The sequence below is a fragment of the Salipaludibacillus agaradhaerens genome, from assembly GCF_002019735.1.
GTDB classification, from domain to species: domain Bacteria; phylum Bacillota; class Bacilli; order Bacillales; family Salisediminibacteriaceae; genus Salipaludibacillus; species Salipaludibacillus agaradhaerens.
On record NZ_KV917378.1, the window covers coordinates 4,216,769 to 4,274,439 of the forward strand.

Below are 57,671 nucleotides of genomic sequence, written 5' to 3' on the forward strand. Positions count from 1 at the left end.
AAGTTAACGTAAAGGCCGATACAATTAATCACACTATTCAAGATTGACGAGAATAGAGAATGGGAAGCGCCACTCTGGTATTTCAATTGTTGTTCTTTCCACAGAGAAACGAGCTGGTAGCGAGATTGGTTGAGCAAATTCTAATTTTACATAGGAAGAGCCACTTCCAGATTCAATTGTTGAGAATAATGGGTAAATTGATTCGTTATCCTGTACCCGACTGAATAAATAAGATAGATCTTGTTCTTGATGATCGGGATGTTTATCAATTAAATTAAACTCTATTACACGATCTTCTAGTTTTAAATCTTCTATGACGAGGTCACCGGTGACGATACGATCCACATGAGGCTCTCTAACATTAAATGGATAACCTTCTTCAAAAAGTCGTGGAATAACATAAACAGGTATTTGTAACATAACCTTATCCCTCTCTTTCATGACTGCAGGGGATAAGCGAAGGGTGAATCCTAATTCATGATCATTGAGAGGTTCGTCATCAAGACTATTTTCGCTCATTTTCACGTCCTCCACTTTATAAGCGATCTCTTCATTATCTAAAATGTACTTTGGCCATTGAAGTTGATAGTCCTCACTGTTTATAGTACTATCATCAACATGCTCTAATTTGAAGGAAATTTCTGTAAAATTATCTTTATTTTGAGAAGAATGAAATGCCATTTTAACAGGCATTTTTTCGATCGATGTAATCTCTGGTAACGGTGTAGTATTATTCAAACGTTCTGTTGTACAGCCGGTAGTTGTTAGCACTAATAGTAGTGATAGTATCAAAAATTGTTTCATTTATGAACCCTCTTTTAAACCATCTAATATATGGAGATTTAGTTGGCAGTATCGTTGATTATTTTAACACAATTGAATTTATATAACTATTGTACTAGAAATATCATATGATAAGAAATGGGATGGAGAGATAATTCGCTAAATAACAAAAAAATTATATAAAAGTCATAGACTAAAGCTTATTGAGAGAGAGAAAAGTATTGATTAGACTAAGGAATGAGGAGCATAGTAAAGAGTTAGTCGGTGGGTGCAGCACTTAAGATCTGAATGCAGTAAGTAAAGGAAGGTATGCCAAGGATAAAAACAAAGACTGTCTGCAGATGCAAACAGCCTAAATGAACGTTCTGTCGAAGACCTTAATAAAAGTTTATGATCTTCGACTCTTTTCAGGTTAGCGCTTCTTCTTCTTTTTCGGCTATTTTTTCATTAGCCCCTTTAAATTCATCCCATTTTTTTTCAGGTGCATCCCAGTACATATCGTTACCTGGTAAATCATCAAACCATGAGGCATTTTCAGGGCAGTCAAGCACCATGAATTTACCATAATTTCCATCTCGTGATTGATGATACTTTAAATAAGCTTTTCCATCTTCAATGGCCAATATTTCAATTTTACCTGATGTGTGACTCATAGATAAGCGTACTCGTTTACCTAAGCCAGAGGTATTCGCTTTAGCTTCTTCAACAATATCATAAGCTTCTTTCAGTGAAAGGACAAAATCATTATTCCCTGCTACAGGTCTGTTTATGAAGAAGTAATAAGGTGTGACACCCGCCCATGATAACTTATCAAGAAGTTCGCCGAGCACTTTTGGATCATCATTAATTCCTCGTAATACGGGCGTTTGATTGACTACAATTGCGCCTGCATTGTGGAGCGCTTCAAATCCTTTTTTAGCTTCAGGTGTAATTTCTACTGGATGATTGATGTGGGCCATAACATAAATACGCTGCTCAGGTGTAGAGAATTCTGAAATTAAATTGAGTAAATCTTCATCTTCATATATACGCATGGGGTTAAAAACAGGCATCTTTGAACCTAGTCGAATAATTTTAACATGTGGAATCTCTCTCAATTGTTCAATGATACGACGAAGCTTTCGAGTAGCAAGGATGAGTGAATCCCCACCTGTAAGAAGGACGTTTGTAATCTCAGGATGTTCTTTAATATAATCAATTCCAGGTTGAACATCAGCCATAGCTTCTTTAATATCATTTCTAAATAAGCGCTTTCTAAAACAGTAACGACAATAAGCACCACATACTTCGGAAACGATTAACAACGCAGTTTGTTCATATTTGTGCTGACAACCAGGTACGACGTAGTTTTTATCTTCATCTGAAGCGTCCCATCTCCCATATTCTTCTAGTTCACCTTCGTTGGGGATAACGAGTTTTCTAATAGGATCTTCCGGGTCTCCCCAATCAATTAAACTCAAGTAATAGTCATTGACTCGAAACACGAATTTTTCTGTAATTTGTTTCAGTTTCTGTTTTTCTTCATCTGAGAGATGGGGGACTTTTTCAATATTCATAATGTATTTTGGTTGGGCCATAAATATCTCCTCCTCGTCTAGTCTTACTTCATTTAAACATAGATGTTTAAAAACGGTCAAAAACGGAGGAAATGATTAATTAATATGAATAAATGAAGGATTTCCTCCATTTTTCTAAACTTCTGTAAGCTATCATCATGTAGACAAAAATCAACGCATCTATTTTTACGCTATCCCTTCACAAACAAGCTTATTTAACATAAAATGAAATAAATATTTCATAAAAATGAAGTGAAGAAGGAAGGCGGATGTAACTATCATGGTGATGAAGAAACTCAAATCTTCTCTCGATTGTTATGGATTAGAAACGGAGCGTTCACTTAACTATATGAAAGAAGCAAAAAAGCATTTACCCGGAGGAGTAGCAGCAAATATTAAGCATTTCGAACCCTATCCTATAGTGATGAAAGAGGGACGTGGCGCTTGGCTAAAGGATGTTGATAACCATTGGTACGTCGATTATCTAATGGGATATGGCGCACTTGCTTTAGGCCACGCTCACGCAAAAATAAGGCATGCGATAGCAGATCAAATTTTCTGTGACGGTACATGCTTGTTTGGTACACCACATCAACTTGAAGTTGAATTTGCAAAAGCGATAAAAAGACATTACCCATCCATTCAAAAATTGCGTTATACGAACTCTGGAACTGAAGCAACTCAGTTAGCAATTCGTCTTGCCCAAGTTTTTACAGGGAAAAGGAAGGTAGCTAAATGTGAAGGGCATTACCATGGTGGATATAAAGAGATGCTTTACAGTATTAACCCGTCATTAGACGAAGCAGGCGAAATAGAGCTTCCATTACCAGTTCCTGAATCAGCAGATGTTAAAGTAGATGGTAATGAACCTTATATTTTGCCATTCAATCATATTGAAGGTATCGAACATCTTATCATGACTCATCACAGTGATTTAGCGGCAGTTATTATTGAACCTATACAAGCTGGGTATATAATGGCTGATCAAACTTATATAGATCGGTTACGCCAGTTAACTCTTACGTATGGGATTGTTCTAATATTTGATGAAGTAAAAACAGGTTTTCGCTCAGCTTTAGGAGGAGCACAAGAGAAATATGAGATTGAGCCTGACTTAACAACTCTTGGAAAAGTAATTGGAGGGGGGTTTCCAATTGGGCTTGTTGGTGGAAGGAAGGAGATTCTTGATGTGAGTTCACCTTCTAGGGGAGCTGATGTATTTGAAGCTGGGGAGGAAGGATCGGGGTCAGCAAAAGATATTCTGTTTCATAGTGGCACATACAATGGCCATCCTACTATTCTAGCAGCTGGACTTGCAACTATAAAGGAAATGGAACAAGCATATGCTAAAGTGCTAGATATCACCACTAGTTTACGAGAGGGTATTGAAACACTCGCTAAAAGTGTAGGACTTCCTGTGACAACATATGGTGCTGGTTCTATATTTAATGTAATATGGAAGAAGGGTTGTAAGTTAAAACACTACCGTGATCTTCAAAAGACGAACACGAAAATGAGAAAAGAGTTGGATTTCGCTTTGCTTCAAGCTGGTGTTTACACAAAGCCTCTCAATCGTTATAGTATATCAGCAGCCCATGGAAAAGAGGAACTAGACTTTACATTAAAAGCTTATGAAAAAGCGTTCCATCAGTTAAAAGGAGGAGCGAGATTCTCCTAAAGGAGGGAGAACGTTGCTTGAAAGTGATGTATATCGTCGTATGATCCAGACACGAGAAAAAATGAGCAAATCACACAAAAAAATAGCTAATTATTTAATTGAACATCACGAGACAGCGCCTTTTTTAACAGCGTCCAAGCTTGCTAAAAACGTGCAAGTAGGGGAGGCAACCGTTATTCGTTTTGCCTTTTTTCTTAATTATAAAGGTTACCCTGACTTACAGCGACATTTACAAGAAGCTTTGCAAAGGAAAATGACGTCCGCTGAAGTTCTAGCTAGAACCACTGATGAAAATGATACAACAGAGAATGTGGTCACTGAAGTATTGTCAGATGACATCCAAAATCTAAAAGAAACGTTGAATCAAGTGGATCCAGCAATTTTTGAAAAAATCGTTTATGAGCTTATTGAAGCAAAAAGAATTTACATTATTGCCTATCGCAGTGCGGCTAGTGTGGGTGGATTTTTAGAATTTTATTTAGATCTAGTCCTGCAAAATACAGAAATGATCCGTCAAGCTGATGGTGTGTCAGAGCATTTGCTTGATTTAACTGAAGAAGATTTAGTTATCGGTCTCGGCTTTTCCAGATATACGAAACGGACTGTTGAAGTTCTGAAGTACGCGAAACAAAGAAGTGCGAAAACGGTGGTTATAACAGACCATTTATTAAGCCCATTAGTACCATATGCTGATCACAAAATGATAGCTGCTACTGAAATTAACTCTTTCATCGATTCTTTTTCAGCACCTATGAGTGTGATTAGTGCTTTAATCACTGCTCTGACAAGAACCGAACATAAGAAAGTGGAGAAAAGATTACAAGAACTAGAAGGTCTTTGGGAAACATTTGATGTCTTTTATGATTAAATAATGAGGTTAGTTAATTCAGCTTTCGTCAAAAGAGATAGGCATTACTTTCTGGAGAGCAAGTGTCGGGGGAACAGAGAAATACCTTTTTCACATCTCTATTATGTGTTTAAACCACTAAGGGGATTTTTAAAAGAGTTTGATTAAATAGATAAACAGGGGTGCCCACATGGGGACCCCTGTTTAGTTCAAGATATTATAAAGCTGTTGTTTGTGTGTTTTGCGTGTCTACCTTTTTCTTACGCATGTATTGTAACATCGCTATAAGAACAAATAAGAGTAAACCGCCACCCTCAATATATAAATTCTCAGGGTAAATGAGCATGAGACCTGAAAGCAGAAGTAATGGTCGTTCATACCATTTAAACGAATATATGAAGTAATTCATCATAGTAGCACTCACTGCCGCCATTCCAAGCACTGCCGTAATGACTAACAAGATAACAGTTAATATATCCGCATCTTGCAAAAGTAAAGCCGGATTGTATACAAAGACATATGGAATAATAAATCCGGCTATGGCAAGCTTAAAAGCAGTGACACCAGCTTTCATTGGATTGGCTTTGGCGATACCCGAGCCAGCGTAAGCTGCTAGACAAACAGGTGGTGTGATGTCCGCCACAATACCGAAATAAAAGACAAAGAAATGAGCTGCGACTTCAGGTACCCCAAACGAAATCAATGCCGGAGCTGCCATTGAAGCTGTTACAACGTAGTTAGCTGTTGTCGGTAGCCCCATTCCAAGAAGAATACACGCTATCATCGTGAAGAACATTAACAAGAATAAGTTATCTCCAGCTAGAGAGAGCAAGCCGCCAGCGATTTTACCACCTAAACCTGTGAACACCACAACACCGACGATAATTCCAGCAGTGGCACACGCGGCGATGACAGGGAGGGCGACTCTCGCCCCCTGTTCAAGAGCATCAAGAACATCAGAGATACCCATACGTGTGTTTTTACGGAAGAAGCTCACAAAGAAAGCAGCCCCAATGCCCCAGAGGGCTGCATATGTCGGTGTGAAACCTAAAACAAGCATAGTCACGATCGTGACGAGAGGAGCAAGCAAATAAATCTGCTTTAAAAGCCCTGTCATAGACGGTAGTTCGCTTTTCGGTAGTCCATGAATACCATGACGTTTCGCTTCAAAATGTGTTCCCATAAAAACACTTGTGAAGTAAAGTAATGCAGGAATGATACCGATAATAACTATATCACTGTATGAGACACTGCTAACATAATCGGCCATAATAAATGCAGCAGCGCCCATAATTGGTGGCATAATCTGACCACCTGTAGATGCAGAAGCTTCGGCTGCTGCGGCAAATTCCGGTCTAAATTTTGCCCGTTTCATCATCGGGATTGTGAATGAGCCTGATGCGACCGTGTTGGCAACAGAGCTACCTGTTACGGTTCCTTGCAGTGCTGAAGCAGCTACAGCAGCTTTCGCCGTACCACCCGTAAATCGACCTGTGGCACCGAAAGCTAAATCATTGAAATATTGTCCAACCCCTGTTTTGGTTAACATGACACCGAAAAATAAAAAGAGATAGATATAGGTGGCAGAAATTTGAATCGGTGTACCGAAAATTGCTTCAGATGTATAAAATAATCGTCTTGTAAGGCCTTCCCAGTTAAAACCGCCATGTCCAAAGTAAGGTATGTTCGTGCCGTACAGCCCATAAAGAATCCCTAAACTAGCAATTACAATGATCGGTAAACCAACCGCACGGCGTGTGGCTTCCAATAACAATACAATACCGATGGACGCTACGATGATATCGGTAGTAGAAAACCCTACTATTCTAGCAGCGCCCGTAATCCAGTCATAACGAAGGACAATATAATAGACGGACGACATACTTAGAAATGCTAATACAACGTCATACCAAGGCACACCGACTTTTTTCATGCCTGTACGTCTAAATGGGTATAGCAGATAAATAAGCCCTAAAGCTGTCCCGAGATGAACAGCTCCTTGAATTTGATACACGAGCGGCCCACCAGTTTGTGGGAATGCCCGCCATAAATGAAAGATGGTTAAAGAAATAGCGATAAAAGAAATAACCCAAGCCCATTTACCAGGGTTTTGCCGATAAGAGGCTTCTTTATCATATTTGGCCAGCATTTCTTGCTGTTGTTGTTCTGTTAATATGTCTTTATGTGTTTCAACCATACGATCACCTCACCTATAATTATATGAAAATAACGTTATATGAAAGATCGACGAAAATGGAGGAGCTTGATGTTCCAGCGCTTTCGTCGATGTTCTGCGAATGGAAGCAGAACGGTAGAAAAAATCTAACTTGCAAACTTGTCTGTGAAAGAGGCAAAGAAAAGAAGGGGCAGGACACGATCTTAAAGAGGTCCGCCCCTTAATCAGTTAGTAACATTATTTTACTGGGTGATGCCTTCTTCTTCAAAATAACGCTCAGTACCTGGGTGTAAAGGGAGCCCTTCAGAACCATTGAGCGCATTCTCTTTTGTTAAGTGGTTTCCTTGAGAGTGAGAAATGTCACCACTATTTTCAAAAAGAGCCTTTGTGATTTCATAACCTAAATCTTCATCGATTGAATCTAAAGACCCAACAAGTACGGCATAAGCGGTAATTGCTTGAATATCCTCTTCTAGGAAATCGTAGGAATCACTAGGAATTGTGAAAGCTTCATAACCACTGTTTTCCTCAATGTATGAAATGCCTTCATCACTTAGCGGGATAAGCTTCACATCACGTTGAAGAGCAATCTCTTCAATACTTCCGTCAGGTAAGCCTAATAGACCGAAAGAAGCATCTAGACTGCCGTCTTGAATACGACCAGCTGCATCACCGAATCCCTCTTCATAAGCTTCATAATCCCCATCTTCTAAACCATACGCTTCTAAAATTAATTTAGCAGCTGCTTGAGTACCGCTTCCTGGTGGTCCAATAGCAACAGAAGCTCCCTCAAGATCAGCAATGGATTCAATACCAGAACCTTCAGTTGTCACAATTTGCATAACTTCAGGGTAAATGTGCCCCATAAATCCGAAATTATCAACTGCAACCCCTTCAAACTCACCATCTCCAGTTAAGGCGTCAAGGGCAGGAAGATGAACTGTCATACCGAGATCCATTTCGCCTTGAAAAATACTCACAATGTTATCGACAGAAGCACCAGATGAAACAGCGCTTAAATCAAATCCGTCTACATCAATATTGTTATTAATAACAGTGGCCATTTCTTGACCTAACGGATAGTAAGTACCACCAGTACTCCCTGTTCCTAATTGAAGGCCGCCAACATCAGTATCTGTTCCAGCGTTATTAGTGTCATTTTCTTCAGTATTATCATTGTTTTCATCTGCATTTCCACAAGCAGCTAACACGAGTGTACCAGTTAATAAAATGGCAAACATTGAAGTGAACTTTTTCTTCAACGTACATTCCCCCTTAAAATTAAATTTCTAAACATACCAGAAACCGTATAAAAAGTTGCTGATAGTCTATTTTATTTAACCAAAATTATTTGAGAATGTCAAAAGGTATCTTAATTAAGCTATTATATGTGTAAAAATATGTAGCTGAAACCTGTAGTATCAAAGGTTTATAAGATATCAGAAAAGAAAGAAAAGTCGTCTATTATTATTGTAAGAAGATTTTACATAATGACTATTAAACTGGAATGTATAATTATGTAATAGCCTGATTAAAGGGTATAAGGCTAGTTTTGATTTTGATTAACATCAATAAATGACATCTGCTCCCACTTACGTGTCTTCCAACGCCTTAGCATTAATAGACCTCTTAGCCATTCATCACAAATCATGGCTATCCAAACACCGATTAAGCCAAAGCCGAGCCATATACCTGCTGTGTAAGAAATAGTAACAGCTATTCCCCACATAGATAAAATACCTATAATTACTGGGAATTTCACATCCCCAGCAGCTCTTAAAGAATTAATAATGATTAAATTAAAAGCTCTTCCTGGCTCAAGAAAAATTGTCAGAACGAGCAACAAACTGCCCAATTGAATTATGTCGGTATTACTGGTGAAAATACTTAAAAGCGGATGGCTAAAAACTGCAAACAGAATGGCTGCAAAAGTAGACACACTGATACCTATCCATAAGCTTCTTAAGCCTCGACGATAGGCTTCTTCATGTTTTCTTTCACCTATTAAATAGCCAACTAATATTTGTGTACCCTGCCCGATCGCCACAGAAAAGAGGAAGGCAAACATCATGATATTTAATGTGTATACTCTCGTTGTTAAAGCGCTAGTTCCCATAGAAGCAATAAAATACGTTATCACCATTTGAGAGGTATTATAAGAAAGCTGTTCACCTGCTGAAGGGATGCCAATCTTAAGGAGATCTTTAACTTCTTTCTTGGGAAATTTTTGGATAACAAAAGCCCATGGTAATTCTCCTCTAACTCTTTTAAACAGCATAATAAATAGGATAATTGTCCCTAAAATTCGGCTAAATGCTGTACTAATAGCAACCCCAGTGGCGCCTAGTTCTGGGGCACCTAATACGCCAAAAATAAATAGATAATTTCCTAATACATTAAGAATATTCATTCCAATCGTGACGTACATGGCATCTTTCGTAAAACCGTGACTTTTAATGATTGCGGATAGTGTCATAATGAGTGCTTGAATGAAAGAAAAGCCTCCGACAATTCGTAAATACATGGTGGCTGTGCCCATTAATTCTTCGGGAAGGTTCATAATTGCAAGGATCGGTTTACCAAATAGAATCAGTACGATACTTAATACTAAACCGAACAATATATTGATCCAAATGGAAACAACAGCAATTTGGGAAGCAGCTTTATTTTTATTAGCACCAAGATTTTGAGCAATTAAAATTGTTGTTCCAGTGGCGACAAAGCCGAACATCACAATAACGACACTGAATATTTGATTAGAGACGCCAACGGCTGCTACAGAATTATCATCATATTGACTTAACATCAGTGTATCAGCATTGCCCATAAGCATATGTAAGAGAATCTCGATAAATATTGGCCATGTTAACGCAAACAATGTTAGTTTACTGCGGCGATTAGGTTTATTTTGCATAAGTGGTCACCTTCTTTTACTTAAGTTAATCGGTAAGGGGGAGTTAGAAGATAATATCCTTATAAAGTCTTAGGTTTAAAGTTTTAACATAGATAACCGTCCGTAAAACGACTGCCTCTTTTGGGGAGATAACAGGCGCTTATGTGCTGATTTTTTCAACGACCAATCAGTAGGAGAAGGACGAAAACGCTCACTGATTCAAGGTTCGTTTTATAAAACATATGACTTTTATAAAGAAGTTTATCCGCTATGTTTTTTTATGTGTGTCAAAAGTACCTGGATTGAAACGACTACTGGTATGATAGGGTGAGTTTAATCATAAAAGAGTTTATAATGAAAATGAAGTTCAAAAAACGAATTGTATTGTACAAAAACGACTTTTTAAGAAGGTGCTTATAATGGATGCCATATCAACTATAATCCCGCCATTGCCTATTTTTATCAAAAGTGGTCAAGGAATCTTACATAAAGGGGAGAAGCATGTTGCAAGAACCTTTCATGTATTTGATTTATTGTTTATAACAAAAGGAACATTATATATGAAAGAAAACGGAATAGATGTGACTTTAAAACGAGGAGATTATGTCATTTTAGCGCCACATTATAGACATGAAGGGAGTAAATTATGTGAGGAAAGAACGGAGTTTTTTTGGATACATTTTAATTTCTCTTCTTATTATCAGCTCGTCCCTTCAATTAAGAAAGATTGGTCCAATATAATTAAAAGAAAAGGGACGTACACGGAATCAGATTTGTATGAAATTCATTTACCGAGGCTGGGGCATTTTCATCATACTGATAAAGCGATCGAAATCTTTTCTAATCTTATTAAGATAGAAGGAGTTAACCTTCCTGAAGAGCGAATGAAACAACAATCTGTCTTATTTAACATCATTATTTTCATTCAAAAAAATGCTTTAGAAGTCCCTACAAGCACTGAAAATGTAGCACGCCAATGCATGAATTATATTCAAAAGCATTATAGAGATCCTGATTTTAATGTCAAGAGAATGGCGCAATTATTATTGTATCATCCTGATTACTTAACGCGAGCGTTGAAGAAAACCATTGGCTTAACACCCATTCAATACTTAAACCAGTGCCGAATCTCAAAAGCAAAAGAATTATTAATGAAGGAAAATAACGATTTAAAGACGATTGCTTCTGAATTAGGTTTTGTGGATTCGGCTTATTTCTCACGGGTTTTTAAGAGTAAGGAAGGCATTTCACCAGGACAATATAGACGGATAACGTTTACTCAGCAATGGTAAGGGAGCACGCTAAAATAACTTAATGTGCAAACGTGTACTATCACTCATTTACTTTTGTGTTAGTAGACGGTTATACTGCTACATACTGGTATAATCAAACCTTAATAGGATTAATCAGATTTTTTATATGGAACAGACAATGTTTTTTAACGTAAAAAAAAGTAAAGAGTTTTCATTTTTAATGCAGATTGTGGAGGAAGTGGAGAAGAAATATTGATAATATTGACACGTTAACCGAGCAAGAAAATAATGAGACATTAGCTGGTCAGGGAGAACCTGAGAAACCTGATTAATTAACGATGTGATTAATAATGAAGACTCTCAATTAGACGAACATCCCAGAAATAACAGAAAGATCTACAGGTACGGGTGGCTCAACCGTTAGAGAGTTAGAGTTAACTTACCTGGCAAAAATTGAAGGGAAATATTGTTCTTTTGATTTGAGAGCGCTAAAATAGTATTATTACGTCGTTTTTTCTTAATTATATATTCTAAATAAAGGGCTTTCATTCAGAGTAGTAGTATAAAGAGAGTTCTCTTCTTTATCACAGATAACCGTCCATAAACCTCCCGGCTCAAAATAGAGAGGAGAGCTAAATCTATATAGGTGGGAGATACGCTAATGTCCGGATCACTCAACTACTAATCAGTGGGAGAAGAACGAATACTCCCACTGATTGAAGGTTCGTTTTATAAATGAAGGGATGATTAAAAATGTCTGTAACAATTAAAGATGTGGCGAAAGTTGCAAATGTTGCACCTTCCACAGTTTCAAGAGTAATAGCGAATAGCCCTCGCATTAGTGAACGGACTAAAGAAAAAGTCCGGCAGGCAATGAAGGAGCTAGACTACCACCCAAATTATAATGCTCGAAATCTAGCGAATAAGAGTACGAAAACAATTGGTCTTATTATGCCAAATTCCGTGACCAAAACTTTCCAGAATCCATTTTTTCCAGAGGTTATTCGCGGAATTAGTACAAAAGCCCATCAGTTGGATTATGGGCTATATTTGTCTACAGGTCAATCTGACGAAGAGATTTTTGAAGAGGTTCAAGATATGGTGCTAGGTAGACGAGTTGATGGCATTATTTTACTATACTCGAAAGTTAATGATAAATTAATGAGTTATTTGTATCATGAGAAGTTTCCTTTCACTGTGATTGGTCGGCCATATGATCAGGAGAAGCTTGATGTAACCTATGTTAATAATGATAATTTTAAGGCCGCTAAAACAGTTACTGAGTATTTATTACTTCTTGGACATGAACGCATTGCTTTTATTGGAGGAAATCTAGAAACAGTAGTTACTTTAGATCATATGGAAGGCTATAAAAAGGCATTAATGAATGCCGGTATTGGTGTTAAAGACGATTACGTTGTATTTCACGAGGAACTCCAAGAAGGAGGACAAGAAGCAGTCATTGATCTAATGAGTTTGTCTGACCGACCAACAGCTCTAATTGTGGCGGATGACATTATGACGTTTGGAGTTATGAGGATGTTGAGTGAAATGGATGTTAAAGTTCCTGAGGACATCTCTATTATTAGTTTTAATAATGTGCTGATATCAGAGCTATCTTCACCACCAATGACGACAGTTGATATCAATATTTATAGTCTCGGTTTTGAGGCCGCTAATTGTTTAATCGACCAAATTAATCATCCTGATATTAAAACGAAGCAGGTGATTATCCCTCATAAATTGATTAAAAGACAGACGTGCCAAAAAATAAGTAATAGGTCTTTTAATTAAAAGCAGGGAATAAACGACCATATAAACTGCAATCAGTACAACCACATGGTATAATTTTGTTTAGGTTAAAAATGGGTTACTTTCCCTACTCACATTGATTAGTTACCACTTAACTGAAAATATGAAAGTTTTAATGATTAGGATATGAAGTAGCAATATGATTACTTGTAAATTTAGAAATGAGGGAAGGTTAGTGTTACAGTCGCGCTTTTTTAAATTTTTAGCAGCTACCTTGTTAATTTTTTTGATTGTACTTGTAGGTAGCCATATTACGTTTATCTTTAGACCGTTAGTCGTGTTTTTCCAAACGCTTTTTATTCCATTTTTAATAGCAGGTGTGTTATTTTATTTGCTAAGACCAATTGTGAATTTGTTACATAGTTATAAGGTACCCCGTACTGTTGCTATCTTATTAATTTATATCATATTGATTGCGCTTATTACATTACTGGTCTTTTTAGTTGGGCCTGTCCTGCAACGTCAAGTGATGAACCTTGTGAACAATGCACCTATGCTGTTTGATGAATTACGACGGCTATTTATACAAATTGAAGACAATGATTGGCTGGCTCGTTTTCAGGAAACTGAAAACTTCTCATTGGAAGAAGTAGTGACAAATTTTACAAACTATATGTACGAAGCTTTTGATTTTATTGCCACGAATGTAGCTGGTTTTATTGGGCTAGTAACAAATGTTATACTCGTGTTGATTATCATTCCGTTTGTATTGTTCTATTTATTGAAAGATGGGAATAAGGGACCTAAGCAAATGCTTCGCCTTTTACCTGAAAAGCAGCAGGAAGAAGGCCTTAAAGTATTAAGAGACATGGATGATAAATTAGCATCGTACATTCAGGGGCAAGTCATTGTCAGCGTTTGTGTTGGTGTTCTTATGTATATTGCGTTTCTTATTATCGGCATTGACTACTCATTAATTCTTGCACTTGTGGCTATGTTTACAAATATCGTTCCTTTTATTGGGCCCTGGATTGGAACGATCCCTGCGGTTATAGTAGCATTGATTGACTCACCAATTATGGTTTTATGGGTTGTGCTTGCAATCGTCATTGTGCAGCAAATTGAGAGTAATTTAATCTCTCCTCAGGTGATGGGAAGAAAGCTAGCTGTTCACCCATTAACCATTATTATTTTAATTTTAGTGGGTGGAAGGTTTGCAGGTTTTTTTGGATTAATACTTGCAGTACCTTTGTATGCCATTACGAAAGTGGTTATTTCCCATTTCTATCGACTTATCCAATTAAGAAAAAGTAATGATAATGATTTGAACATTTAAAGAAGTAGTCAAGAACAACTTATAGGTGGAACATTTGAAGGGTCAATTTATAATATGGGGTGATAGGATGAGCACGCATGAAAAAGATGGTATCAAACAAATTGATAAAGAATCGCTTAAAGACCTTTTATCAAAGGGAGATCCTAAGCAAATTGTGTTAGATGTAAGAGAACCTGACGAATACGTATCTGGTCATATACCTGGTGTGCCTCTTATACCAATGCATAGTATTCCTAATTTGCTTGATGGTTTTGATAAGAATAAAGAATATGTATTCGTTTGTAGAAGTGGCAACCGTTCACAAAATGTGTCCCTATTCATGAAAGAACAAGGGTTTAATAATGTCATGAATTACGATGGTGGCATGCTCGCTTGGGATGGCGACACGAATGAGGGTGAGGAGACTTATATTAAATCTCCTGAAGATTTGAAGAAACTTTAAACGATAGTTATATAGACCTAATTTCCTTCTGCTGTAGTGGCAGAAGGTTTTATTTTTGTCAATAAAGGCTATAGCACAGACTAAACAGTTATTATCAACTGACGATGTAGTGTCAGATCACTAAAGGAGGATAAAGGATGATTTGGACAATTGTTGGGATAATTATTATAATGTGGTTATTAGGATTCAGTTTTGAAATCGGTGGAGGACTCATCCATCTATTACTTGTCATTGCCTTAGTCGTAGCAATAATCAACTTAATTACAGGCAGACGTGCTTAACATGAACAGAAAAATGAAGATAGAAAAATAAAAAAGAATAGAAAATGATAGACAATGTCACCATTCATATAAGACAATAAAATTAGTTTGCTATGTCAGAGTCACTAAATTAAAGGAGGAGATTGTCTATAATGGCTAATAAGTGGCTTACCTCTACTTTACTTGCCACAGCAGTGGCAGCTGGAAGTTACTATCTAGGAAAAGAAGAAAACAGGGAAAAGCTCATGCATGAATTCAATCGATTAAAAGCGAAATTAAAAGGTGAGAGTAAGGAAGATTATGAGCCATATTTGGAGGAGAAGATTGGTCACTCAGATCCAAATGATATTGAAGATAATTCAATGGTCGATGAAGGTGCTGTTTTCTCTGTCAATTATTACAATGAAAAGCATAAAAAGTAGTAAGTGATGGAGCTCTGTATCTTTTACGGAGCTTCCTTTTTTGTTGCTCTATATACACGCAAATCACTGTTTCAGAGAAAGACTTTCTCATCAGTACGTTTACACACATAGACAATGAATGATTTTGATTGTTTCTCTTAAAATGCTTTCTTAATTACGGTGCTCACTATATAATATAGATATTTTTGGAAGTTGAAGCGTCGTCGTCTGAATGTCTACTTTTGTGCGGAGTTTCTTTGCAAATTAGCTAAGACAAGTTCTTGGGAAAATATCGTCTGAAGGGGAGATAACAGCATCAGGCTCTTTTACAGAGAAAATTTATCACAGATAACCGTCCATAAAACGTGAACCTTAAATTAAAATAGAAGGTAACAGATAAATCTATTTAGGCTGGAGATAACGGACGCTAAAATCCTGATTCACTCAATTACCTATCAGTGGGAGAAGGAGAAAAACGCACACTGATGAAGGTTCGTTTTATATTAAGAAATTAATTCATATGGCTAATGTGGGTCATAATAAAAGAATAAAGTCTGTAAAACAGATAAAAAAGGAGGCATTACTAGTGCCCCAGCGAATAGACATATTAGAAGAATTAAAAATTCTCTTAATTGCAGCAACAGGTGGCTTAATTTTAGCCATGGGCCTTAATCTTTTCTTAATTCCTGCTAACGTTTTTGCTAGTGGGTTTACAGGTCTTTCTCAAATTATAGCTGAATTAATTCCTCTCTCTCCGGGATTGGTACTATTTATTTTAAACATTCCAGTTGCCGTAATAGGCTGGTTTAAAGTTGGAAAAAAGTTTACTTTATACAGTTTTGTGAATGTGGCCTTTACAACATTATTTCTTGAACTAATTCCTGAATATGGATTCTCGGCGGATATCATTTTGAACTCTGTTTTCGGTGGGGTATTTACAGGTATAGGAGCAGGCATTGTGTTAAAATGGGGGGCTTCTACTGGAGGGGTCGATATATTGGCGCTCCTGGCAGCTAAGAAGAGTGATCGTCCTCTAGGTGTTTACTTTTTCCTTATGAATGCGCTTATTGTAATGGCTTCTGGGTTATTATTTGGTATGGAGAAAGCGATGTACACCCTACTTACACTGTATGTCACTTCGAGGATTATCGATACTATTCACACGAGACATGTTAAATTGACTGCAATGGTAGTAACGAGTCAACCAGATGCCCTACAAGAAGCATTTTATAAAAAGGTTACACGGGGTGTTACGAGGGTTCCAGCTAAAGGAGGTTATTCTAAACAAGAAAAAGAGATGTTGTTGATCGTCATAACGAGATATGAGCTATATTTACTTAGACAGGTGATTGAGCAAACAGATCCTCATGCTTTTACGAATATTGTTCAAACAACAGGTGTATTTGGTATGTTCCGTAAAGAGGATGATTAAGTTTGTAACATTTATTCTAATGTACCGTCTAACCTAGTAGTAACCTTTAGGAGGGGAAGGAGCCATGAAAGAAAGAAGCTGGGTACTCTTCCCGTTGTTTCTGTTAATGACTGCTAGTGTTATGGCAGCATGCGGACAGGGGGGGAATGACGGAACGAATTCGGAGAAATCACAGCAATCTGAAGAAAATATAGAGTCAGGAGGCAATGATGTGATTGAATATGAAGGACTTTCCTATAAAACAGAGGCGGAAGAGGTCAATGATCAATTAGTAGTAAGATTAAAATTAGAAAACATCACTGAAGACGAAAAAACAGTTACTTTCCCTTCTGGACATCAATTCGATGTCATTATTAAGGACGAATCTGGCTCCAAATTATATGATTTTGCTGAAGGCATGATGTTTACTCAAGCTCTTATTGCCGAGGAAATAAGTCCTGGCGAGGAGCTCGTTTTTGAAGTGGAATGGGATAAGTCAGAGGCTGATTTTTCTTCACTTACGATTGAAACTAAGCTTAATATTTATGAAATTGATAATGAAGAAGTGGAAAATACCCCTTTTAAACTCACTTTCAAAAAGGAATAAAGAAACATACACTAATGAGACGAGGAGCATGCGACTCCTCGTCTCATTTTTATTACCGATAACCATTCGTAAAACTTTTAGCTCAAAATAGAGAGGAGAGCTAACTCTATTAAGGCGGGAGATAACAGCTGGGCCGCTAATATCCTGATTCACGCCCCTTCAATCAGTAGGAGAAGAACGAAACCGCTACTGATTGAAGGGGTGCTTTTAATGAGCCCTTCCCCTGTTAAATAAAAGAGGTTTAATGCTAGTTTAAAAGGTGATTATGTTAAAGAAAATAACTCGGTTAACTCTTCATTAGTCAGTTGCCATATTGGTAATGGTCTTCCATCTAATACTGCTTGTTGGAGCTTTTTTTTCTCATTAATGAGTGCTTCAATTCGTTCTTCAATTGTTCCTTTAGTTATGATCGTATGAATAGTAACGGTATGGGTCTGTCCAATTCTATGGACTCTATCAGTCGCTTGTGCTTCAACGGCTGGATTCCACCAGCGATCATAATGCATAACCTCTGTTGCTTCAGTTAAATTTAAACCAAATCCCCCTGCTCTTAAGGAAATAACCATGAAGGGCAATGAGCCATTCGTTTGAAATGTTTCAATCATACGGTGTCTGTTATCAGATGAAAGGGCGCCATGAAAAAATGGGATATCTAATTGCCACGTTGATTTAGCATATGCTTGAAAAAGCTCACCTATAAAACGGTATTGTGTAAATATAAGGCCTCGTTTGTTACCACTCATCCACTGTTCTAACAATTCAACCGCTTTATCCCATTTATAAGAGCGCTCTTTTTCGTACATTTTTTGAAATCTGTCTTTTACAAGCTGGCCAGGATGATTACAAATTTGTTTTAACTTAGTCATCGTTTTGAAAATCATCGCACGCTGAGTGTTCTCAGGTAAAGCTAGCGAGTTTTCTTTCCAATCATCCAGTACAGCTTTGTAAAGGGTTATCTGCTCTGGGGTAAGCTGAACAGAATAAGTGTGTGCGACTTTTTCAGGAAGTTGCCATGTGGACGAGAATTGCTCCTTTGTCCGTCTTAAAATAAATGGGCGAATAAGCATGCGAAGCTTCTCTAAACGATCTTCTTTATCATGGTTATTAGCTGAGTAAATAAATTGTTTATAAAATGTCGTCTCATCTTTAAGTAATCCAGGAACTAATATATCCATTAAACTCCATATGTCGCTCGGATGATTCTCAACTGGTGTACCTGTTAAGGCAATGACATGCTGCGCGCGAAGTGATTTAACGATACGTCTCTGCTTTGTACGACTGTTCTTTAGCATTTGTGCCTCATCAAAGATACAAGCTTCCCAAGAATGACCCGTCATTAACGTTCTATCTCTTACTGCTACAGCATAGGAACAAACGACAACGTGTGAAGAAGCGATAATATGGGTGAATGTGTCCTCTCTTTTCATTGGGGAGCCACTATGGACATAAACATTTAAATGATTTGCGAACGTCTTCAGTTCTTTTTCCCAATGATGGATTAAACTAGATGGACACAAAATCAGAAAGGGAGAGGTACCTCTCGTATCAGATGACTGCGAAAATATCGTGTCTAAGTATGAGATAACTTGAATTGTTTTTCCTAAGCCCATGTCATCCGCAAGGCAGCACCCTAACTGAAGCTCTCTCATATTAAGCAGCCAATCAACCCCTGTTTGTTGGTATGGTTTTAATAGTGTTAACCATTTTTTTGAGATGAGATGATGTAGGGTCTCTTTTTGTTTAGCCATTGTTTTTTTCGTCTTTTCGGTTAACTTCCAAGTAATGAATGAATTAGCTAGTTCGTCATCTTTTTCAGATAAAGGGGCATTAAAAACATGCCTTATAGCATCTGTAAATGAAAACTCGGTATTCGCATTTGTGTGATCAATATAGTTGAGCAAATGATTTGCCACGTCTGCATTCCATAATACCCATTGATGATTGATATATAGAAGTTGACGCTGTTCGGCAACAAGTTGTCTAAACGTCTCCTCTTCTAACGTGACATCTCCAAGAATTAGTTCCCACGAAACATGACTTTTTATCCAAGGTGTATATCGTTCTTGTTCAGTATCACTTATGGCAGTGGACACGAATGCCGTAGCTTGTGGTGTGACTCTTTTTATCAATTTGTCAGGTATCAAAACGGAAATACCGTTCTCCTCTAACTTTTTAATATCTTCTAATAAAAATAAACTGACTTTTTCGTGTGAGATAGAAAAATAATGTGTTCGCGTATCACTTAAAGAAAGAGGGTAGAGAATATCCAGTTTTTTTTTCTTCATTTCCCCTTTCAGCCAAGGGACAGGGTTTTGACGTAAAGAATGGGTACCCTCTGTGATATCAGTTAGCGTACTGTGGAGACCTGAATTCCACTCCTTAATGTACCAAATGAGTTTCCAATCTCCTTTAGGAAAAGGAGGCGGTTCTAAGGCAAGTTGTAATTGAAAGGGTTCTGGTGTCGTACCGTTCCAGTAGCTCATACACATAGGGTATAGCGGTTCAGCTATAGGTGCTACTATTGTTGCATCACCTAGGGCGTTCAACCAACTTTGAATATGGCTCTCGTTAGAAAGATGCATTGTTAATGTTTTACGATAGAGCGTTAATTCTTCCTTGAAATGATGTGAATGAGAGACATACACTTGTAGCCAATCATGTAAGGTGGATTTAAAGTTCATGTTCATGGTCTCACTAAATTTAGCATGGTGCCTTAAAAATGCGTTAATTTTCGTAGCTTTTTCGTCAGTAAACCACCACGTCCCTTCTTTAGTTGGATAGACGGATAAAGGAGAGATAGTGTTGACAAGATCTTTCATTAATAAAATGAAATGCGTAAATACTTCATCTAATTGAAAGGGGAGATCAGCTTCTTCAATCTCTGCTATGACATGCAAAGAATCGGCCGGTATCCAAATGGCTTCGCTCAAGACAGATTTAGTTGAGTAAGATGAAGGCACAGGAACAAGATCTAATGAGACGCCATAATAAGTTGCTGGTTGTGAAAAAAACAGTTGTTGTTTTATGCGAAGCATGGAAGGTTTTCCTCCACGAGTTTCTAATTTGGCAGGAGGGGGAAAACATAAAATTAAAAGGCCCTTAATAGATTGTGTCTCAAGGCAAGGAACACATGTAAGAATACTCTGTTTAACGAGTGAAGGTATCAGCAAGTGATGTCAACTCCTTGTAAAAAGCAGTGTAGTGCTTATATTTTTTAAATAGAAAGGTCATAAATAACATAAACTGTTCCTGCTTTTCGAGCTTTAGCGCATGATGATACAGTTCGCTTAATAAGATTATGGCAAGTTTATAATTGGAAGAAGTTTTTTTTTCAATGAGCTGTTCGATCCAGTGAAAATAATAAGGAAAGATGAGTTCAGTCTCTTCTTCGGCAATGATGTTCACCACTTGTTTTTCTTCCAAACTCATTGGGAAGATCTCTTCGTGAGAATGTTTCCATATGGTTAAAGCTATTTCGAACTCTTTATGAAAGCCAAGAATCTTGAATAGTGTCCGACGAGTTGGCGGATGATGTTGCTGTTGAACCAAGTCTTTAATGACATAATTTTTTAAAAAAAGTTGTGTTTGAAAGGTAGATAGTTGATTAAAATAACTTTTATATTTTGTGAAGTGAGGTCTTGTTAGCCATATATTGGCCCAAGCTTCAATACTTTCAACGCTTTCTTCTATCTTATTTAGGTTTGTGTAAGGATTGATAATAGAAGAAAAAAAAAGTTGGCATTCTTGAATCACAGAAGTATATTGGTTACCATTTATAACATTAATTAAGAGGTCGTGATTAAATTGTTCAAAAAATAATTGTAGCATGTTTTCTGTTTCTTTTTTTCTAAACGAATAGAATCCTTGTTTAACGAGACAGTTTCTCAATTCAATAAAGCTATTGAGGATGATTAAGAAACAGTGTTCATCATTTGTCCAAGTAGAAGGAGATAGTTGTTTAGAATATCGACCGAGAAAATTTTCCATCCTCTCAAGAAACTCAAATTGAATGTGAGGGTCAGCGACCCATCGCTCACTAAAATCGTTGATATAGGTTTTAATCGTTTCATCTTCTGGGAACGATGAAATCGTAAAATGTGGGCGACTCATAGTTATCACCTTCTTCATGCGATAGATGCTTCTATTGTACAAGGTTAAGTATAGGGGAACAAATATTATTTAAAAATAAATGTCTTTTTTTCATGTCTGATCATAAAATAGTTATTACACAAACAGGAAAGAGAATGACAACTAAGAAGAATTGAAAGGAGCAATTATATGAGTCAATCATTGTTCCGCGCTCACTTTAAAGATATTGAAATGGCATTACCACGCCCAGTACTCAAAACATTTATCCATAAATTACTAGCCTCTAACTATCGTTTAACGTGGCGACATGATCAGGATGGCATTGAGCTTGTTATCCATGCCAACGATGAGGAAATTCATATTCCTATGCTGTTAGAAAATGAAAAAAAGACGATTGTGAATGTGAAAGAATTAGAGGTTACCACTGAAGAGTTGGCCTTAACTTTGGAAGATTTAATGACGGACTGTGAAGGTAGTGGCATCGTCAGAACATCTGGTGCTGGTATGCATTGCGTAAGTTACTACGACCATGGCAAAATTGTCTCAGTTTTGAGAACAGAGGGAGGTGCGGACATGAGTTCATCAGGTTCTCTTAAATCCAAACACAAACACAGAGGTGTTGACCCTTCTGTTGAACAATTTGTTGTAAACGGTGAAATTGATTATTATTTAATGGAATTAAAAGAAGCCATTGATAAAGGAGACAGGCAGAGTGTAAATAGGTTAAAACACTTATTAGCAGACCTTGTTAAAAGTAAAAATAACATAAAGAATAGGATTCAAAGTTCATTATACTAGCTGTCTGTTGACTGCTGGTTTTTTCATTTGCACGAGACAGATAATAAGCGTGTGAGAATAAAAACTATAAGAAATCACTCATGGAGAAGGTTTGAGCTTTTAAAGTCGTTAGTAAACATGTTAAAATAAATTCACTTACATAATAGAGGAGGTATCATGATGGCTATAGAAGTTAGAGGTGAACCGACACCTAATCCAAATGCAATGAAGTTTACAGCAAACCAAGTGCTTTTTGAAGGTACTGGAAGTGCTTCATTTAAAAAAGGTGATGAGCCAGACCACGCGTTAGCAAAAGAGCTATTAGCTTTAGAGGGAGTAGACAATATTTTTGGTTTTCAGGACTTTGTGACTGTTAACAAAGAGGTAGATGCAGATTGGGATTCCTTACTACCTAAAGTTGAAGCCGTTTTTACAAGCGTATATGAGTGATTATCCAGCCGGTTCTTTAGAAACCGGCTGTTTTACTTTTAGATAACATTATCGATGATAGTGGGAAGAGTAAAATTATTCGGGGCGTGTCAGTGTGCGACCGTATCTTTTTGAAACGATATCATAGAAGCCTAAAGAGTTGTACAATTTTTTAGTCGCTACGTTATTAACACCTGTCTCTAACTCAATCCCATTAAATTCTTTCTGTTCTGCCCAATAAAGCACGTTTAATAATAATTTTCTAGCAATGCCTTGTCTTCTGTATGCTTTCTTAACATACAGATCATTTAGCCAAATATAAGCACCGCCTTTATCTAACCCGATACCACTGTTTAAAAAAGCAGCGCCTACAAAGAGATGATCACGTTCAGCAACAAAAAATTCTGCTCCTGAATCTGTGTTTAAAGCGGTGGAGATAGTGTTGGCTAAAGCGTTTTTTTCGACGTTAGCACTGAGGCTTTCCATCTGCTCACTCATCAACGTTGTGAGGCCATTAATGATTATTTTATCAGCGGGTTTTTCCACTTTATAAACTCTCATGCTCGTTCTCCTCCTTTAATCTCGTGATTCAAAGTTGGTGGAGCTTTTATCAGATAAGCGTCCGTAAAAACCCGTCTCAAAATAGAGAGGAGTGCTAACTCTATTTAGGCGGTAGATAACGGACGCTAATGTCCTGATTAACTCAACTACCAATCAGTAGGGAGAAGAACGAAAATTCCCACTGATTGAAGGTTCGTTTTATTAGAGTCAGTGTCTTAAGACAACAGGTGTCATTTCGTTTGAAAGTTAAAAAAATCTTCAAGAAAAACAGCTATTCCGTCCTTCTCGTTCGTGTCTGTCTGATAGTTAGACACTCCTTTCAATTCATCAATTGCATTGTCCATTGCTACCCCGTACCCAGCATATTCAAGCATTTCTAAATCATTATCTTCATCCCCAAATGCAATGATTTGCTGTTGGGGAATTTGATAATGTTCAGCAATTTTTTGTAGTCCAATGGCTTTATTTAATCCTGACTTTACAATTTCTATAACGTTCCAAGGAGCACCCCATGAACGTTGTTCAATGACTTCAGCATGGGCATCAGATAATAAATCTCTTAACTCACTGTGATGGTGATCCTCAGGATGAATTAATAAAGAAGTAGGATCTTTAGTTAATAATCGATGAAGATTTCCATAGTCTGAAGGCGATTGATTTAGTGTGAAAGCATCAGCAAAACCCTTATTTAAGTATCTTAGGTAGTAATCGTCTATCACTTCTACCATAATATTTTTTACACGGAAAGTTTCACATGTTTCTATAATTGTTTTAGCAACTTCTTTCTCAAGAGGTGTATGAATGGTATGAAATGTCTCGGGAGCTATAGGATGATGGATGAAGGCACCGTTGAAATTGACTATTGGACTGTCTAATGCTAGTTGTTGATAATAATCTTTACTCGCTCTGTAGGGCCGTCCTGTAGCAATGACGACTTTATGACCAGCTTCTCTCGCTTTAAAAAGTGCAGCTCGATTTCGCGCTGAGATTGTTTTATTATCGGTCAGTAAAGTGCCGTCAAGATCAACGGCGATTAAGTGGGAATCCATATGTGCCTCCTGTCATTAATGGTAAAAATTGTTTTAATGTCATTTCCATCTTGTGTACAACGCATTTTCCATTATAATCATGTTATAAATATACTATAACATGCTTCAGGTATGTTAAAATATGTGTGTGCGATTTTTTGGAGCATTATTAAAAATAGTTTTTAATTGAAGGCTAATGATAGGGGATAGAAAAATGGAACAATTCTTTTCGACGTTCTCTGCACGGACTATATGGACACCAGAACTTATTGTCATTTTGCTAGGCGTAAGTTTAATTTATTGGTTGCTTATCACTAAATTTAGAGATATTTTCCCTCACTCAAAACCGGTATCTTCACGGAGGATTTTATATTTTCATTTAGGGTTACTAGCCATTTATTTAGGTTTCGGGGGCCCTTTATATGTGTTAGGCCATATCATGCTTAGTATGCATATGTTGTCCATGGCAATAGTCTATCTCATTGCCCCGCCGTTGTTATTGCTTGGTATTCCTTCATGGTTTTTTAGATATTTTACACGTTTTAACGTGGTGCGGGGATTTTTTAAAATTTTCGGTTACCCGATATTAGGTCTTATACTTTTCAATGCCGTCTTTTCATTCTATCATATGCCATTTACATTCGATTTTTTGATGACGAACGAAGGATGGCATAATGTGTATCAGAATGGTATGTTGCTAACAGCTATCCTCATGTGGTGGCACATTATTCCACGAATTGAAACAAACTATAACTTATCGGAACTAAAGCGGATTGGTTATATGTTTGCAAGTGGGGTATTATTTACACCTGCATGTGCCTTAATTATTTTTTCAGGCACAGCGTTGTACGCGACGTATACAGATGCATCAGCTTGGGCAGTAGCTATGAGTTATTGTCTCCCTCCTGGAGCGACGATTCCATTCGAAGTTTTTTCAGGAGAACAATCATTAACATTATTAAGTCCTTATCACGATCAACAGTTTGGCGGAGCGATGATGAAAGTGATTCAGGAATTAACGTATGGTGTGGCGATTGGTTCTACGTTTAAAACTTGGATGAAACGTGACCGAGAAATGACGCCGAAAATAGAGATAAAAGAATATGACATGTATCAAGGCCAAGGTTAATTGGAAAGAGGGATCACATGAAAAAACATTTACTTTTTGGAGGGCTTATCACGGTCATCCTATTGATAAGCGGATGTAGTTTTTTATATGAAGATACGTCAGAGTCTTCACAAAGTGAGGCTGTTATAGATGTTAGCACAGCTGAAGAAGCCTGGGAAATCACAGACTTTGTGGCTGTTAACCAAGACGGTGAAGACGTCACGAATGAGTCATTAGAGGGAGAGTGGTGGTTAACGAAAACTATCTTTACGCGCTGTCCCACTGTCTGCATGGTGATGACTCCCAATATGGCTGAACTGCAACAAACGCTTGAAGAAGAGGAGATTAATGTGAGGGTTGTATCATTCACTGTTGACCCTGAATTTGATACACCAGAGCGCTTAAAAGATTACGGTGAGGCGTATGGGGCAAACTTCGAAACATGGGATTTTCTAACGGGATATACCTTTGAAGATATTACTACGCTAACATTAGATTCTTTAAAAGCACAACTACAAAAGTTACCGGAGCAGAATGACATTATGCATCCAACGAGATTTTATCTTGTCAATCCAGATGGGCAGATCGTTAGGATGTACAGCGGGGAAAGTAGTTTTGATCTTGATGTGACAGTAGATGATATAAAATCAGTCGTAAATCAATAAGCAGTTGTCCTAGCGGACAACTGCTTTTTTAAGAGGACTTTCTCTTTGCATAATATAACTTTAAGGAACATTAAATCTAGCTAACATTCGTGACAAAAAAGACAAGTAAAATCCTGATGGGCCGAGCTTGTGATTAATAAAACCTCGTTTTCGTTCCTTTTTTATAAAGCTAAACTAACAATCAGTGGGGGTTGAAGGAGACCCTCACTGATTGTTAGTTTAACTTATCGGACTTTAGAGTGGGATAAACCTGTTCGCCTCTTTACTTTTTTAGATTAAGAAGTCGTGTCAATAATTGTGTCATTAGCGAAAGTGAAATAGACGGATATTTTTCGGTTAGATGCAGAAGAGCGCTCATTTTGGGAATATAGGGGAAAATTTTCCGATTATCCAAAGTAAAACGTCCCATTTTTCAGATTTTCCGAGTCATTAGCGGAATCTCTCCGCCTATTTAAGCTATTGTCATGGCTAATTAACCATTTAAAAGAATATATTCCGTCTATTTCTCAGATCGGCTTCTTAATCTGATCCCAAAACTGTGTGAAGGAATCCTCATGATCCGAGAGGTCGGAACTAAGGGTAGGCTGGTCCAGGTCATCTCTGAACAATCGGCCTACCACCTGCTGAACTTCTTTAGTTATATGAGGAGCTGGACAAGCATTCCTTAATGGGTATTGTCGTCGCATTAGTATAATTGTAAATTAACGAAGCCACCTTTGATTGGGTATTTATTTAAATACTAAGAAGTTTGGTTCTGAGATTTCATTTTATGGAACACTAGTGTTTATTTTTGATTGTAAAAATATTGCGGTTACTATTATTATTAAAGATAATAGATTAAAGTGTTATTTTAGTTAGTGTCATGTTTGTATTGGCAAAGAGGAGTGGTCAATGGTGTATACGTTAAGGGAACCGATAAAAATTAGTGAAGCAATTGAAAGAGTTATGAGCTTCTCAAAGGAAGGTGGAGAGGAGTGGGTCGATCTAGCAGAAGCAGAAGGAAGGTACCTTGCTAGAAATGTGACTGCTGATCATCCTGTTCCACCTTTTGATCGATCACCGCTCGATGGTTTTGCTGTCAGAAGTGCAGACACAAAATTAGCATCTACTGACAACCCAGTTTTCCTTAAAGTAGTAGAAACGGTAGGAGCAGGTCATGTATCTACTGAGACGTTACGTCCAGGTGAAGCGGTAAGGGTCATGACAGGCACTATTATGCCTGAAAATTGTGATGCAGTTGTCATGTTTGAATTAGCGGAAGAGATTGAGGAAAATGAGTTAGAATGGATTAAAATTACACGACCGTTTAAAGCAGGTGACTATGTTTCTAAACAGGGTGAAGAAACGAAAGAAGGAGATATTGTCATAAACAAAGGAGCGTGTATTACACCAGGTGTCATTGCGGTGTTGGCCACGTTTGGTTATGATAAGGTACCGGTAACAAAGCGTCCAGTCATTGGTATTTACGCAACAGGTACTGAACTTCTTGATGTAAGTGAACCATTACAGCCTGGAAAAATAAGAAATAGCAATGCATACATGGTCATATCCCAAATTCGACAAGCAGGGGGAGAGCCTGTATATTTTGGCAAATTAAAAGACGACTTTAATCTCTGCTATCAAGCAGTGGAAGAGGCGTTAGACAAAGTGGATGCTTTGATTACAACAGGTGGGGTCTCTGTAGGTGATTTTGATTTCCTTCCTGAAATTTATAAAAAACTAGGAGCTCAGCTTTTATTCAACAAGATTGCTATGCGTCCAGGAAGTGTCACAACAGTTGCAGAAAAACAAGGGAAATTACTATTTGGATTGTCTGGAAACCCTTCAGCCTGCTTTGTAGGATTTGAATTATATGCTAGACCATGGATAAGAAAATGGCTCCGTTCACCAAAGCCATATTTACAAACGGTCAAGGGACGGTTAACGGTTGATTTCCCGAAGGCTAACCCATTTACCCGATTTATCCGCAGTAAAGTTGCCTTCGAAAAAGGACGCGTGATTGCAGAACCAATCGGTATGGATAAATCACAAGTTGTCACGTCTCTCGCTTATGCCGATGCTCTTGTAGCTGTCCCTGGAGGAACTCGTGGCTACGAGGCCGGAGATGACGTAGACATACTCATGTTAATGACAGAAGGTAGTAGTATGCCATTAAGAGATCCTGAAAAACAGAGGAAATGAGTATGATCATTCATCAGGTGATAGGCTATAGCAATTCGGGAAAAACGACCATAATGGCAGCACTAATTAAAAGATTATCAGCTTCTAGTTATAAGATAGGGACGATTAAACATCATGGTAAGCCGACGGCACTGACGAGAGAAGTAGAGGATAAAGATACGTCGCACCATCGACGTGCTGGGGCTGTCTCTACACTGGTGACGTCTGATTCAGAATTTATTTGGGACTCTCAATTAGCTTACGAATTTTCATTGAAGGATTATATTAATCTCTATCGTCATAAAGGGGAAATAGACATTCTTTTAATTGAAGGTTATAAACATGAGACCTTCCCAAAAACATTATTAATCCGTCATGAAGAAGATATGTCACTTTTAGAACAAGCAGTTGAGGTGAAAGCTGTCATCTGCTACGAGGAAAAATTGTTAGATGTATTAGTGAAAAGGACTAATATTCCTTTATTTACTTTTCATCGTTTAGAAGAGTACGTATCATGGTTTAGGTCAACTATTATAGGGAAGGGAGAGGATGAGAATAAATTATTTTGAGATTTGTCAAGAGCCGATAAAAATTGAGGAAGTTGTTGCGAAGGTTGAAGATAGAAATGCAGGAGCTATAACGACATTTATCGGAACAGTAAGAGAAATGACAAAAGGAAAAAAAACGGTTTTTCTAAAATACGATGCCTACATTCCTATGGCTGAAAAGAAGCTATCACAAATTGGCGACGAAATTAAAGCAAGCTTTCCAGAAGCGAAAGTAGCTATTACTCATAGGGTTGGCTCACTAAATATATCAGATATTGCAGTCGTTATCGCAGTATCTACTCCGCATAGAGAAGATGCTTTTACAGGGAGTAAGTACGCGATTGAAAGAATTAAAGAAATCGTTCCAATATGGAAAAAAGAGCATTGGGAGGATGGAGAAAAGTGGATTGGTGATCAACTAGAACAAACCTCTTATCCCAATGGGAAACCTGAAAAGGAGATATAAACTATGATACACGTTCTACTTTTTGCGGATTTGGAAGAGAAAATAGGAAAACGTACGTTAACGATTAATGAAACATCGATCACATTATCAGTACTAAGGAGTAAATTGCTGGCTGAGTATCCAAATGTGACTGGACTTTCGTCAGCGGTGATGGCTATTAATGAAGAATATGCCAATGAAACAGCAGTTGCGAAAGAGGGCGATCAAGTAGCCTTTATCCCCCCAGTGAGTGGCGGATGATGTCATTAAATGTTCACAAATTGATGTGATACTTTTCACAGAATCAGTTGACCCTTTTAGCTATACTAAAAAGGTATTCGTCGGGTGAATCATAGTCGGCGAAGCATAGCTTTACTTCCTTTTTAGTAGAAAACCCAACGTTATTTGCATATCGTTTACCCCAAAGACGGTAATGCTGCCAGATAATAACGTGGCAAACCGAAAACATGTGAATGTATGAAATTTTGTTCATTAATGACCCCCAATCATTATGAACAGCTGCGTCTGCAATAGCAGGCGCTTTTTTTTTGCTATCTAAAGTTTTTATTTTCGTATGGTGCAAGTGAGTTTTCGAGTGAAGACTAAAGGTTATTCTCCCCTACATTTTTGTTTTAATTGACATTATTGGGATGTTCACGCTGTGCATACGAACGTAAGGTTTTAAAATTGTGAATAATTAAGCGTCCTTTTTCCTGACTAATGATGCCTTTATTTTTCAATTGATTCATCATTCGCGTCACACTCTCTCTTGTAGCGCCAAAGAAATTCCCTAATTCCTCATGAGTTAATTTTACATCAACGTAAACGCCGTTATGGTGCTCAAGGCCATAGTCGTCAGCTAAGCGGAGAAGAGTGGCACATAAGGCGCTTAACTTGTTATACAATGCTATATCTCTTAATGTTGTTTGTGCGGTACGTAAGCGTTCAGCCATGATTTGAAAAAGAGGAAAAACTAATTCTGGATGATGCGAGAGGTGCTTTTCTAAGTCATCGTTTCGTATTAATGAGACAGCACCACTCTCAATAACAGTAGCGGTTGCTGGGTATGTTTTTTCTTTGCTACAAAACAACGCCACTTCTGCGAACAGATCTTTTGCTTGACGAAGACAAAGGACAATCTCTTTGCCGTCTTTACTACTTTTTGTAAGCTTTACTTTTCCTTCATGGATATAATAGAGGGCTCGTGCCTGTTCGGATTCCCTAAATAACACATCTCCCTTCGTAATCGTTTTATACTGTACAATGAGTTGCAATTGCTCTTTCATATCCTCAGATAGTGGAGCAAAGACAGGAATAGAACGCAGAAAGGTGTCCGAAGCCATCGTCATCATCCCTTTCAATTATTTCTTATTTTTTACTTAAGTTTAACAAATAAATTAGAATTAGGTAATATCAATTAGTCTCTCTTACTTGAAAATATGAGGCATTTCCGATAATGTGTTTCTTAACAGATAGGAATCATTAAGCCCTATTTGTATAAGTGCGCTTAGATCGAGTTATTGGAGGGAAAAGATATGAACATGACAGTGACGAATGATGCTGTTGAATGGTTTAAAAAAGAGTTAGATGTGGAGTCTGGAGATCATGTACAGTTTTTTGTCCGTTATGGTGGATGTGGAAACTTCCAATCTGGCTTCTCTTTAGGTGTCGCTGTCAAAGCCCCAGATGAAGAAGCAGTGTCTGACGACAAGGAAGGAATCCATTTTTATGTGGAGCAGAAAGATGAATGGTATTTTGACGGCGCAGATTTTGAAGTCACTTACGATAAAGAGGAGCAAGAAATTAAATATAACCACGGATAAGTAGCAAAAACCTTTAATTCTGTTTTAAGGGTTATAGACGTCCACCTTAGGCGTTTAGCTAATAGGTGAAGGCCGAGGCACTAGCTGATATCTCGATGTATCATCTTGCTGAAACCAGTTGGTAGTGTGTTTCTATAAATTGAATAAAGAACTGGAAAGACGTACGTTGAAGTTCGCTATAAGGGTGGTTGTCATATTAACGTTCAATTATTATGAGATGGCATTCGTATGTTGAAGTATCACGGTCTATCACGATATAAACGAAAGGGCCATCGAAAGAACAATTCTGATTACCATTATCCTTATAGGTTATAAGCAGCTTAGAGATATGAAACACAAGAGGGGACTAGACTAAGAAACTGTCATATAAGTGAAAGGTCGGGGGTGTCATCCCTCCGACCTCTATTTAATGGTTTTTATTCGATTTTATTATAACTCGTTCAGCTAGTTGATGCTTGAAGAAATTTGCTTCCTTGGAGCACGTCTCACCACCTCCCAGGTTAGGTTTTGTTAGGTAAGGGAGGGGTTCTTAAGTGTTGATTTTCTTAGCCTTTAGTTAATTGTAAAATATAGAAACTGTATGGTTTAAGTTGAATGTTCATTGTTGTTTTGATTTCTTGGGCACTCCACAAATCATTTATCGTTTTATTTTGAAATGCCATCGGAAGTGTTGCGTCTTTCACTTCATCATGTTTATTAATCATGATAAGAATCAGACTATCATGATCACTTTTCTGATAAGAAAGAATGTTTTCATCTTTTGAATCTGCTATAAAAGAAAAACCCTTATTTGTTCTAAAAAGTTTGAACTGTTTTCGTAATAAGATCAATTTTTTTACAAAGTCAAACATATCTAAATCTTGATCTTCTTTGTTCCAAATCATACACTTTCTAGATTCAGGTTCCATACCGCCTGTCATAGATATCTCATCACCATAATAAATACATGGTGTGCCGGCCATTGTAAATTGAACGAGCATTTGAAGTTTCACTTTATCTTTATTGTTTTGACTGACAGTAAGGATGCGAGGCGTATCGTGGCTTCCTAACAGGTTAAATTGAACATCATTAATAGTTTCTGGGTACATATTAGTTATTTTTGTGACCACCTGTTCAAACTCTTGTTGACTTATTAAATCGTTTGCGAAAAAATCATTAACGGCTGCTGTTAATGGGTAGTTCATGACTGCATCAAACTGATCACCTTGTAACCATGGCATAGAGTCATGCCAAATCTCTCCTAGAATATAAGCATCCGGTTTCACTTGTTTTACGACTCTTCGAAACTCTCTCCAAAAAGAATGATCCACTTCATTCGCAACATCTAACCGCCAACCATCAATATTAAATTCTTCAATCCAATATCGGGCAACTTTTAATAAATACGCTTTAACCTCTTCGTTTTCTGTGTTTAATTTAGGCATAGACGGGACATAACCAAACGTATCATAATTGGGAGAACCGGTTGTGTTTATAGGAAAGCCATGTAAATGAAACCAATCTTTATATCGTGACTTTTCTTGATTTTTAATAACATCTTGAAAGGGTTCGAAGTAAAAACCACTGTGGTTAAACACGGCATCAAGCATCACCCGAATGCTTCTTTTATGACATTGATTAACAAGTTCCTTAAATGTTTCTTTATCCCCAAACTGTGGATCAATTTCCATATAGTCGATCGTGTCATATTTATGATTAGAATGAGCCGAGAAAATAGGTGTAAAATAAATCCCTGTAATCCCCAGTTCCTCTAAATAATCTAATTGATTCATGACACCTTGAAAATCTCCACCAAAGAAGCTATGTTGCGTTGGTTCGGTGCTCCCCCATGGTAGAGTCCCTTTCGGGTTAATAGAAGGATCACCATTGGCAAAACGTTCGGGAAAGATTTGGTACCATACAGTAGAATTCACCCAATCAGGCGGTGAAAAAACATCGATACCATTAAGATAAGGAAAACAGAAATAGAAAATGGCATCCCTTGGTTTGGATTGGTAGAACCCTTTCTCCGTGAAGTAAAGCGTTTCTCCGGATCCTTCCAATTGAAATCCATATCTCAGACGATTATGAGATGGTTGTATCTCAACAATCCAATAATCATAGAGATCATCCCTTCCGTTAAAAGACATACTTTTAGTTTGGGAAATCCAACAATCTTCTTCAGGGTCATAGTCATACGGATCTCCATATATAAGCTGAGCTCTATCCACGTCATGTTTTTTCGTCTTCAGCTTAATATGAAGAGTTTTTTCGTCTACTGCATAGGCAAATTCATTTTTAGGTCGATGATAAATAGCTTCTTTAAACATTATTTTCACGCCCCTGTTCATTTAGTTAAATTAAATAAAAAAAGGCACAACCATGATTTAGGTTGTACCTTTGGGTAGCATTGCCTTGTTATTTAACGTATGTTCATGGTTAGTTTACTACCACTACATTCACATGTCAATTGTTAAAATGCATATGGATTAATGATTCAGAATAGAGATTTATGAGCACATACTCTCCCTACAGTTGGGTCCCACGCTGACCTGTTTAAAGGAACGGAAGTGGCATTTCATAAAGGCAAACAGTCAATTTTTCAATTTAATAGTTAAAATTTAATGAAGGTTGCGAAAAGAGAATTTAAATATTGATGATATGGTAATGTGTTCCAGTGGAGGAAGGGAACATTATGCAAACCACTGTCCATAAAGGGTGAGGTTAATCCTGTGGTATAATCAACAAGATATGCAAACGTAATTCAAGAAAAAAATTGAAAAATAAAATTATTTTGGGAAAAATGAATGGAAGGTTAAAAAACGATTGTAAAAAGAATAACATCACGGAAAATTAGGCTAAAGTTCTCAAATAACAAAGGATTAACAAATTACAAAAAATGATAAAAAGGTGAAATCGTTTTTAATTATTAAAAAAAGGTTGTGTTAATGTTTCGCCTAGATGTATAATAAATTTACAAAGTGATGCAAACGATTTCACAAGATATGAATGAAGTCGTCAATGGTCATTTTTTATTGCGCAAACGGTTGTCTTATAAATCCCATCCCTCTTCTCAGTTTCTGTGACGAAGTTCATTCTTTATTAGATGAGAACCTATTTGATGCCTCAAGATAAAAATGAAAATTAACACAAACAAAACGTTTGAAAGCGATTACGTTCTGTTAGGGGATTTTTATATTTTCATATTTTTATATGAATGAGGCAGTTGAAAATAGGTTAGATAAGACACGAATTGCGCATGAAAAACTTAAAAATATTTAGGGGGAAACCAAATGTTAAAAAGTAAATCTTTCTTAATGTCGTTGATTTTAGTGTCTTCGATAGGGTTGGTTGCATGTGGTGGAGGAAATAATGACGAAGTAAACGCTCCAGCGAATGATTCTGAAACAGACAATATGAATAATGAGACAGTCACTGGAGAGGGAGACGTTCCTGAAAAGCCAGAACAACTTACAATGTGGGTAAATGATGAAGATGCACAAATTGATGCTTTGGAAGAAATTACTGCAAAATTCACTGAAGAATATGGTATTGAAGTGAATCTAACTCCTTATTCAATGGTAGATCAAGTCGAAGCTATTTCATTGGATGGCCCTGCTGGTCAAGGTCCAGATCTATTCTTCCAACCTCATGACCGTATGGGGGACATTCATGAACAAGGTTTAGCGGCAGAATTAGAATTAACTGATGATCAATTAGATCGTCTATCTAAGTACAATGAAGAAGCTGTTCAATCATTCAACTATGAAGGAATTCAGTACGGAATTCCAGCTGTTGTTGAAACTTACGCTCTTTTCCGCAATACGGAACTTGTTCCAGAAGCACCGGAAACGATCGATGAATTGATGGATATTGCACGGGACTTAACAGATGGAAACAATTATGGTTTCTTAATGGAAGCAACAAACTTCTATTTCACATATCCTTTCTTAACTTCTTCAGGTGGATATGTATTTGGTCAAGAAGAAGACGGAACTTATGATTCTGAAGATATTGGGTTGAATTCACCAGGCGCTGTTGAAGGTGCTGAAGTTATTCAATCTTGGTTTGAAGAAGATCTGATGCCTAACGGAATTGATGCAGACATCATGAATGGTCTTTTCACAAGCGGTCAAGTTGGTATGGTTGTAACAGGTCCATGGTCTATTCCTGATTATGAAGAGGCTTTAGGTGACAACTTTGAAATTTCAACACTACCTGAGCAAGATGGTGAAGTATTAAGTTCTTTCTCTGGTAACAAAGGTTGGTTAGTAAACTATTATACTGAAAATGAATACTGGGCTACAGAATTAGCGTTGTTCCTAACAAATGCTGAAAACTCAGAAACTTATTTTGACATTGCTGGAGAGCTTCCTGCTCATACCGATGTTGAAATCGAGGATGAGTTCATGAGTCCAATTTTCGAGCAAGCACAACATGCTGAGCCAATGCCTAACATTCCAGAAATGTCTCAAGTTTGGGAACCGATTGGTGATGCCCTTGAATTCATCTCACAAGGAGATGATCCACAAGAAGTTCTTGATGAGGCAGTTGAACAGATCAAAGAACAAATCTCAATTATGAATTAATATATAGGAGAAAGTCGGGGGGAGACATATTTACTCTCCCTCCTAATTTTTCACAGGAGGAAGCTAATATGGCTAAGATAAACAGTCAATACGAGCAGGATACTTTAGTCAATCCCAAGCATAATCCGACTGTAGCTGCGCTGCTTTCAGTTATTCCAGGGCTAGGGCAAATGTATAACAAGCGATATATTAAAGGTGCCGTCTTGTTCATTCTCTTTGCTGCTTTTATGGTTGTGATGATAGAGTTTATAGGTTCCGGATTACAAGGGTTGGTTACACTTGGTGAAGTGCCCAGACAAGACGATTCCAGAGTCTTTTTAAGTAACGGGATTCTTTCGTTAATTATTGTCGCCTTCTTTTTAAGTTTCTACATTTTGAATATCCAAGATGCTTATAAAGACGCAAAGAGAATTCAATTAGGTTGGAAAGTACCGAATATTAGAGAAGGGTTTCGTAATGCGTGGGATACAGGTTTTCCTTACATGCTAATCGGGCCAGGGCTATTTCTACTAATATTTGTTGTTGTTTTCCCTTTACTATTCATGGCGTTCTTAGCATTTACTAACTATAATTTATATAATGCACCACCGCGTCATATATTACAGTGGGTTGGACTTGAAAACTTTATCAATTTATTCACCATAAATGAGTGGAGAAATACTTTTGTTAGTGTATTGTCATGGACCTTAATTTGGACGTTTGTAGCGACTACTTTGCAAATTGCCCTAGCAATGTTCTTGGCAGTTATTGTTAATGATCCAAGGTTAAAGTTTAAAAAACTGATTAGAACAGTGTTCATTTTACCTTGGGCTGTTCCGGCCTTTGTAACAATCATTATCTTTTCAGCTATTTTCAATGACAACTTTGGCGCCATTAACTTGCAAATTATTGAACCTTTATTCAACACACGAATTGCATGGTTACAGGATCCGTTCTGGACTAAAGTTGCTTTAATTATGATTCAAGTTTGGCTTGGTTTTCCATTTGTATTCGCTTTGTTTACAGGAGTTCTTCAAGGAATTTCCTCTGATTGGTATGAAGCAGCAGATATTGATGGAGCCAATAGAATGCAGAAATTCCGTAATATCACATTTCCGCACTTGATGTTCGCTACTGCACCACTATTGATCATGCAGTATTCATTTAACTTTAACAACTTTAATATTATTTACTTATTTAACCAAGGTGGACCAGCTGTTCGAGGTCAAACAGCCGGTGGTACAGATATTTTGATTTCTTGGATTTACGGGTTGACGTTCGAAACCCAACAGTTTAATATGGCTGCAGCCATTTCTATTATTTTAGGAATACTTGTAGCGACGTTTGCGTTCTTCCAATTCCGTCGTTCTCGTTCCTTTAAAGAGGAGGGAACTTTCTAATGAGTATAAAAACAGGAAAGAAACCAATAAGTAGCAAAAATAAAAATCTTATAGAATTAATAGGGATTTACACAGTTGTTGCAATTATGTTTGTCATCATTCTTTATCCTTTAGTTTGGGCATTTGGATTATCCCTTAATCCGGGGCGCGGACTTTATGGTGCGCAAATTATACCTGAAAACTGGTCGTTAGTGCATTATGAATGGTTGTTCTTTGATCCTAGAAGTGACTATTTAATTTGGTATAAGAACACATTAATTATTGCAGTTTCAGTTTCCTTTTTAGCCACTTTTTTTGTAGCTTTGACCGCTTACGCTTTCTCAAGATACCGTTTCAAGGGACGAAAAAATGGTTTGTATGCGTTTTTGCTCTTGCAAATGTTCCCTATTTTAATGGCGATGGTGGCCCTATATATCTTGTTGAACACAATAAATTTATTGGATAGTTTGATCGGTTTAATTATTATCTATGTAGGTGGGGCTATCCCAATGAATGCCTTTCTTGTAAAGGGCTATTTTGACACACTGCCAAGAGAGCTGGATGAATCAGCTAAAATCGATGGAGCCGGTCACTTCCGAATATTTTTTCAAATCTTGCTTCCATTAGCAAAACCAATATTAGCCGTTGTAGCCTTGTTCAACTTCATGGCACCTTTTATGGACTTTCTTTTGCCGCGAATCGTTCTGAGAAGTCCGGAAAATTACACATTAGCTCTTGGGTTGTTTAACTTTGTAAACGATGAATTTGCTAATAACTTTACTCGTTTTGCCGCAGGAGCAATTTTAATTGCTGTTCCAATTGCATTGGTTTATTTGTTCTTACAACGCTACCTAATTTCAGGATTAGCATCTGGCGCAACCAAAGGTTAATCGTTAAATGTTTTAAGGGTTATCCTCCACTAAGGTACGTAGCGGAGGGGAGAACGTTTAATCAGGTGACGTCGAGACGCTATCTGATTTCTCAATGCTCCAGATTGCTTAAACGAGTTCGCTTGAAAATAAGAATACTGAGATATGAGAAGGAGGCATGTTCCTTATCTCATATCTCTTTTTAGTTAGTATTATATTGAAAAAATGGTTTAAATAGGTTTACATTAGTTGAATTATTTGCTATTCTTTATTGAGAAAGCGCTTTCATAAAATTGGAGGGCAATGTCTTTGTGATTGTGTGTAATAGCGCAAAGCAACCCCGCACCTTACTGTGTAAGGTGCTTTTTGCATCTTAAGAGAAAGGAGAGAAGAAAACGCACATTTAAAAATCCAAGGAGGGAAAATGAAATGAGGAAAAAGACTCTAAAGAGGTTGTTAACTTTGGTAGTAGGGTTAGTTATTTTGAGTGGATTAAGTATACTAGATTTTTCTATAACAAGTGCAAGTGCACAGCAAGCAACAGATCGTTCAAATAGTGTAAACTATTCAACAGATGTCATTTATCAAATTGTAACAGATAGGTTTTACGATGGTGATGAAAGTAACAACCCATCAGGAGAACTTTATTCGGAAGATTGTAAAAACTTAAGAAAATATTGTGGTGGAGATTGGCAAGGGATAATAGATAAAATAGATGATGGTTATCTAACGAACATGGGTGTGACGGCACTATGGATCTCACCCCCAGTTGAAAATATTTTTGAAACGATTGATGATGAGTTTGGGACAACTTCTTATCACGGTTATTGGGCACGAGATTATAAGAAAACGAACCCTTTTTTCGGAAGCACAGAAGATTTTGAAAGGTTAATAGAAACTGCACATAGTCACGATATTAAAATTGTTATTGATTTAGCTCCTAACCATACATCACCTGCAGATTTTGATAATCCTGACTATGCCGAAAATGGTGTCTTATATGATGATGGTAACTATTTGGGTTCGTATTCAGATGATTCTGATTTATTTTTATATAACGGCGGAACAGATTTCTCTAACTACGAAGATGAGATTTATAGAAATTTGTTTGACTTAGCTAGTTTTAATCATATCAACTCTGAGTTGAATAATTATTTAGAAGATGCAGTGAAAAAATGGTTAGATTTAGGTATAGACGGGATTCGCATCGATGCTGTAGCTCACATGCCACCAGGTTGGAAAAAAGCTTACATGGATACTATATATGACCACAGAGCGGTATTTACTTTTGGAGAATGGTTTACTGGACCTTCTGGAAATGAGGATTACACTAAATTTGCAAATAATAGTGGCATGAGTGTATTAGATTTCCGCTTTGCTCAAACTACACGAAATGTCATCGGTAACAATAATGGAACGATGTATGATATTGAAAAGATGCTAACAGACACAGAGAATGACTATGATCGTCCTCAAGATCAAGTTACTTTTCTTGATAATCATGACATGAGTCGATTTACGAATGGTGGTGAATCAACACGGACAACAGATATTGGATTAGCCTTAATGCTTACATCTCGTGGGGTGCCTACTATTTATTATGGAACAGAACAATACATGAAAGGTGATGGAGATCCAGGAAGCAGGGGAATGATGGCATCTTTTGATGAAAATACAGATGCTTATAAGCTAATTCAAAAATTAGCACCGTTAAGAAAAAGTAATCCTGCATATGGATATGGAACAACGACAGAACGTTGGATAAACGATGATGTCCTCATTTATGAAAGACATTTTGGCGAGAACTATGCTTTAATCGCCATAAATAGAAGCTTAAATACCTCCTATAATATCCAAGGGTTACAAACAGAGATGCCATCCAATTCATATGATGATGTATTAGATGGATTATTGGATGGGCAATCAATTGTTGTTGATAACAAAGGGGGAGTTAATGAATTTCAAATGTCTCCTGGAGAGGTGAGTGTATGGGAATTTGAAGCGGAAAATGTAGACAAGCCTTCAATTGGACAAGTTGGCCCAATAATTGGTGAGGCAGGACGAACTGTTACAATAAGTGGAGAAGGTTTCGGTTCTTCGCAGGGGACTGTTCACTTTGGATCCACTTCAGCAGAAATCCTTTCTTGGAATGATACGATCATTACCTTAACTGTGCCGAACAATGAAGCGGGATACCATGATATCACTGTTGTAACAGAAGATGAACAAGTAAGTAATGCCTATGAATTCGAAGTTCTTACGGCCGATCAAGTCACAGTTCGTTTTATCATAGACAATGCAGAAACGAAGCTGGGTGAAAACGTTTTCCTTGTAGGTAACGTTCATGAATTAGGAAATTGGGATCCAGAACAATCAGTTGGGAGATTTTTCAATCAAATTGTATACCAATATCCAACATGGTATTATGATGTGAATGTTCCTGCAAATACAGACTTAGAATTCAAGTTTATTAAAATAGATCAAGATAATAACGTCATTTGGCAGAGTGGAGCTAATCAAACCTATTCTTCACCAGAAAGTGGAACTGGTATTATAAGAGTTGATTGGTGAGTACACTCGAAGACAAATAAATTCTTAAAACGAATGTATACACTTAATTAAAAAAAGCGGCTTAAATGCGAGCAATTAAACTAGAAGAGTGATACCTACCAACTTATTGGTTAAGGTACCACTCTTCATTTTTCATTTAAGTGAGCTAAAAGGATTACTACTAATCCAGACTATAATCATCGAAAAAAGATTCCGTCCATTAAAGTAGGATGAGCGGGGTCTTTTTTGGTGAAATCCCGCTTTTTATATGCCAACTTCTCAATAGGGGGAATCCCGATCTGTGAAGTCAGTCGTAATAGTTTGCTAGAAGAGTTGCTGAAAAATCAGGTGGAGTTGCTGAAAATTAAGGGGAGTTACTGAAAAAATCAGAGTTAATGCTGAAGATTAAGTGTTTGTTGCTGATAAATTGAATAGAGATGCTGAAAATGCCCTTTCAATAACTTATTTAATAATTTTGTTAATAAATTTGCCATATTTACCCCTTTCGAGTGATAAAAATCACACATTTGCTGTGATGAAATGCACAGTGATGTAGAAGTACGGCACTTACAATGGGGTTAACTGACATGACGTTTTAAAAAGGAGGCACTGTGATGACAGCATTGGAGAAATCTTTCTATTCTAAAGCTAGTATGTATTCATTTATTGTTGTACTCACGCTATTTGGTCTTATGTGGATTGGCACAGGACGGTTTTCACATATGGATTGGATGCTTTTTGGTTATATGGTTTCGTCGTTTGTCTTTTTTATTGGGATGACAGTACGGTTGACTTCTTGGATGATGAGACCGGCTACACATGAAATGATAAAACGTTCAATTGAGAATATGAAGTCAAGAAAAAGACAAAAACGGAATGCTAGAGCCATAGCTAAAACGATGGTAGTTAACATTATTTTACAAAAGTTCATTTTTAAACGAGGGGTTTATAGAGGTATTCAACATTGGCTGATTGCTTGGGGATGTATTGGATCGTTAGCTATTACATTCAGCTTAACGTTTGGATGGATGCACTTTAAACTCGTTGATCCTGAGACTTATCAAGTGGTTGTATTTAATATTCCTACCTTAAAAATGACAGCTAATGGCCTTCTAGCCAATATGTTTTACGAGGGATTAAACATTACAGCTTCTATGCTAATGATTGGCCTCGTTATGGCTTTATTTCAGCGAATTAAGAGTAAAGATCTTAAAGTCACATCTAGAGCAGAATTTGATTTATTTCCGCTATACATCTTACTTGCAGTGACGTTAAGTGGCCTTTTATTAACTGTTTCTTACAAATTGCTCGCTGGTTGGATGCATCCAGAATTGGCACTCATGCATCAGATTACAGTCGTTATATTTCTTATTTATTTTCCTTTTGGTAAGCTCTTTCATTTACCAGTAAGGCCGTTAGCGACAGCGGTTCCGATGAATTATACTGAAGCGAGAATAGGAGATACGAAAGAATGTGCAGGTTGTGCTGAACGGTATTCTACCGACGATCAAATTGCAGATGTTAAAACGATTTTAGATAAACAAGCATTTGACCTCAAAAATGATAATGGTGACTGGCTAGCTGATTACTGCCCAGCTTGCCGCAGAAAAATTCGGGTCATGAGTCAATTGAATCTCCCAGGTCAAAAGACTAACCCAGTGCCTGTGCAAACGAATAATGGTATACATGTTCCGGGGTTCGGACGTAAAAGGTCAGAGAGTTTTTACTCATCTATGAACGATAAAGGGGATGTTTAAATGACTAAATTTGTAGTTAAACCAGGGGTGAAAAATTTACAGCATGAAGATGAAAAGCTCGTTACTACCCATTGTTGTTACTGTGGGATGCAGTGCGGTATGCACATTCGAGTGAATAAAAAATCAGGGAATGTCGTAGGTGTTGAACCGCGCTACGATTGGCCAGTGACAAATGGAAAAATGTGTCCAAAAGGGGTCACAGCTTACCAAACTGTTGATCATCCTAATCGTATTAAAACACCTCTCATCAAAAAGAATGGCAAATTTGTTGAAAGTACATGGGAGGAAGCGTTAGACCTAATTGAAAAAAATTATAAACGCTTGCAAAGTCATTATGGAAAGGACGCTTTGTCCGTATTTGGCGGTGTCTCCATGACAAATGAAAAGTGTTATTTAGTAGGGAAATATGCCCGTGTAGCTCTTGGGACCCGTTATGTTGATTATAATGGCCGTTTTTGTATGTCATCTGCAGCAGGAGGTTTTATGAAAACACTTGGCCTTGATAGAGGGTCTACTCTTCCTTGGCCAGAATTGGAACATACAGATTGTTTTTTTATGGCAGGGACAAATACCGCAGAGTGTCATCCTACAACAATCCAATGGTTATGGAAAGCAAGAGATAAAGGGGCAAAGATGATCGTAGCTGATCCCCGGGAAACACCGACTGCGAGAATTGCCGATGTTCATTTAGATTTAAAAGCTGGGACTGATTCAGCTCTTGCTAATGGTATGATGCATCTTCTGATAAAAGAAGGCTATGTGGACGAGGCATATGTTCAGACAAGATGCCATAATTTTGAGGAATTAAAAGAAGCTGTTAAGGCGTTTACTCCTGAAAAAACTGCCATGATTACTGGGGTTGATAAAGAGAAAATAGTGAAAGCAGCCACTATTTTTGGGCGTTCTCCTCGTTCGGTCGTCATGTTTGCTCGGGGAATCGAGCAGCAACGAAAAGGGGTAGACAATGTCTGTTTATATACGTCTATGGCACTGTTAAGGGGGCAGATTGGAAAATTTGCTTCCGGTGTTGCGACTTTCACTGGTCAAGGCAATGGTCAAGGAGGGAGAGAACATGGACAAAAAGCAGATGCCCTCCCCGGATATAGGAAAATTGATAATCCTGAACACGTCGCTTACGTGTCAGACGTGTGGGGCATTGATCCGAAGGAAATGCCTCAAGCAGGTGTATCAGCTTATGAAATGTTTGATCACATTCAACAAGGCAAAATTAAAGCGATGCACGTCATTTGTAGTAATCCTGCAGTATCAGCTCCGAATAATCATTACATTTGGGAGGGGTTTAAAAAATTAGATTTTATGGTTGTTTCGGACTTCTTTTTATCTGAAACAGCAGAATTTGCTGATGTGGTGTTGCCTACTACAACGTGGGCGGAGGATGAAGGGACGACCACAAACCTTGAAGGTCGTGTCATTCGTATTAGAAAAGTGAAAGAACCTGTTGGAGAAGCGAAAACAGATTGGGAGATTATGCAGTTAATCGCTGAACGCATGGGAAAAAAATCGTTCTTCCCTTATACATCAGTCAGTGATATTTATGAAGAATTCCGATTAGCATCAAAAGGTGGAAAAGCCGATTACTACGGCATTACGTATGATCGAATTGAAAAAGAAGATGGCGTATTTTGGCCGTGTCCAGATGAGAAACATCCTGGTTCACCGACGATGTTCACTGAATCATTTGCAACGGAAGATGGGAAAGCCAATTTAGCTGTTGTCGGGTGGGAAGAACCTGGTGAAACACCGTCGGATGACTACCCACACATATTGACGACAGGTCGGGTTGTCTTTCACTACTTATCAGGCACACAAACACGAAGAACACCATTTCTCATGGAACAGTGTCCTGAACCATATGCAGAAATACATCCGGAAATGGCTGCTAAGTATCGTTTGAATAATGGCGATCGGGTCGTATTAACAACAAAGCGTGGAGACATAACGGTTCCCGTAAAGTTGACGAAGGCCATTCGGCGTGACCACATTTTTGTCCCTTATCATTGGGGGAAAGAATTGTCTATTAATAAACTGACTAATCCTGCACTTGACCCTACATCACGAATGCCGGAGTTCAAAGTGTGTGCCGTCCGAATGCAAAAAGCATAACTCACGATGAACGAAGGGGGAGTGGCTCATGAAAAAAGTCATGTATTTAGAATTTGAACGCTGCATCGGATGCAGAGCCTGTCAGGCTGCCTGTAGAGAGTGTGGTGGCCATGATGCAAAAGAAAGAAATTATGTAGAGTATGTGGATTTTTTGGAGAATCGCCAAACGTATCCTATGCTGTGTATGCAATGTAAAGACCCAGCATGTGCAAAAGTTTGCCCTGCAAATGCCATTCAAATTACTGAAGAAGGTGTCGTTCTATCAGCGATGGAAGAAAAATGTATCGGATGCCGTAATTGTACATTTGGCTGTCCATTTGGAATTCCGAAATTCGACTTTGAAGAAAACAAAATGTACAAGTGTGATATGTGTTACGACCGTACGAAATATGATATTGCTCCTATGTGTGCGTCAGTATGTCCATCAGATGCTATTCGATTTATTGATCATGATGAGATGATGTCATTGAGACGGCGACGAACACAACTAAATCTAATCGAAGGAAAAAAACCATCTGAACATGATAAATGGGCGTATGTTCCTGAATTTTTCGGTGTGTATTCAGATTAAAAATTTAAGTCGACCGCCTATTTTAGAAAGGAGTATGACGGATGACTAATGACGATAAAAAAGGACGTAACCGGCAAAAATCAACATCAGATATGGTTAATTTAATGGGAAATGTGGAGCAAAAAGATGACTTAACATATAATCGTCGTGCCTTTTTAAAAACAGCCGCTGGCGCTTCAGTTGCGCTAGGGCTATCGACGGTTCCCTTTAGTGTAAGGGCGATGATGGGTATAGCAGAAGATGAAAGTGAGCGTGTGGAAATAGCGCATGTTGATCAGCTACCGAAAGGGGAATCCCTCACATTTCATTATCCCACAGATAATGATCCTGCTTTACTCGTGCATACTATGTCTGGTGAACTAGTAGCCTATAATTCTGCTTGTACACATCTTATGTGTCCTGTGTTTTACAAAAAAGAAACAGATACACTCCTTTGTCCGTGTCATAAAGGCTATTTTGATGTTAATAACGGACATCCGCTTGAAGGACCACCACAAAGAGAGCTCCCTATGATTCATTTAGAGATAGACGCTAATATTATTTATGCCGTAGGTAGGTCGTATCGCCATGAGTAAAAAAATATGTTGGATCATTATTTTTATAACGATAGCTATTAATGTCGTTATGGTTCAATGGACAGTCGAATCTTATTTAGGAAGAGAGTACGAAAAAGTGATTGTCTTTTCAGCAATAGGGGTAGTGGGGGCTTTCATCGCTTTTTTTGCTTATTTAAATTGGAGAAAGGTTGAGTACACCCATTCAAGTAAAGAAGAATAGGTGTGATCAGTAATCGTGTTACTTAACCGAGGGGACAAGAAGTTCACGATAAACGAACTTATAAATGTGGTTAGTGACTTGAAAAACAATTCATTATGTCCTACTAACCTGAGCAAAACATAATGTTGGGAGAGATAACGATGGCACGAATAACGAGATGGGAACCGGAAGATCCTTCTTTTTGGGAAAGTGAAGGGAAGTATCATGCACGGAGAAATTTATGGATTTCTATTACAGCTTTATTTTTAGCATTTGCTGTTTGGCAAATTTGGTCTGTTATGGCGACTAATTTGAATGATATAGGATTTAATTATACTGAAAGTGAATTGTTTTTATTAACCGCTTTACCAGGACTGACTGGCGCAACGTTAAGAATAATATATACTTTTCTCGTTCCAATTTTTGGCGGAAGGAATTGGACTGTCATCAGTACAGCATCATTACTAATTCCCGCAGTGGGCATTGGTTTTGCTGTTCAAAATCCTGAAACACCTTTCTGGATAATGGCTCTATTAGCGGCTTTATGTGGATTTGGCGGAGGGAATTTCGCTTCCAGTATGTCAAATATTAGCTTTTTCTATCCTAAGAAAGCAAAAGGAACGGCACTTGGATTGAATGCAGGGATAGGCAATCTCGGTGTGAGTGCTGTTCAACTATTATCCCCACTGGTCATAGCCTTTGCGCTTTTTGGTCCATTAGGGGGAGCTCCACAGTATCTTGGTGATGGGAAAGAAGTATTTATGCAAAATGCTGCTTTTATTTGGGTGTTGCCTATAGCTTTTACAGTTGTGGCTGCTTTTTTTGGAATGGATAATTTGCCGACGATGAAAACGTCGATCAAAGAACAGGCTGTTATTTTTAAAAATAAGCATACATGGATTATGACGTGGTTGTATACGATGTGTTTTGGCTCCTTCATTGGCTATGCAGCAGCTTTTCCGTTATTGACACGTACAGAATTCCCAGAAGTTAATGTGCTTCAAATTGCGTTTATTGGACCATTACTCGGTGCTCTCATTCGCCCGATAGGAGGTTGGTTATCAGATAAACTTGGTGGAGCATTCGTCACGTTTTGGGATATCCTCTTGTTAATCGGAAGTACTCTTGGTGTTATGTATTTTTATAACAGCGGTAACTTTACCGGATTTCTTATTATGTTTATTATCGTATTTATTGCTACTGGTATTGCTAATGGCTCAACATTTAGAATGATCCCTTTTATTTTTGAACAAAAAGAAGCTGCTTCCGTCATTGGTTTTACTTCCGCGATAGCTGCCTATGGCGCTTTTCTAATACCGAGTTTATTTGGTTGGTCAATCGATGTGACCGGTATGGCTAATTTAGCGCTAGGTATTTTTATAGTTTACTACATTGTTAGCTTAGCACTTCATTGGTACTATTACTCTCGAAAAGGAGCAGAAGTTAAGTGTTAAAAAGATAGGTAAAAGCTTGATTATTTAAAAGATGAATGAATAGGTGATCACAGGCTTGATATCAACACTAGCCTGTGATTTTTAGAAAGAATAAACGTCATAAAATAGTCAACTTATTTTACTTTAAAACTTTTAAAATAGTGTTAACATAAACTAAGAGATGATTTTACTCACATTATTTCACTATTTTCTTTTGGCGAGGCGGGAAATGTAATGGAAAAACAAAAGCTAAAAATGAAGCGTTTTTTTAATGAGATTTCTGAGGCTAATAAAGAACTGTTATTAAAAAACGGTTTAGAGATCAATGTTAAAAGCGGCACGTTTTTATTCTATGAAGGTGATTTCCCCGAGCATGTCTATCTTGTAAGATCGGGCAAAGTTAGGCTGAGCAAAATGACGTCAGAAGGTAAAGAGTTTTCTATTCATCTAAAGCAAAAAGATGAACTAGTTGGAGAAGTTGGGCTGTTCAATGAAATGTCCATTAGTGTAACTGCTGAAGTCATAGAAAATGCGTCACTTGTCCGCTTTGATCGACACACATTGGAAGCGCTATTTCGAGAAAATGGTGAAATTGCTGTGGCCTTTATGAAATGGTTTGCCCGACATACCCAATCAACACAGGCTAAATTTAGAGATTTAATTTTGTGTGGTAAAACAGGCGCTATTTATTCAACTTTAATTCGTTTTAGTAATTCCTACGGGATAGAGAAACCAGACGGCGTTTTTATAAATGTGCAATTAACTAACCAAGATATTGCTAACTACATTGGTACTACAAGGGAAAGTGTCAATAGGTTGTTGAATGACTTAAAAAAAGCTGAGGTTCTTTCCATTACAAATGGTTACATCACGATTCATAGGTTGGAATTTTTAAAAGACTACTTGCACTGTGGTGACTGTCCAGTTGAAATATGCACTATCTAAAAACGTTTCTCACGACATGCTATGTTGTGAGAACTTTTCAATTCTCTCAAAGAAGAGATTATCGCTCCTCAACAGGATAAACAGTTAGTGAGTCACCGGAAAAAATCTGTTCACCTTCTGATGTGATAAGCGTGTAAGAATCAGTGTTGTCCACAGTGGGGGGCACTAGGATACCGCGTGCTAGTCGCTTATTATATTGCCAAATTTCCACATTTGTGCCTGCCATTGATCGCTGTCGAGCTTTATCAATATAGTTAGCCCATTTTTGAAACCCATGGTATAAATAGGCTGGTTCACCTTGTTGATCATATCCTAGTAAGGCCTTTTTATCGTCTATCTTAGCGGATAAATCTGTAGCAAGTTCATCGACTAAGTAATAAAGTTCCTTACAACAGTTGAATGGAATATCATCTTCGCACGTTAATATTAAGTTATGATCAGAATTATGATGTTTAAACACGATGTCTATAGGTGCAGACGTTAATGTCTTTCTATAATGATCGTCATGGAATGTAAAGCCATGGTCAAACAATATAGGCGAAATACCGCGTATTGTTGAATAGGAAAATGTGACTGTGAGCATAGACTTTTTACCCCTCCTTAAGTAACACGATAAGATCATTATAGCAGGCTTCAAAAGAAGAGGCTGTGGGGAAAATCACATCACACTAATTAGTCTTGTGATTACCATCACATACAAAGATGTGGACATATAGTACACTCAGTACAATTAAGCATGAGGAAAGAAGGTGATTTCATGAAATGGTATATCCCAAAGGAGCATGGGGCATGGGCGATGTTCATTATCCCATTTTGGACAGGGGCCGCCATCTCTGGCTTATCTTGGCATCATCTTATTTTCTTTATAGGACTGACTGCGCTCTATTTTGCTCAAGCACCACTATTGACGTTTATCAGGCAGCCAAAGCATCAAGATATATGGCCGTCCTTCTTGATATATACAGGAATTGGATTAAGTATAACAGTACCCTACATCGTCAGTGAAGTGTATTTAATTTATATCTTTTTAAGTATTTTGCCACTATTCTTAGTGAATAGTTTGTTTGCAAAATTAAAAAAGGAACGTTTTTTTATAAATGATCTTTCAGCTATCGTAGCTTTGTCAGCTCTTCTGTTATCAGCTTATGTGATTGGATCAGGAGAATTACGGGCAGAAGCTTTTCACTATATGCTTCTTATCATTGTTTTCTTTGTGGCCAGTGTTTTTCATGTAAAGGCTCTTATACGAGAGAAGAATAATAAACCCTTTAAACTGGTGTCACTGGTATATCATATCGTTATTACGGTTTTAGCTTTTCTAACAGGCTGGCTCATGGCTGGAGTAGTCTTTTTATTAACATTAGGTAAAACGGCACTTATTCCTAAAAAATATTTAAGCAAGCCGAGGCAAATTGGGATAGTGGAAATCGTTAACAGTGCTGTTTTTCTAGTTTTATTAGTTAGTGGTTATTATGTCTTTGCCTGAATAAATGCTTGCCAGACCCTCATACTAAGGAAAATAACTTTGAGGTGATAGGATGAGTCAGCGTCATCAATTTAAACCAGGTGATAAAGCCCCTAACAACGGAAAGTATGTGGAAATAGGGGAAACAGGAAGTATGGTACAAAACCCACAACAAATTCATTTGGAGACAGGGGATACGTTTCCAGAAACGAGAAATCATAATCGTGTATGGACATATAAAAGAAAGCCATAATCACGAAGTTCTACTTCCTAAATTAAGTATACAAGTGGTTCGGACCAGTTTCTTTACACGGAAACTGGTTTAAATTTTGCTGACTAGGAACGTCTCCTCGCTAACTCAAAGGTGCCGAGCGACTAGACTGACATCAACTGTACACGTGTTTACAAAGGAGAGATGCTTAATCCTGCCCAAATATAAAACAATGCATCAAGGCCCATACAGTGATCTTTGGCTAAATGATGCGATATATCCTTTCGCTTACTTCATAGGATGATGGGACCTTAGGGCGCCAAGGATACTCAGACAGTCACCGTTTTTCCGCAGTCCTTGAAAAAGAGCGACCAGGTTATATCGATTAGTTTTCATTGTTCAATTTTTATGTTGAAATTTTAATCATAGCTAACGGTCGGTAATGTCCTGATTAAACTCAACTACCAATCAGTGGGGGAAGAACCCAAACGCCCACTGATTGAAGGTTCATTATATTATGACATGCATTCATATGATTTTAAGAGAGTGAAGGTTAAATGAGGTATGAATACACATTCGTTGGAGGCTGGATATAATGTGATACTCTATAGTGAGTTATTTAAATGAGTGTCATTGGCTTAAATACTAGTCGTTCATAGGTCATTTAAGATAGAGAGTTTTAAAGAGAAGGCGCTCACTTTACAATTAACTATTGTAATTACCTTTATTTTTTGCGATTCTTTATAATAGCCAAAGAAAGGAGAAGGTTATGCGGTTATTATTTGGTGTAATTATTTTTTCTGTTGTTTCTTTACTTGCATTCTTCATGATAGTGAATGGCACTGATGTACCAGTTGAAGTTGCTGTTATAGTGGCATTGCTATTGGGTGGCGTGATAGAGTGGCTCTTTCATCGTTTTATAAAAGTACGTCATTAAGACGTTAAAGAACTTTACTTAAGATAGGAAATAGTCTTTTAAAATGAGTAAGCAGCTAAAAAGTGATTAAAGCTTACTTCTGAGAAAACTAGGATACATGGTTTTCTTTATCATGAATACATTAATTAAAAAAGGCCAGCAAGGAGGTCCTTAAAATGAAATACATGAACTTATTGATTATTTGTTCCCTTTTATTCCTTTTAACTGGCTGTTCTAGTTCTGGTAGTCAAGACCTGTATACAAGTAAAATAGGTTTACTTCTACCACACACCATTGACGATCAAGGATGGAATAGCAAAGGTTACCGAGGTATGCTAAAAGTCCAATCCTCTTTAAATATGGAGATCTTAATGCGAGAGGATACAAGTACGTATGAATCTGTTAGCACAGCTGTGCAAGAGTTTGTAAGAGAAGATGTATCTTTAATCATTGGTCATAGCCATATTTACGCTGATATTTTTATGATGTTAAAAGATGAGTACCCTGATATCCATTTTGTTAGTTTTAATGGTGATGTAGAAGGTGATAATATTACAAGCCTTCATTTTGAAGGGTATGCAATGGGGTATTTTGCTGGAATGCTAGCTAGTGAGCTTTCCGAAACAGAGATCATTGGCGTTATTGGGGCATTTCAATTTCAACCAGAAGTCCAAGGATTTAAAGATGGTGCAATCTTTCATAATCCTAATACCACAGTACTTGTCGATTATGTGGATAGCTGGATAAACAAAGATAAAGCGATAACTATATTTCATGATATGAAGGAAGAAGAAAGTGATATCTTTTATCCAGCAGGAGATGGATTCCATATTGACATTATAGAGGAAGTAAAAAAAGAGGGGCTTCATGCTATCGGCTATGTAGGAGATCAACTTGATTTAGGTGAATCGGTTATCTTAACGAGTACGGTGCAAGAAGTGGAAGACTTATATGAATATATTGCAAAACAATATTTAAGTGGTGAATTAGCCAGTGGTAATCAATACTTTGATTTTCAGGAAGGCGTTATTTCCTTAGGGGAATTTGGACAGGAAGTACCAGAAGAGACTGTCCAATGGCTGACAGAAGTAGTTGACACTTATATTGAAACGAGTGAGCTTCCGAATGAACATACAAACGTTTCTTATTAGGCTCACGCACACTTTATCACAGATAACCGTCCGTAAAGCTCCCGGCTCAAAATAGGGTAAAAAGAGAAAAAACGATATAGTGTGGAGCTAGCGGCCGGTAAGGTCCTGATTAAACTCAACTACCAATCAGTGATAGAAGAACAAAAATGACCACTGATTAAAGGTTCGTTATAATTAAAAGGCTATAAGAAAAATGATTAACTCTCATGCATTAGGCAAATTATTTTCCCCTCTGCTAGTCACCTGTTAAAATAAATAAACAAGTATATAGAATTAGAAGGTTCACAAAATATGATGATCCTATAAAGGAGACTAAAATATGTCTGAACATGAACAATCTAAAGCGATCAGAAAAATGGCAGACAGAATCGTAAAGGGCTATCAGGCTGTACATGAAAAAAACTATCAAGAAGCGAAAGAACTGTTAGAGCCGTTACTGCCATTGTTTCATCATGAAGAGAAACCTAACATAACATTACTTAGCTATACATGTATTGCACAAATTGGGTCAAAGGATATTGACGCTTTTTTAAAGTCGTATGAAGAATTGAAGACATTTGAACCTACGACAGAAAAGGAAACGGCTTTAGTTCAACGAGTGGATGAGATGTTTGAAGAGCTTATGAGTGCGATTAGCGTTAATCGTGACGAGTCCAACTAAGTTGTAGAGCTTAAGGGCTCATATAAATTAAGTTGCATGGTAATCGTTTTTTTCGGTGTCATCGTTGCACGCGCGTTTTTTATAATAAGAAGTAGAAACTTTGGCAATAAAAGAGGATTGCTTTTTTTTTAGTACTAGGTCATAATCATAAGTATAAATTTTAGTTTTGAGGAGGCTGCAAGATGCAAGCTGGAATTTGGGGAATAGGAACATATACACCAGAACAGGTCCTCACTAATAAAGACCTAGAGAAAAGAATTGACACATCTGATGAATGGATCAGAACACGTACAGGTATTGAGGAGCGTCGTATTGCCTCTGAGTCAATAGATACATCACATATGAGCTTTTTTGCCGCTAAAGATGCATTAGAAAAGGCCGGTGTGAAAGCTGAAGAATTAGACATGATTATCGTAGCAACCGTCACACCTGATCAGAGCTTCCCTTCTGTATCATCAATGATTCAAGCACAGCTGGGAGCTACAAAAGCAGCAGCTATGGATGTGAGTGCGGCTTGTGCAGGATTTGTTTATGGTCTTGTAGTGGCTAAACAGTTTATTGAAACAAATACGTTTAAACATGTTCTCGTGATTGGGACTGAAAAATTATCCAAACTTGTGGATTGGGAAGATCGAAATACAGCTGTATTATTTGGAGACGGCTCCGGAGCTGCTGTTTTGGGACCTGTTTCTGATGATAAAGGCATTCTTTCATTCGAGCTAGGTTCAGATGGAACGGGTGGCGATCATATTAGAATGGACGACTATTTATTTATGAATGGGAGAGAAGTTTTTAAATTTGCTGTCAGACAGATGGGAGAGTCATCTTTAAACGTTGTTAAAAAAGCTGGTTTGGAAAAAGAAGATGTAGATTTCCTTGTTCCACACCAGGCAAATATTCGGATTATGGAAGCTGCGAGACAACGACTTGACCTTCCAGAAGAAAAGATGTCTAAAACAGTGAACAAATATGGTAATACGTCCTCTGCTTCAATTCCGTTATCACTGGCACATGAATTAGAAGAAGGAAAAATAAAAGATGGCGATATTGTTGTCATTGTAGGTTTTGGTGCTGGTCTTGTATGGGGAGCGGCCACAATTAGGTGGGGACGATAAGCTAGCAAGCCATGCTAGATAGTTGAATAGGCTATATTTTAATAACAATCAATGTCTGTATGAAAAGATACCATTAATCTATTGAACAGCTTTATATAAAAGTTTTTTGGCCATTATAATTGTTTTTTTGAAGTGAGCAAAAAGAAAGGGGTAAACAATCGTGACAAAAAATAGAGTAGTTGTAACTGGTGTAGGTGCGGTAACACCATTAGCAAATAACATGGAAGATACGTGGGGAAAGTTAGTAAAAGGGGAATCAGGTATTGATTATCTTTCAAAATTTGAAGAAGGTATGTTCCCTGCCACAGTGGCCGCGCAAGCTGATGATTTTGACCCAGCATTATATATGGATGTTAAAGAAGCCCGAAAAATGGATCGCTTTACACAATTTGCTGTAGCTAGTGCCCATATGGCTGTAAAAGATGCCAATTTAACAATTGATGATTCAAACGCAGAGCGTATAGGCGTTTGGATTGGTTCGGGTATAGGTGGTATGGAAACATATGAAAAGCAGTTTCGACTTTATGAGAAGCGTGGCTATAGAAGAGTTTCACCATTTTTTGTGCCCATGCTCATCCCTGATATGGCTTCAGGTCAAGTATCTATAAGCTTGGGAGCTAAAGGGATTAACTCTTGTTCAGTGACAGCCTGTGCCTCAGGTGCTAATTCTATTGGTGATGCATTCAAAGTCATTCAACGTGGTGACGCTGATATTATGATTACAGGGGGGGCAGAAGCACCTCTTACCGAAATGTCTTTCGCCGGTTTCTCTTCCGCACGCGCTCTATCCACCAATGGTGATCCAAAGACGGCTAGTCGCCCATTTGATAAAAATAGAGATGGATTTGTTATGGGTGAAGGGGCAGCTATTCTAATCCTAGAATCGTTAGACTCTGCTAAAAAGCGGGGAGCGACGATAATTGGTGAAATTATTGGCTATGGTGCTACCGGTGATGCCTACCATGTGACTGCGCCAGCGCCAGAAGGTGAAGGCGCCGTTAGAGCAATGAAACAGGCTTTAACCGATGCTGGATTGCAACCGGAGGAAGTTGGCTACCTAAACGCTCATGGAACAAGTACAGAATACAACGATAAGTACGAAACGATGGCAGCTAAAACTGTTTTCGGAAATTACGCTGCAAAACTACCGATTAGTTCAACAAAATCAATGACTGGACATCTATTAGGCGCAGCAGGTGCTTTAGAAGCCATTATTTCCTTGAGAACAATTAATGAAGGACTTATTTTACCTACAATGAATTATGAAACACCAGATCCGGATTGTGATTTAGATTATGTTCCAAATGAAGCGAGACAAGCAGATGTCTCAGTTGCCATGAGTAATTCACTCGGCTTCGGCGGCCATAATGTATCTTTAATCTTTAAACGATATGAGTAATACACGTTTTCTCTTAGAGAGCTAGGATAACATTCTAGCTCTTTTTTTGTATGCTGTTCCCTTAAAATTTTTTATTGAATGATGTTCAACACGAATAAGCGAATAATGCTAAATAATGTCCATCACATGGTTGATAAAAAATGGACTTGAAGTGAAAGATGATGACTCCTGAAGACGCAACGATATCTGAAGGACCAGTGGTGTCAACGTTTTATCATATTTTGTAGTCCTCTAGAAGGCGTGCTTCTGTAGCTGAGAATCAATGTGTGAGTGTTTTTTTACAGGTATTGTTTGTATGATGAAACCCAATCACTTTAATTTGCCTTGATAACGGATGAAAGGTGAGGAGACATAGTATTAGGGCGATTATTTTGTAGAGGTATTTTGATGCATTGTTTATGAGTGATGTCATTTAGTCGTTCAGTCAGTCTTTAGACTGAGGATTAAACAGCCTTCAGATCGTTCAGATTTGTCTCCTTGTTTAATACAATTAAGTTATCACATAGATAGTATGTTAGGAAAAGAGGAGATAAACATGGAGCCGATCTTTGAAGTGAAAAATGTTACTAAAAGCTATAAAAAAGGAAGTATTACAGCCAATTCTGATATTTCGATGTCTGTTCATAAAGGTGAAATTCTTGGTTTACTTGGTCCAAATGGTGCAGGAAAGTCCACTCTTATTAAACAAATGGTTGCGCACACTGACTCCACAGACGGAGTGATTACTTACAAGGGAATAAATGTTAAAAATCAGGCGAAAAGGGTTAGTCGAGAAGTGGCCTATTATAGTCAGGAACCAGCATCATTAACTAGTTTGAAAGTTAAAGAAGCCATTTATTTCTGTGGAAGGCTACGCGGGTTGACGCGAAAAAGTGCAGATGCTGAGACAGCTAAACTTATAGGGCAATTAGGCTTGGATGAGGTACAGCATAAAATGTTACAGCGAATATCAGGAGGTCAGAAACGTCTTGCCGGTATTGGTACAACGTTAATTGGAGCTTCACAGGTTCTTATACTAGATGAACCAACAAATGAATTGGATCCGAAAAAGCGACGACTTGTATGGGATATTATTCAGGAAAGAAACCGAGATGGTGTCACAATTATTTTAGTCACTCACAATATTTTAGAAGCTGAACAAGTGGTGGATAGGGTAGCCGTTATCAATCATGGTAAATTGTTAGCTTTAGATAAAGTTTCTTCCTTAAAAGAACGTGTCGATCAACGGTTACGGGTCGATATCACCTTTCAATCAAATGAGGACACTCACTTTATGATGGAAGAATTAGCGACTTTTGGTGCACTTATACCTAAGACAGAGCAACAAGCTCGTATGATGATTGAAAAGAATAATCTTGCTGACATTATTGAATTTATCCAATCTCGAGAAGATATCCATTCTTACGCGATAACACCACCGACTCTCGAAGATGTTTATTTTCATATTGATGGTGATTTAAATAAGGAGGAGCCGTCTTATGTCTAATTTAGAGACTCATCAGCTCGTGTTTGAAACGTCAAGGATTAAACAATTTTTTATAGAAGGTTGGATATTGTTTCGCATTCAACTTTCCATTATCCGTGAAAGTTGGGCACTCATCTTTATTTTGGCTTCTGTTTTCCCTTTTACGACGTTAATGTTCTTAAAGTTTTTTACGGAAAACCCTAGCGACGAGCTGATTATGCGGATGATTACTGGCAATATGTTATTTGCTTTAATCATAATGGGGATGAATGTGATGGCCCAAGATATTTCCTCGCAGAAGCATCAAGGTCATTTTACATTTTATGCGTCGTTGCCGATCGCTAAACTTAACTTTGTTTTAGCTAATTTGTTCCGTGGCATGTTAATGAGCTTTCCATCATTTATTATTCTAGGAGTCATTGGTCAAGTCGTCTATGAGGTTCAGTTTAAGCTAAGCTTTGGCATTATCCCTGTTGCTTTCTTAACGATTATGAGTGTTGTTGGAATCGGTGTATTTCTTGGATTTTGGTCACCTAACCTTCAGCTGACGAATTTACTTGTGCAAGCATTAATGATGTTTGTCAGCTTTCTCACACCAATTATGGTGGATATGAACCAACTTCCCGTCATCTTGAAATGGGTCTCTTACATGTTTCCCACGACATACGCTGCCACAGCGTTAAGAGAATTATTAATAGTTGGATGGACGTGGACGGTGACAGTTAATACTCTCGTACTTCTTTGCTTCACCATAGTGTCTTATATATTAATTGTGAAAAAAATTAATTGGCGAATGGAAACGTAAAGGATACAATATAAGACAAGGGAGTTGGCTGGTGACGCCTCCGGTCGTGTCCTCCATGCTAATTGAGGTGAAATAAAGTATGAAGAAGTTTATTGGAATTATCATTTTAATAACAGGTATTCTTTTTTTACTTGTAAATACTGGCACGATTGATGCTAGTGTTACAAACATTTTAACAACATTTTGGCCGATTGTTGTGATAGTTCTAGGTATAAAAATTTTATTTGAAGGAATTGTTTTTTTCTTTCATGGGTTAAAAAGAGACCGCTGGCACATCGGTAAAATTTTATGGGGCGCTGTTGTATTGTCAGGTGGCGTTGTTTTGCTAGGTAATCAGGCGGACTGGTTTTATTATAGCTTAAGAGATTTTTGGAGCTGGACATGGCCGATAATTATCGTTTATCTCGGCTTTAAAGTGCTGTTTGATAGAGACACGTATGTTGAAGTGTCTTTAGACAGTGATGATATGGAGAAGGTAAAAAGGCAGAAGAAACAAAAAAGGAAAAAAACGAGGGATGAGAATC

Annotated in this window: 52 protein-coding genes (1 of these 52 cut by a window edge); 40 read left to right on the forward strand and 12 right to left on the reverse strand. The window is 37.6% G+C overall.

What is annotated here, in order from left to right; genetic code table 11:
- Window positions 1–33: 33 nt before the first annotated feature.
- Both BK581_RS19345 and BK581_RS19350 read right to left on the reverse strand, forming a co-directional pair.
- Window positions 34–804, reverse strand: a complete 771-nt coding sequence (locus BK581_RS19345; RefSeq protein WP_078579715.1) for a hypothetical protein — start codon at window positions 802–804, stop codon at window positions 34–36.
- Window positions 805–1,190: 386 nt separating this feature from the next.
- A complete protein-coding gene (locus BK581_RS19350) occupies window positions 1,191–2,360 on the reverse strand; it encodes a KamA family radical SAM protein (protein ID WP_078579716.1) in 1,170 nt (389 codons plus the stop codon).
- 259 nt (window positions 2,361–2,619) lie between these two features.
- Between BK581_RS19350 and BK581_RS19355 the strand changes: the two genes are divergently transcribed.
- Entirely contained in the window at window positions 2,620–4,017 is a 1,398-nt protein-coding gene (locus tag BK581_RS19355) for an aspartate aminotransferase family protein (protein ID WP_078579717.1), read from the forward strand.
- 13 nt (window positions 4,018–4,030) lie between these two features.
- Window positions 4,031–4,885 carry a MurR/RpiR family transcriptional regulator gene (locus BK581_RS19360; RefSeq protein WP_078579718.1) on the forward strand — a complete coding sequence of 285 codons (855 nt, stop codon included), beginning with the start codon at window positions 4,031–4,033 and terminating at the stop codon, window positions 4,883–4,885.
- A 196-nt stretch (window positions 4,886–5,081) separates the two neighbouring features.
- On the opposite strand, the gene BK581_RS19365 is transcribed toward BK581_RS19360, so the two are convergent.
- The 3 genes from BK581_RS19365 to BK581_RS19375 form a co-directional block, all read right to left on the reverse strand.
- Complete coding sequence (locus BK581_RS19365) at window positions 5,082–7,061, reverse strand: TRAP transporter permease (protein ID WP_078579719.1); 1,980 nt, start codon at window positions 7,059–7,061, stop codon at window positions 5,082–5,084.
- Window positions 7,062–7,282: 221 nt separating this feature from the next.
- The gene (locus BK581_RS19370; RefSeq protein ID WP_078579720.1) at window positions 7,283–8,302 is read right to left on the reverse strand and encodes a TAXI family TRAP transporter solute-binding subunit; all 1,020 of its coding nucleotides are present in this window, start codon (window positions 8,300–8,302) and stop codon (window positions 7,283–7,285) included.
- A 284-nt stretch (window positions 8,303–8,586) separates the two neighbouring features.
- Entirely contained in the window at window positions 8,587–9,954 is a 1,368-nt protein-coding gene (locus tag BK581_RS19375; protein ID WP_078579721.1) for an MATE family efflux transporter, read from the reverse strand.
- Window positions 9,955–10,352: 398 nt separating this feature from the next.
- Between BK581_RS19375 and BK581_RS19380 the strand changes: the two genes are divergently transcribed.
- From BK581_RS19380 to BK581_RS19410, 8 genes are all read left to right on the forward strand, one after another.
- Window positions 10,353–11,225 (forward strand): AraC family transcriptional regulator, encoded by an 873-nt coding sequence (locus BK581_RS19380; RefSeq protein ID WP_078579722.1) that lies wholly within the window; start codon window positions 10,353–10,355, stop codon window positions 11,223–11,225.
- Between the two features lie 714 nt (window positions 11,226–11,939).
- Window positions 11,940–12,980, forward strand: a complete 1,041-nt coding sequence (locus tag BK581_RS19385; RefSeq protein ID WP_078579723.1) for a LacI family DNA-binding transcriptional regulator — start codon at window positions 11,940–11,942, stop codon at window positions 12,978–12,980.
- A gap of 193 nt (window positions 12,981–13,173) precedes the next feature.
- Window positions 13,174–14,274: an AI-2E family transporter gene (locus BK581_RS19390; RefSeq protein ID WP_078579724.1), complete on the forward strand. Its 1,101-nt coding sequence runs from the start codon at window positions 13,174–13,176 to the stop codon at window positions 14,272–14,274.
- 67 nt (window positions 14,275–14,341) lie between these two features.
- Window positions 14,342–14,716: a rhodanese-like domain-containing protein gene (locus tag BK581_RS19395; protein ID WP_078580042.1), complete on the forward strand. Its 375-nt coding sequence runs from the start codon at window positions 14,342–14,344 to the stop codon at window positions 14,714–14,716.
- Window positions 14,717–14,853: 137 nt separating this feature from the next.
- Window positions 14,854–14,997, forward strand: a complete 144-nt coding sequence (locus tag BK581_RS19995; protein WP_143709713.1) for a lmo0937 family membrane protein — start codon at window positions 14,854–14,856, stop codon at window positions 14,995–14,997.
- Window positions 14,998–15,128: 131 nt separating this feature from the next.
- Window positions 15,129–15,398, forward strand: coding sequence for a hypothetical protein (locus tag BK581_RS19400; RefSeq protein WP_078579725.1), 270 nt, complete (start codon window positions 15,129–15,131; stop codon window positions 15,396–15,398).
- Window positions 15,399–15,963: 565 nt separating this feature from the next.
- Complete coding sequence (locus BK581_RS19405) at window positions 15,964–16,809, forward strand: YitT family protein (RefSeq protein ID WP_245829157.1); 846 nt, start codon at window positions 15,964–15,966, stop codon at window positions 16,807–16,809.
- Between the two features lie 64 nt (window positions 16,810–16,873).
- Complete coding sequence (locus BK581_RS19410) at window positions 16,874–17,395, forward strand: BsuPI-related putative proteinase inhibitor (RefSeq protein WP_078579727.1); 522 nt, start codon at window positions 16,874–16,876, stop codon at window positions 17,393–17,395.
- 263 nt (window positions 17,396–17,658) lie between these two features.
- On the opposite strand, the gene BK581_RS19415 is transcribed toward BK581_RS19410, so the two are convergent.
- Together BK581_RS19415 and BK581_RS19420 are read right to left on the reverse strand one after the other, a co-directional pair.
- Window positions 17,659–20,430 (reverse strand): DEAD/DEAH box helicase, encoded by a 2,772-nt coding sequence (locus BK581_RS19415; protein WP_078579728.1) that lies wholly within the window; start codon window positions 20,428–20,430, stop codon window positions 17,659–17,661.
- Between the two features lie 112 nt (window positions 20,431–20,542).
- Window positions 20,543–21,505 carry a hypothetical protein gene (locus tag BK581_RS19420; protein ID WP_078579729.1) on the reverse strand — a complete coding sequence of 321 codons (963 nt, stop codon included), beginning with the start codon at window positions 21,503–21,505 and terminating at the stop codon, window positions 20,543–20,545.
- Window positions 21,506–21,673: 168 nt separating this feature from the next.
- On the opposite strand from BK581_RS19420, the gene BK581_RS19425 reads away from it, so the two are divergent.
- Complete coding sequence (locus tag BK581_RS19425; RefSeq protein ID WP_078579730.1) at window positions 21,674–22,282, forward strand: hypothetical protein; 609 nt, start codon at window positions 21,674–21,676, stop codon at window positions 22,280–22,282.
- A 159-nt stretch (window positions 22,283–22,441) separates the two neighbouring features.
- Window positions 22,442–22,711: a NifU N-terminal domain-containing protein gene (locus BK581_RS19430; protein ID WP_078579731.1), complete on the forward strand. Its 270-nt coding sequence runs from the start codon at window positions 22,442–22,444 to the stop codon at window positions 22,709–22,711.
- Window positions 22,712–22,786: 75 nt separating this feature from the next.
- On the opposite strand, the gene BK581_RS19435 is transcribed toward BK581_RS19430, so the two are convergent.
- Window positions 22,787–23,251, reverse strand: coding sequence for a GNAT family N-acetyltransferase (locus tag BK581_RS19435; protein WP_078579732.1), 465 nt, complete (start codon window positions 23,249–23,251; stop codon window positions 22,787–22,789).
- A gap of 230 nt (window positions 23,252–23,481) precedes the next feature.
- Window positions 23,482–24,300, reverse strand: coding sequence for a Cof-type HAD-IIB family hydrolase (locus BK581_RS19440; protein ID WP_078579733.1), 819 nt, complete (start codon window positions 24,298–24,300; stop codon window positions 23,482–23,484).
- 193 nt (window positions 24,301–24,493) lie between these two features.
- Here BK581_RS19440 and ctaG point away from each other — a divergent pair, with 193 nt between their 5' ends.
- From ctaG to moaD, 6 genes are all read left to right on the forward strand, one after another.
- On the forward strand, window positions 24,494–25,408 hold the full coding sequence (gene ctaG, locus BK581_RS19445) for a cytochrome c oxidase assembly factor CtaG (protein ID WP_078579734.1): 915 nt from the start codon (window positions 24,494–24,496) through the stop codon (window positions 25,406–25,408).
- A 17-nt stretch (window positions 25,409–25,425) separates the two neighbouring features.
- Window positions 25,426–26,052, forward strand: coding sequence for an SCO family protein (locus tag BK581_RS19450; protein WP_078579735.1), 627 nt, complete (start codon window positions 25,426–25,428; stop codon window positions 26,050–26,052).
- A gap of 891 nt (window positions 26,053–26,943) precedes the next feature.
- A complete protein-coding gene (locus tag BK581_RS19460; protein ID WP_078579737.1) occupies window positions 26,944–28,233 on the forward strand; it encodes a molybdopterin molybdotransferase MoeA in 1,290 nt (429 codons plus the stop codon).
- Window positions 28,234–28,235: 2 nt separating this feature from the next.
- On the forward strand, window positions 28,236–28,781 hold the full coding sequence (gene mobB, locus BK581_RS19465) for a molybdopterin-guanine dinucleotide biosynthesis protein B (RefSeq protein ID WP_169837801.1): 546 nt from the start codon (window positions 28,236–28,238) through the stop codon (window positions 28,779–28,781).
- The gene (locus BK581_RS19470; protein ID WP_078579739.1) at window positions 28,762–29,226 is read left to right on the forward strand and encodes a molybdenum cofactor biosynthesis protein MoaE; all 465 of its coding nucleotides are present in this window, start codon (window positions 28,762–28,764) and stop codon (window positions 29,224–29,226) included. The genes mobB and BK581_RS19470 overlap by 20 nt, the downstream gene beginning before the upstream one ends.
- Before the next feature lie 3 nt (window positions 29,227–29,229).
- Entirely contained in the window at window positions 29,230–29,466 is a 237-nt protein-coding gene (gene moaD, locus BK581_RS19475) for a molybdopterin converting factor subunit 1 (protein WP_078579740.1), read from the forward strand.
- Window positions 29,467–29,837: 371 nt separating this feature from the next.
- On the opposite strand, the gene BK581_RS19485 is transcribed toward moaD, so the two are convergent.
- Window positions 29,838–30,548, reverse strand: a complete 711-nt coding sequence (locus BK581_RS19485) for a Crp/Fnr family transcriptional regulator (RefSeq protein WP_169837803.1) — start codon at window positions 30,546–30,548, stop codon at window positions 29,838–29,840.
- 192 nt (window positions 30,549–30,740) lie between these two features.
- Between BK581_RS19485 and BK581_RS19490 the strand changes: the two genes are divergently transcribed.
- The gene (locus BK581_RS19490) at window positions 30,741–31,028 is read left to right on the forward strand and encodes a HesB/YadR/YfhF family protein (protein ID WP_078579743.1); all 288 of its coding nucleotides are present in this window, start codon (window positions 30,741–30,743) and stop codon (window positions 31,026–31,028) included.
- Between the two features lie 545 nt (window positions 31,029–31,573).
- Here the strand turns inward: BK581_RS19490 and BK581_RS19495 are convergent.
- Complete coding sequence (locus BK581_RS19495; RefSeq protein WP_078579744.1) at window positions 31,574–33,337, reverse strand: glycoside hydrolase family 13 protein; 1,764 nt, start codon at window positions 33,335–33,337, stop codon at window positions 31,574–31,576.
- Between the two features lie 963 nt (window positions 33,338–34,300).
- Between BK581_RS19495 and BK581_RS19500 the strand changes: the two genes are divergently transcribed.
- From BK581_RS19500 to BK581_RS19550, 11 genes are all read left to right on the forward strand, one after another.
- Window positions 34,301–35,596: a sugar ABC transporter substrate-binding protein gene (locus BK581_RS19500; protein WP_078579745.1), complete on the forward strand. Its 1,296-nt coding sequence runs from the start codon at window positions 34,301–34,303 to the stop codon at window positions 35,594–35,596.
- Window positions 35,597–35,664: 68 nt separating this feature from the next.
- Complete coding sequence (locus BK581_RS19505; RefSeq protein ID WP_078579746.1) at window positions 35,665–36,975, forward strand: sugar ABC transporter permease; 1,311 nt, start codon at window positions 35,665–35,667, stop codon at window positions 36,973–36,975.
- Window positions 36,975–37,844, forward strand: a complete 870-nt coding sequence (locus tag BK581_RS19510) for a sugar ABC transporter permease (RefSeq protein WP_276327428.1) — start codon at window positions 36,975–36,977, stop codon at window positions 37,842–37,844. Before BK581_RS19505 ends, BK581_RS19510 begins: the two co-directional genes overlap by 1 nt.
- A 408-nt stretch (window positions 37,845–38,252) precedes the next feature.
- Window positions 38,253–40,394, forward strand: coding sequence for an alpha-amylase family glycosyl hydrolase (locus BK581_RS19515; RefSeq protein ID WP_078579747.1), 2,142 nt, complete (start codon window positions 38,253–38,255; stop codon window positions 40,392–40,394).
- Window positions 40,395–40,987: 593 nt separating this feature from the next.
- Window positions 40,988–42,130, forward strand: coding sequence for an MFS transporter (locus BK581_RS19520; RefSeq protein WP_078579748.1), 1,143 nt, complete (start codon window positions 40,988–40,990; stop codon window positions 42,128–42,130).
- A complete protein-coding gene (fdhF, locus tag BK581_RS19525) occupies window positions 42,131–44,254 on the forward strand; it encodes a formate dehydrogenase subunit alpha (protein ID WP_078579749.1) in 2,124 nt (707 codons plus the stop codon).
- A 28-nt stretch (window positions 44,255–44,282) separates the two neighbouring features.
- Window positions 44,283–44,825, forward strand: a complete 543-nt coding sequence (locus BK581_RS19530) for a 4Fe-4S dicluster domain-containing protein (protein WP_078579750.1) — start codon at window positions 44,283–44,285, stop codon at window positions 44,823–44,825.
- Window positions 44,826–44,866: 41 nt separating this feature from the next.
- A complete protein-coding gene (locus BK581_RS19535) occupies window positions 44,867–45,400 on the forward strand; it encodes a Rieske 2Fe-2S domain-containing protein (RefSeq protein WP_078579751.1) in 534 nt (177 codons plus the stop codon).
- A complete protein-coding gene (locus BK581_RS19540) occupies window positions 45,393–45,602 on the forward strand; it encodes a hypothetical protein (protein ID WP_078579752.1) in 210 nt (69 codons plus the stop codon). The genes BK581_RS19535 and BK581_RS19540 overlap by 8 nt, the downstream gene beginning before the upstream one ends.
- Before the next feature lie 140 nt (window positions 45,603–45,742).
- Window positions 45,743–47,035, forward strand: a complete 1,293-nt coding sequence (locus BK581_RS19545) for a NarK family nitrate/nitrite MFS transporter (protein WP_078579753.1) — start codon at window positions 45,743–45,745, stop codon at window positions 47,033–47,035.
- A 213-nt stretch (window positions 47,036–47,248) separates the two neighbouring features.
- The gene (locus tag BK581_RS19550) at window positions 47,249–47,959 is read left to right on the forward strand and encodes a Crp/Fnr family transcriptional regulator (RefSeq protein WP_078579754.1); all 711 of its coding nucleotides are present in this window, start codon (window positions 47,249–47,251) and stop codon (window positions 47,957–47,959) included.
- A 58-nt stretch (window positions 47,960–48,017) separates the two neighbouring features.
- Here the strand turns inward: BK581_RS19550 and BK581_RS19555 are convergent, their stop codons facing one another.
- On the reverse strand, window positions 48,018–48,542 hold the full coding sequence (locus tag BK581_RS19555; RefSeq protein WP_078579755.1) for a hypothetical protein: 525 nt from the start codon (window positions 48,540–48,542) through the stop codon (window positions 48,018–48,020).
- A gap of 174 nt (window positions 48,543–48,716) precedes the next feature.
- Here BK581_RS19555 and BK581_RS19560 point away from each other — a divergent pair, with 174 nt between their 5' ends.
- The 10 genes from BK581_RS19560 to liaF all read left to right on the forward strand — a co-directional run.
- A complete protein-coding gene (locus BK581_RS19560; RefSeq protein ID WP_169837805.1) occupies window positions 48,717–49,445 on the forward strand; it encodes a YwiC-like family protein in 729 nt (242 codons plus the stop codon).
- 52 nt (window positions 49,446–49,497) lie between these two features.
- Window positions 49,498–49,677, forward strand: coding sequence for a YjzC family protein (locus tag BK581_RS19565; RefSeq protein WP_078579757.1), 180 nt, complete (start codon window positions 49,498–49,500; stop codon window positions 49,675–49,677).
- A gap of 727 nt (window positions 49,678–50,404) precedes the next feature.
- Complete coding sequence (locus BK581_RS20205) at window positions 50,405–50,572, forward strand: hypothetical protein (RefSeq protein ID WP_169837806.1); 168 nt, start codon at window positions 50,405–50,407, stop codon at window positions 50,570–50,572.
- A 155-nt stretch (window positions 50,573–50,727) separates the two neighbouring features.
- Window positions 50,728–51,702, forward strand: a complete 975-nt coding sequence (locus BK581_RS19570) for a BMP family ABC transporter substrate-binding protein (protein WP_078579758.1) — start codon at window positions 50,728–50,730, stop codon at window positions 51,700–51,702.
- Window positions 51,703–52,021: 319 nt separating this feature from the next.
- Entirely contained in the window at window positions 52,022–52,363 is a 342-nt protein-coding gene (locus BK581_RS19575) for a hypothetical protein (protein ID WP_078579759.1), read from the forward strand.
- A gap of 182 nt (window positions 52,364–52,545) precedes the next feature.
- On the forward strand, window positions 52,546–53,478 hold the full coding sequence (locus BK581_RS19580) for a beta-ketoacyl-ACP synthase III (protein ID WP_078579760.1): 933 nt from the start codon (window positions 52,546–52,548) through the stop codon (window positions 53,476–53,478).
- 160 nt (window positions 53,479–53,638) lie between these two features.
- A complete protein-coding gene (fabF, locus tag BK581_RS19585) occupies window positions 53,639–54,877 on the forward strand; it encodes a beta-ketoacyl-ACP synthase II (protein WP_078579761.1) in 1,239 nt (412 codons plus the stop codon).
- Window positions 54,878–55,412: 535 nt separating this feature from the next.
- A complete protein-coding gene (locus BK581_RS19590; RefSeq protein ID WP_078579762.1) occupies window positions 55,413–56,363 on the forward strand; it encodes an ABC transporter ATP-binding protein in 951 nt (316 codons plus the stop codon).
- Window positions 56,356–57,147 (forward strand): ABC transporter permease, encoded by a 792-nt coding sequence (locus BK581_RS19595; RefSeq protein WP_078579763.1) that lies wholly within the window; start codon window positions 56,356–56,358, stop codon window positions 57,145–57,147. The genes BK581_RS19590 and BK581_RS19595 overlap by 8 nt, the downstream gene beginning before the upstream one ends.
- Window positions 57,148–57,226: 79 nt before the next feature.
- Window positions 57,227–57,671: the 5' portion of a cell wall-active antibiotics response protein LiaF gene (gene liaF / locus BK581_RS19600; RefSeq protein WP_078579764.1), read on the forward strand. Its footprint extends 431 nt past the window's final position; 445 of the gene's 876 nt are visible here — the first part of the coding sequence; it begins with the start codon at window positions 57,227–57,229; its stop codon lies beyond the right edge, outside the window.

What these genes read in the sequence shown, in the direction of transcription:
- BK581_RS20205 (WP_169837806.1), top strand. Translation starts at nt 50,405, where the DNA reads ATGCGGTTATTATTTGGTGTAATTATTTTTTCTGTTGTTTCTTTACTT.
- BK581_RS19460 (WP_078579737.1), top strand. Translation starts at nt 26,944, where the DNA reads ATGGTGTATACGTTAAGGGAACCGATAAAAATTAGTGAAGCAATTGAA.
- BK581_RS19400 (WP_078579725.1), top strand. Translation starts at nt 15,129, where the DNA reads ATGGCTAATAAGTGGCTTACCTCTACTTTACTTGCCACAGCAGTGGCA.
- BK581_RS19495 (WP_078579744.1), bottom strand. Translation starts at nt 33,337, where the DNA reads ATGTTTAAAGAAGCTATTTATCATCGACCTAAAAATGAATTTGCCTAT.
- BK581_RS19420 (WP_078579729.1), bottom strand. Translation starts at nt 21,505, where the DNA reads ATGAGTCGCCCACATTTTACGATTTCATCGTTCCCAGAAGATGAAACG.
- mobB (WP_169837801.1), top strand. Translation starts at nt 28,236, where the DNA reads ATGATCATTCATCAGGTGATAGGCTATAGCAATTCGGGAAAAACGACC.
- BK581_RS19450 (WP_078579735.1), top strand. Translation starts at nt 25,426, where the DNA reads ATGAAAAAACATTTACTTTTTGGAGGGCTTATCACGGTCATCCTATTG.
- BK581_RS19555 (WP_078579755.1), bottom strand. Translation starts at nt 48,542, where the DNA reads ATGCTCACAGTCACATTTTCCTATTCAACAATACGCGGTATTTCGCCT.
- BK581_RS19570 (WP_078579758.1), top strand. Translation starts at nt 50,728, where the DNA reads ATGAAATACATGAACTTATTGATTATTTGTTCCCTTTTATTCCTTTTA.
- BK581_RS19385 (WP_078579723.1), top strand. Translation starts at nt 11,940, where the DNA reads ATGTCTGTAACAATTAAAGATGTGGCGAAAGTTGCAAATGTTGCACCT.
- BK581_RS19590 (WP_078579762.1), top strand. Translation starts at nt 55,413, where the DNA reads ATGGAGCCGATCTTTGAAGTGAAAAATGTTACTAAAAGCTATAAAAAA.
- BK581_RS19550 (WP_078579754.1), top strand. Translation starts at nt 47,249, where the DNA reads ATGGAAAAACAAAAGCTAAAAATGAAGCGTTTTTTTAATGAGATTTCT.
- BK581_RS19440 (WP_078579733.1), bottom strand. Translation starts at nt 24,300, where the DNA reads ATGGATTCCCACTTAATCGCCGTTGATCTTGACGGCACTTTACTGACC.
- BK581_RS19520 (WP_078579748.1), top strand. Translation starts at nt 40,988, where the DNA reads ATGACAGCATTGGAGAAATCTTTCTATTCTAAAGCTAGTATGTATTCA.
- BK581_RS19530 (WP_078579750.1), top strand. Translation starts at nt 44,283, where the DNA reads ATGAAAAAAGTCATGTATTTAGAATTTGAACGCTGCATCGGATGCAGA.
- BK581_RS19395 (WP_078580042.1), top strand. Translation starts at nt 14,342, where the DNA reads ATGAGCACGCATGAAAAAGATGGTATCAAACAAATTGATAAAGAATCG.
- BK581_RS19545 (WP_078579753.1), top strand. Translation starts at nt 45,743, where the DNA reads ATGGCACGAATAACGAGATGGGAACCGGAAGATCCTTCTTTTTGGGAA.
- BK581_RS19560 (WP_169837805.1), top strand. Translation starts at nt 48,717, where the DNA reads ATGAAATGGTATATCCCAAAGGAGCATGGGGCATGGGCGATGTTCATT.
- BK581_RS19430 (WP_078579731.1), top strand. Translation starts at nt 22,442, where the DNA reads ATGGCTATAGAAGTTAGAGGTGAACCGACACCTAATCCAAATGCAATG.
- BK581_RS19425 (WP_078579730.1), top strand. Translation starts at nt 21,674, where the DNA reads ATGAGTCAATCATTGTTCCGCGCTCACTTTAAAGATATTGAAATGGCA.
- BK581_RS19500 (WP_078579745.1), top strand. Translation starts at nt 34,301, where the DNA reads ATGTTAAAAAGTAAATCTTTCTTAATGTCGTTGATTTTAGTGTCTTCG.
- BK581_RS19515 (WP_078579747.1), top strand. Translation starts at nt 38,253, where the DNA reads ATGAGGAAAAAGACTCTAAAGAGGTTGTTAACTTTGGTAGTAGGGTTA.
- BK581_RS19535 (WP_078579751.1), top strand. Translation starts at nt 44,867, where the DNA reads ATGACTAATGACGATAAAAAAGGACGTAACCGGCAAAAATCAACATCA.
- BK581_RS19510 (WP_276327428.1), top strand. Translation starts at nt 36,975, where the DNA reads ATGAGTATAAAAACAGGAAAGAAACCAATAAGTAGCAAAAATAAAAAT.
- BK581_RS19415 (WP_078579728.1), bottom strand. Translation starts at nt 20,430, where the DNA reads ATGCTTCGCATAAAACAACAACTGTTTTTTTCACAACCAGCAACTTAT.
- moaD (WP_078579740.1), top strand. Translation starts at nt 29,230, where the DNA reads ATGATACACGTTCTACTTTTTGCGGATTTGGAAGAGAAAATAGGAAAA.
- BK581_RS19355 (WP_078579717.1), top strand. Translation starts at nt 2,620, where the DNA reads ATGGTGATGAAGAAACTCAAATCTTCTCTCGATTGTTATGGATTAGAA.
- BK581_RS19470 (WP_078579739.1), top strand. Translation starts at nt 28,762, where the DNA reads ATGAGAATAAATTATTTTGAGATTTGTCAAGAGCCGATAAAAATTGAG.
- BK581_RS19435 (WP_078579732.1), bottom strand. Translation starts at nt 23,251, where the DNA reads ATGAGAGTTTATAAAGTGGAAAAACCCGCTGATAAAATAATCATTAAT.
- ctaG (WP_078579734.1), top strand. Translation starts at nt 24,494, where the DNA reads ATGGAACAATTCTTTTCGACGTTCTCTGCACGGACTATATGGACACCA.
- BK581_RS19410 (WP_078579727.1), top strand. Translation starts at nt 16,874, where the DNA reads ATGAAAGAAAGAAGCTGGGTACTCTTCCCGTTGTTTCTGTTAATGACT.
- BK581_RS19595 (WP_078579763.1), top strand. Translation starts at nt 56,356, where the DNA reads ATGTCTAATTTAGAGACTCATCAGCTCGTGTTTGAAACGTCAAGGATT.
- BK581_RS19350 (WP_078579716.1), bottom strand. Translation starts at nt 2,360, where the DNA reads ATGGCCCAACCAAAATACATTATGAATATTGAAAAAGTCCCCCATCTC.
- BK581_RS19375 (WP_078579721.1), bottom strand. Translation starts at nt 9,954, where the DNA reads ATGCAAAATAAACCTAATCGCCGCAGTAAACTAACATTGTTTGCGTTA.
- BK581_RS19345 (WP_078579715.1), bottom strand. Translation starts at nt 804, where the DNA reads ATGAAACAATTTTTGATACTATCACTACTATTAGTGCTAACAACTACC.
- BK581_RS19505 (WP_078579746.1), top strand. Translation starts at nt 35,665, where the DNA reads ATGGCTAAGATAAACAGTCAATACGAGCAGGATACTTTAGTCAATCCC.
- BK581_RS19490 (WP_078579743.1), top strand. Translation starts at nt 30,741, where the DNA reads ATGAACATGACAGTGACGAATGATGCTGTTGAATGGTTTAAAAAAGAG.
- BK581_RS19580 (WP_078579760.1), top strand. Translation starts at nt 52,546, where the DNA reads ATGCAAGCTGGAATTTGGGGAATAGGAACATATACACCAGAACAGGTC.
- BK581_RS19565 (WP_078579757.1), top strand. Translation starts at nt 49,498, where the DNA reads ATGAGTCAGCGTCATCAATTTAAACCAGGTGATAAAGCCCCTAACAAC.
- BK581_RS19540 (WP_078579752.1), top strand. Translation starts at nt 45,393, where the DNA reads ATGAGTAAAAAAATATGTTGGATCATTATTTTTATAACGATAGCTATT.
- fdhF (WP_078579749.1), top strand. Translation starts at nt 42,131, where the DNA reads ATGACTAAATTTGTAGTTAAACCAGGGGTGAAAAATTTACAGCATGAA.
- BK581_RS19995 (WP_143709713.1), top strand. Translation starts at nt 14,854, where the DNA reads ATGATTTGGACAATTGTTGGGATAATTATTATAATGTGGTTATTAGGA.
- BK581_RS19575 (WP_078579759.1), top strand. Translation starts at nt 52,022, where the DNA reads ATGTCTGAACATGAACAATCTAAAGCGATCAGAAAAATGGCAGACAGA.
- BK581_RS19365 (WP_078579719.1), bottom strand. Translation starts at nt 7,061, where the DNA reads ATGGTTGAAACACATAAAGACATATTAACAGAACAACAACAGCAAGAA.
- BK581_RS19485 (WP_169837803.1), bottom strand. Translation starts at nt 30,548, where the DNA reads ATGGCTTCGGACACCTTTCTGCGTTCTATTCCTGTCTTTGCTCCACTA.
- BK581_RS19380 (WP_078579722.1), top strand. Translation starts at nt 10,353, where the DNA reads ATGGATGCCATATCAACTATAATCCCGCCATTGCCTATTTTTATCAAA.